Raw genomic sequence first — 56,336 nt, forward strand, 5'->3', positions numbered from 1 at the left:
TAGCTCAGTTGGTAGAGCAATCGGCTGTTAACCGATCGGTCGGGGGTTCGAGTCCCTCCCGAGGAGCCATATACTTGCTCCTGTAGCTCAGTCGGTAGAGCGTTTCCATGGTAAGGAAGAGGTCGCAGGTTCGATTCCTGTCGGGAGCACCATTTATCCATTACATATGGCCCGTTGGTGAAGCGGTTTAACACAGCAGCCTTTCACGCTGTCATACAGGGGTTCGAATCCCCTACGGGTCACTTAATAACCCAACGAATTGTTGGGCCCCTGCAAAGTACTCTCAGGATATGCTGTGAAGCATACCGGTCGCTTTGCAGGGATGATGGAGGCTTAGCTCAGCTGGGAGAGCATCTGCCTTACAAGCAGAGGGTCGGCGGTTCGATCCCGTCAGCCTCCACCATATATTTATTAAAAACGTCGCGGGATGGAGCAGTCTGGCAGCTCGTCGGGCTCATAACCCGAAGGTCGCAGGTTCAAATCCTGCTCCCGCAACCAAATTTTCTACTTGGTTTGTCTCAAAATATGGAGCTGTGGTGAAGTTGGAGTTCACGCCGGTCTGTCACACCGGAGGTCGCGGGTTCGAGTCCCGTCAGCTCCGCCATTTTAAAAAAGCATAAATTGCCGGTGTAGCTCAATTGGTAGAGCACCTGACTTGTAATCAGGGGGTTGTGGGTTCAAGTCCTATCGCCGGCACCACTTTTTGGGGAGATAGCGAAGAGGCTAAACGCGGCAGACTGTAAATCTGCTCCCTATGGGTTCGGCGGTTCGAATCCGTCTCTCCCCACCATTTTAGTGGGAGCCATTAGCTCAGTTGGTAGAGCATCTGACTTTTAATCAGAGGGTCGAAGGTTCGAGTCCTTCATGGCTCACCAGTTTTTACAATCGATATGCGGTCGTGGCGGAATTGGCAGACGCGCTAGATTCAGGTTCTAGTGGTGGCAACACCGTGGAGGTTCAAGTCCTCTCGACCGCACCATCAATTCGATACCATGCGGACGTAGCTCAATTGGTAGAGCGTCGCCTTGCCAAGGCGAAGGTCGCGGGTTCGAGCCCCGTCGTCCGCTCCATGATGCGTATGCAGGTCTCTCACCCGTTCCGGGTTTACCCTCGTGGTAATACACGAAGTAAAGCTCGGGTACTTCAGATCTGGCTGCGCATAGAAGAAATGATCGACGAGGAGTTGCCAGTGGAAGCGAGCCCCGTCGCCCGCTCCATACATCATGTGCCCTTAGCTCAGCTGGATAGAGCGTTTGACTACGAATCAAAAGGTCGGGAGTTCGAATCTCTCAGGGCACGCTTTTCTATTCCTCAAATAAAGCAGCTTGCGTCATGTTTCGCTTGTGAGGCCATAATTCAATAAACAATCGGGAAGTAGCTCAGCTTGGTAGAGTACTTGGCTTGGGACCAAGGGGTCGCAGGTTCGAATCCTGTCTTCCCGACCATGATTTTTGCCGGGGTGGCGGAATTGGCAGACGCAACAGACTTAAAATCTGTCGGGAGTATCTCCCGTACCGGTTCGAGCCCGGTCCTCGGTACCATCGTTGTTATGCGGGTGTAGTTCAATGGTAGAACTCCAGCCTTCCAAGCTGGTCGCGTGGGTTCGATTCCCATCACCCGCTCCATCAGATAGAAGAAACAGGCACTTACTTCAATAAGTGCCTGTTTTTTTATGCTCTCATTATAGATTGATACCTACCTGCGATTGAATTGAATTTATTAAAACCGGTAACCCGACCAATCTCTATATAAATGAGCTAAATAAGTCTTTTGGCCCAGATTTTTCGACCATCGACAATATGTGAGGAGTTCGACAAGGTCAATGGACTTTGTCGAAAGTTGTCTTAAGGTTTGGGTAGTAGAAACATATGTTTTCGTGTAGAGTAGGGTCTAGATCGCTTACTCGAAAGGTAAACGGATCTCTTGCCTCGCCCTCTGTCATCAGAGGGCATTTTTTCGCTTTCGATAAAAAGCACGTTGTCCACACGAGCACGTCTCTGTTGTAAAGGGGAGCAGCTGAGTCCAAAGCGATCTAAACAGCCCGAACATGACAAACAGGTGAGAATGAAAAAGCTTCTTTCGAGCAAACCTCGAAAGAAGCTTTGTTTATGCCAAAGGCAGTGTAACGATAAAACGGGTGGACTCGCGGGTAGATTCGCAGGAAATCGTTCCATTGTGCTTCTCGATGATGTTTTTGCAGATCGACAGACCAATCCCGGTTCCATTTTGTTTCGTCGTAAAAAAGGGCTGAAACAAGCTTTCCAGGATGTCTGGCGGAATCATTTCCCCGTTGTTTTCGACCGAAAGCTGTACCATGCCATTCTGACAAGCTGACTGAACCCGGATCATCTTTTCGGGTCTTCCCTGGACAGCGTCGATAGCATTGGTCAAAAGATTAACGACGACTTGCTTTAACCCTTCTTCATAGCAGCTCAGCATACAGGGCTCAATCTGTTTTTCAAACCCGATATTTTCAGCCAGAAGCCGAGGTGTAATGAGAAGCTCTACCTCGTATAGCAAATGCTCCACATCAACCGTCTTAAAGATTTCATCCAGGATTGGCTTCTTGGAAAAGCTGAGAAAACCGGTTATTTGCCGATGCAGGTTTTCAAATTCATGCATGACCACTTGGATATAGGACTGGAGCTTGTCCTGGTCGCGAGTCGATTCGGCGATCAGCTTCAAGAAGCCTTCGATGGCACACAACGGATTTCGGAGCTCATGTGCCATATTAGCAGCAATCTTGCCCAACATGGTCAATTTGTCGTTATGCAGGAAGGAGATCGTTTCTTCCTTTTTCACAAGCTCTTTATTAATCAGTTGTTCAAAATGGTAAACAGCCCAAAAAATGCTTTCATCCATGGCCTTCCCCAACTGCGTTTCGAGGTAAATCATGTGTTCAGTTGTCAGCGACCACTTGAGCAGCTCCGGCTTGATCACACGCCAAAAGACATTTCGATACAGCTGATAGGTGCGTAAGATCGACGAAAACGGGTACTCCTGGGAACGCAGCCATTCCCCCATTTCCAGACACCAGGTTTGCATATCCTCTTCGACATTTTCAACCAGATAACGTGCCAACAATACGGTACGCTTCTCCGCAAAATCGCGAGGGATCGTCAGCGGGGTTTCCATGCTCAAAACGATCTCCTGCAACCATAGCGTAGTGATGGTCGGCCCCATATCCAGAATTTTTTGTGAAACGTTTTGAAGGTTCAGAGAGACAGTTTCCACCATATCTTATCCCACCCCACTCATATCGTACGGAAGGATGTCCAGAAAAACAAGGTATATATCTCCTATATTGCGTTGAAAATTGTTTTTTTATGGAATTTTTGTTCAACAAAATCCGAGTATTCTCGTCTTTATTCGGGAATAGAAAAGCGCTCATGAGGGGGCATCTGGGAGCATAGAGTAAGAAGGACAACCGTAAATCGGAATCGTCGGGCGGGGGAAGGGCGAAAAAGAAGTCGGTTAGGGGAAGAGCAAATAGAAGTCGGTTAGGGGAAGGGCAAATAGAAGTGGGTAAGGGGAAGAGCGATGGAGGGGCAATTTTGGATTGGCTTGCTGCAAATTTTTCTCATCGATCTGGTACTCAGTAGTGACAATGCCGTTGTTATCGGGATGGCTTGCCGGGGGTTGCCGCCAACAGAGCGAAAAAAAGCCATTTACATAGGAACAATGGGAGCGATCGTGCTTCGTGTTCTGCTGACCGGGATGACGACCTGGATGCTGGACATCCCCTTGGTAAAAGTAGTAGGAGGAGTTCTGCTTTTGTGGATCGCCTGGAAGCTCATGTTTGGCGATCAGGAGGAACCGACGGAGGTGTCCTATAGCCGAAATGTCTCGCAGGCAGTCAAAACGATTATTCTGGCGGACTTTGTCATGAGTCTCGACAATGTGTTGGCGGTAGGCGGCGCTGCTGACGGAGACTTGCTCTTGATCTTGATGGGATTGGGTATGAGCATACCACTATTGATGTGGGGAAGCTCGCTGGTCGCGCGTTTGATTAACAGATTTCCCAGCTTGTCCCTGCTCGGCGGCGGGGTACTGGCGTACACGGCCACGGAGATGTGCCTGGAGGACCCTTACGTTTGGAAGCTTCTCAATCCGTTGCTTTTAAATCATGCGTGGATTCCATTTTTGGTTGCGGGCGGCATCGTCGCATTCGGGCGCTACTGGAGAACGACTGGCTGAATCAAGTCTTCCTCCGGCAGCAGCCCGGTGTTTTCTTCAAGCAGGATCGGGCATACTACGAATACAGAAATACACAGCTAGAAAGGAACCGATTTGGAGATGAACACGGGCATCTTGATCTTGTGGGGGATTTGGGACGAGCTTTATCAGCGCTGCACCAGGCTGCGATATATTGAAAAAGGCAACAATATCTTTCGCATTGTCCGCATGCGCTACCGTGGTGAACCGCTCGTCACCTCGGATAATCGCGTCATTTCAAAAGGCGATCTGATCTTAAAACTGCATATACACAATTACTACTTCGCGACCCTCAGCAAAGGCGTAAAAGATGACCTCAGAGTGGCTTTGCTGCTCAGGCAGCAAATCATGCGTTCACTGCCGCAGCTAGCCAGTTACCTCAATAATATGGAAGAGAGGGACGAGATCAAAGGAATCGTCGGAACAACAACCCTGAGCAAAGGGGTAACCCCTTTGGGCTTCTCCGTTTCCAATGTGCCGATGAGCTGGTTTTTTCGATACAAACGCTGGTACCTGAAGCTGATGATTCGATTTATTCATCCGGATGGAAAGAAAAGGATGAAAACATGGGATCAGGACGTCCCGTTAAAGCGGGTGTACATGTCCAAGGAAGAGCTGTTGCGAAGGTATCTCATGCAACAGCCCGAACGAGCAGGTGATACGGTATGAGCGCGAAGCGAATCTTGCTCGTTACCGAAGAATGGGCGGGAAGCGGTCACCGCATGGCCGCCGAAGCACTCGCTGAAGCTCTGATAGAGCTGCGGCCCACAGCTTATGTAAAAGTAGTGTCGGGCCTACAAACAGCAAGTCCGGCGTTGCGGGAAATCTCCCGCTTTTTTTATCTGCACATGCTCCGGTACAACCCCGGATTATGGCAAAAAATGCATCGCAACGACAAAAAGTGGGCGGCCGTGCTTAACAAACCGCTGGCAGTCTGGCTCTCCAGAAGAATGGTTCGGGAATTGATCGATCGGGAAAGACCTGATGTTGTCGTTGCTACGCATGCGTACTGCTTTTCCGCGCTCGCTGAAGCAAAGCGGAAAGGGGCCAAACCCTATCAGCTTGTTGGTGTTCCCACCGACTTTTGCGTCCATCGATTTTGGATTCATCCAGAGACGGATGCTTACGTAGTTGCCCATGAACAACTGGCCGATCCGATTCGGGCAGATCGTCGGCTTGAGAGAACACCTGTACTGGAGTATGGCATTCCGATCCGCCGCACTTTCCAGTCGTCTGCCCTCCAGGATAAAGCTTCCTGGAAAGATCAGCTTGGCCTGGGCCCCCAGCAGTTTACTGTGTTAATAAGCGGAGGTGAAGGGGGATATGGCTCGATGGAAGAGGTGATTCGCGTTTTGATGCGCGAGCCGGAGCCTCTCCAAATCGTTGTGATTACAGGAAAAAATCACTCTCTTCAGGAGAAATTGGTCAGGCTGACATCCTCATGTCCGCCTGTTCATAATGTCATCGTCAGAGGATATGAGCCCGAAATATGGAAATGGATGTCTGCTGCGGATGTGTTTCTTACCAAACCGGGTGGAATCAGCATCGCAGAAGCCCTTGCAGTCCAAACGCCCCTTGTCTTGTTTCAACCGCTGCCAGGTCAGGAATGGCGGAATTTGTCCTTTCTTCTCAAGCACGAAGCTGCTTTTTATGCACGTACGACAGATGAAATCAGCCAGATCGTACGGCAGCTTCGATACTCCCCTGCAGAAAGAAAGGATGTGAGCCAAAGAATGGCTTCCTTGAGCAAACCGAATTCGGCAGAGCAGATTGCGAAATATCTGCTCCAGCTATAACGCTATAAATTGCCAGTGAAAATCAAAGTGACAGAATGAATGAAAGAGGGGGTCAACAGACATATTAAGCTTACAACCAACGAGGAGGTGATTACAGATGGCAAACAACAACGGTGGTTCCCGTAACAACCTTCTGGTACCGCAAGCTAACCAAGCTCTGGATCAACTGAAGTACGAGATTGCTGCTGAGTTCGGTGTTCAACTGGGAGCAGACACCACTTCCCGTCAAAACGGTTCTGTTGGAGGAGAGATCACTAAGCGTCTCGTTTCCTTCGCTGAACAACAATTGGCTGGTCGTGCATAACCAAATAGGTTGAATGTCGGAAAGGCACCATAACGGTGTCTTTCCTTTTTGGTGCGCCCAGCATGGGCGATAGCTATAGGGTGAAAGTCCCGAACGGGGGTTGGCTGTACCAACCGTTAGCTCAAGGCAAGGGTGTCGACCGCGAGGTCGAATCTGAAGGAAGCCGGCGGCAAAATCCCGACCTGAGGTACACGAACCCAATTTGAGGCTGTTGTATCCGGGCGAGTCTGCCAAACAAGACAAAGCCCCATACAGCCAAGGGATACAGTAGTAAACTTGGGCAGGTACATGGGATGAAAGTTATCGTTCTTACCTGGGGAGGTCTGCATGAAACGCCTTCAACTGTTGGTAACCGTCTCCGTAAGGAGACGCTGAACATGCAGAAGTCAGCAGAGGCCATAGTACCCGAGTAGAGGACGCTTGAATGGGGAAGGGCCGAACATCAAGCCAGCATGCGATCCATGTCTTTTGATACGGTACGTCGAAGCAGAATTCTGTCAAGGAACTACTTTTGAAGAGCAGGGGTGAAGCCCCGAGGGTACAAAAGAGGGCTGAGTATCGTACAGCAAGCACGGAGTCCGCATGTGCGAAGGAAGGAACATCATTATGGATTTGCTGGAAAAAGTCTTATCACGGGAAAACTTACGGATGGCACTCCAACGAGTGGAGGAAAACAAAGGTGTCGGTGGAGTCGATGGTGTTTCAACCGAACAACTACGCGATTATCTACGTGAACACTGGCAAGCCATCCGCGAGAAGATGGAAAGGGGAACCTATAGACCTTCACCTGTTCGCAGAGTCGAAATCCCGAAACCTGACGGTGGTGTAAGGTTATTAGGCATTCCCACCGTGGTAGACCGCTTTATTCAGCAGGCCATCCTCCAAGTGTTAACGCCGATCTTCGACCCCACCTTCTCGGAATCTAGCTATGGGTTCCGTCCAAAACGTAGCGCTCACATGGCAGTAAGGAAAGCGCAAGCGTATATCTCCGAAGGATATCGTTTCGTGGTGGACATCGATCTAGAGAAATTCTTTGATCGCGTAAATCATGATATTCTAATGAGCCGTGTGGCTCGAAAAGTTCAGGACAAGAGAATTTTAAGACTGATTCGTTCCTACTTGAATGCGGGGATCATGATAAATGGCGTCTGTACAACATCAAGTGAAGGAACACCGCAAGGTGGGCCGTTAAGCCCACTTTTGGCAAATATCCTACTTGATGATTTGGACAAGGAACTCGAAAAGAGAGGCCACCGTTTCTGCCGCTACGCAGACGATTGTAATATCTACGTGAAAACAAAACGGGCAGGGGAACGAGTAAAGAAGAGTATTCAAAACCACTTGGAGAAGGTACTAAGGCTAAAAGTAAATGAGGAGAAAAGCGCGATAGACCGACCATGGAAACGAAAATTCTTGGGCTTTAGTTTTACCTTTGCAAAACAGACAAGGATTCGCATCCACCCCAAATCCCTCCTCAAGCTAAAAGAGAAAATCCGCACGATCACGAATCCGGTGTGGAGCATCTCGATGGAGAAGCGGATTGAAAGAATAAATCAGTACCTCATGGGCTGGATTGGATATTTCGCCCTTGCAGACGCGAAGGGCATTCTACAATCCATTGAGGAATGGACAAGGCGCAGGCTCCGTCTTTGTTTGTGGATGCAGTGGAAACGCGTGAGAACCAGATATCGAGAACTTCGTTCTCTTGGCATATCTCACGTAAAAGCCATTGAAATTGCAAATACCCGCAAGGGTGCATGGCGTACCACAAAATCTCCGCATATACACAAAGCCCTCGGCATTGCCTACTGGCAACAACAAGGGCTGAAAAGCTTAGTGCAACGATATTCTCAAATTCGTCAAGCTTGGTGAACCGCCGTATACCGAACGGTACGTACGGTGGTGTGAGAGGACGGGGGTTAGTCGCCCCCTCCTACTCGATTTAGTATTTGTAAAATTTTTACAGTTCGCTTTTTTAAAAGCGTGGGATTAAATGCCTGCAGTTGGTTGACTCTATAGGTGCTAGGAGGTGAATCAGATGACAGTTGCATCCCAAGTGAAGCAGACGCTGGCAAGCTTAAAGGGAGCTCAAGCGAATCTGGAACAATTTGCGCTCAGCACCCAAAATCAGCAAGCGAAGCAGTTGTACACACAAGCTGCACAGCAGACAGAGTCGATCGTGACCAATCTGCAGCAGCGCGTTACCGAGCTTGAAAACGAGGAGCCTCAATACAAAGGCTTCTAAGTACCTTTCAGGAAACAGGAGAGGGGCTTCTCTCTCCTCTTCTCTAGTACATGAGCGGGAGGGTTTATGCGTGCCCGATTGGTTAAATATCGCACTGCGCTCACTCGGAGCTGTGGTCTATCTGTTCATCCTGACAAAAATTATCGGCAAGCGTCAAATCAGGCAATTAACGTACATTGAATACATTGTCGGCATTACGATCGGCTCTATCGCCGCCTTCATGGCAACAGAGATGGACGGCCCTATCTACCACAGCCTGATCGCTTTGACGGTGGTAGCAATCTTTCCTGTTTTGTTTGAATGGCTGGCTTTAAAGAGCAAGGTTCTTCGGGATTTTTTTGAGGGAAAAGCGACGATCTTGATCAAGGATGGCAAGGTGTTGGAAGACAACCTGAAAAAAGAGCGGTGGACCTCTGAAGACCTGATGGAGCAGCTGCGAATCAAAAATGTGTTTCGCGTGGCCGACGTCGAATTTGCAGTGATGGAGACCAGTGGAGAATTGAGCGTGCTTTTAAAATCGCAGCATCAGCCAGTGACCCCGCAGCATCTCGAGCTTGAGGTGTCGCCGGCAGAGGAGCCGCAAGCAGTCATCATGGACGGGATGATCATGGATGAGCCGCTGTCGAACATGGGCTTGAACCGTTCCTGGGTACGGGCTGAGCTGCAGAAGGCCGGCGTCGCCCTGGAAAATGTCTTTCTCGGCCAGGTTGACAAAGGCGGTCAGCTATACCTCGATCTGTATGACGACAAAATCAAAGTGGCTGAGCCGCAGGCGTTGAAACTAACCTACGCGCAGTTGAAAAAGTGCCAGGCCGATCTGGAAGTGTTTGCGCTGTCTACGAAAAATCAGCAGCAAAAACTCGTGTACCAAAGAGACGCTGAAGAACTGCAAAAGGTTATGGATCAGGTCAAGCCGCTGCTGACAAGATAGGGAAGAAGGGAAAACAATGGCGGATCAAAAAAAGAAAAAGCTTACCCCCGTCCAGCAGGAGTATCAGCAGTTAGCCAAACGTCACGAGCCCCCTCGCCCTTTGCTGCGCAATTTTACGCGGGCGTTTTTCACAGGGGGGATTATTTGCCTGATCGGGCAAGGCATTCAGGAGATGTTTATCCGGTACTTTGACTTTACGGAAAAGACGGCCGGAAATCCGACAACAGCCGTGCTCATTTTTCTGTCCGCTCTTTTGACAGGGCTCGGTGTATACGACCGGATTGCACAATGGGCAGGAGCCGGGACAAGCGTTCCGGTAACCGGTTTTGCCAATTCGATTGCATCAGCCGCTATCGATCACCGGAGCGAAGGCTTTGTCCTGGGAGTGGGCGGAAACATGTTCAAACTGGCGGGATCGGTGATTGTGTTTGGAGTTTTTTCCGCATTCGTGATCGGGATCGTGAAAACGTTGATCAAAATGGGAGGATAAGCCATGCGACAAGGGCATCAAACATGGGTGTTCCCTTCGAGGCCGGTCATTCTCAGTACGGCTGCCATCGGCGGTCCTTTCGAAGCAAAAGGACCTTTGGGAGAGGATTTTGACATCACGCATGGGGACCTCATGCTTGGACAAGACAGCTGGGAAAAAGCCGAAAAAGTTCTGTTGGAGGAAGCTTGCGACAAAGCATTGGAAAAAGCAGGCCTGCAAAAGGAGCAAGTCCATTTCTTGCTTGCAGGCGATCTGATGAATCAGATCATTACGTCCAGCTTCTCTGCCCGTACATTGGGTATCCCCTACATCGGCCTGTTTGGAGCTTGCTCGACAGCGATGGAAAGCTTGGCGCTTGGTGCGCTATTGGTAGACAGCCAGTCAGCCGACTACGTATTGGCTGCTACCGGAAGCCACAACGGGGCAGCAGAGAAACAGTACCGCTACCCAACCGAATACGGTTCGCAAAAGCCGCCTACAGCCCAGTGGACCGTTACCGGAGCAGGTGCAGCTGTTGTGGGAAACAAGGGGAGCGGGCTGCGGGTTCATGCCGCGACGATCGGCCGCATCGTCGACATGGGGCTGAGCGACCCGTTCAACATGGGGGCGGCGATGGCGCCAGCAGCACTTTCGACGATTGAGACTCACTTCCGCGATATGCGGCTCCCGCACGATCACTACGATCTCGTCGTAACGGGAGATTTGGGAAAGGTCGGTCACCAGATCCTCTCGGAGCTTTTGCCGAAGCATAACGTCGATATTCCGCTGGATCGGTACATCGACTGCGGCAAGCTTATATACGGAGACAATCCGACTGTCTGGTCGGGAGGGAGTGGCTGTGGCTGTGTCGCTACGGTTACATACGGACATCTGTTGCGAAGGATGAGAGAAGGCGAATGGAAACGCATATTGGTCGTCGCTACCGGTGCCCTTTTGTCACCCATCTCCTATCAGCAAGGGGAAAGCATTCCCTGCATTGCTCATGCGGTCGCCATTGAAGCAGAGCATCCGGAGGAGGGGTAGCATGACGTTCCTGTGGGCATTTTTGGTGGGAGGCACGATCTGTTTGATTGGCCAGTTTCTGCTCGACGTCGTCAAATTGACGCCCGCTCACACCATGTCCTCTCTGGTCGTAGCAGGAGCTTTGCTCGATGGATTCGGCTTGTACGAGCCGCTTGTCAAATTCGCCGGAGCCGGGGCCACTGTGCCGATTACCAGCTTTGGCAACGCTTTGGTTCACGGAGCCATGCAGGAAGCGGAAAAACACGGGATTGTCGGCGTGATTACCGGCATATTTGAAGTGACGAGTGCAGGGATTTCGGCGGCGATCGTGTTTGGATTTTTTGCGGCGGTCCTGTTCAAACCAAAAGGATGAAACGAGAAGCATGGGCTTGAGCGATAGACGGCATGTATTGGCAAACATGCCAAAAACCTTGAATTGAACCTGATCTTCTCTCCCGATAGAATGGGGGCTTGAGGAGGGGGATATAGGTGTTTCAGAAAAAAAGCGGGATTGCCCTGTTTTTGTCTGTCCTGGTCGCTTTCTTGCTGGCTGTTCCGGCATCTGCTGCTCCCGTGCTTAAAAAGGGAAGCAGGACCGGTGACGTCTGGGATTTGCAGTATCGTCTGCAGGTGATAGGCCTGTATCAAGGGCCTTTGGATGGAATATACGGAAGCAAGACCACCCAGGCAGTCCGCCAGTTTCAAAAAAAGTACGGGATGCCTGCAGATGGAATTACAGGAAAAATGACATGGAAAAAGCTGAAGAAAGTTACCGTAAATCGATCCGAGATGCAAATGCTGGCCCAATTGGTTTATTCCGAGGCAAGGGGCGAGCCTTATGTCGGACAGGTGGCCGTTGCCGCAGTCGTCATGAACCGCTTGCAATCCAGCAATTTCCCCAACAGTATTCAAGAGATTATTTTTCAGCCTTATGCCTTTACGGCGATTGACGACGGACAATACTGGCTGACACCAGGGAAGACGGCATATCGAGCCGCTTATGAAGCGGTGCGAGGATGGGACCCATCGGGCAATGCCCTGTTCTACTTTAATCCCAAAACAGCGACTTCCAAGTGGATCTGGTCCAGACCTCAGATTAAAAAAATCGGAAGCCATATCTTTGCCAAATAATCGATAGTGATTGCTTTCGTACAGCTTTTCTTCTGATAATCAGATCAAGAAGTGGAGCGATATCAGCATGATGAGAGCCTTTCTGTCTGTCATTTCCGTGCTCATCATCCTCATGGCCTCGCTTGTTCCGGTTCACGCCGAGCAGGCTGATCCGCCAGTCTACATTTATATCAATTTGTGGGAGAACAAGCTGTACCTGCGGACGGATAAGGGGGAAGTACTAGCCTCTTACCGCATAGCACCGGGAGCTGTCGATACGCCCTCGCCCATAGGCCTGTTCACAGTCACGAAAAAATCGCTGAATTGGGGCGGCGGATTTGGTTCTCGCTGGCTGGGAATCAATGTTGAATGGGGGACGTACGGAATTCATGGGACAAATCGCCCTGAGCATATTGGACGGTACGTCAGTCATGGATGCTTCCGGATGAAAAACAAGGACATCGAGAAGCTCTACCCGCTTGTAAAAGTAGGGACCCCCGTCATCATAGACGGGCCGATCATGGGGCATGAAAGGCTAACTTATCGGGTATTGGTTCCGGGGTCGCGAGGAGCATTGGTCAAGCTTGTACAAAATCGATTAAAGGCGGCGGGCTATTACAATGGTCCCGTGCATGGTCATTTTGACAAACATTTTGAAAGGGCCGTTTTTCGCTTTCAAAAGAAAGAAGGCCTTGCAGTGACAGGGCAGATCGGTCTGGAGGACCTGGTCTATTTGGAGATCGTCGAGTGAGTGGAGTTGTCCGACGAGTAGATGAATCTACGATGTGGGCAGCTCCTTTTTTACTGCTGCTTTCGGTTCTTGTATACCAACAGAGGCTGGCAATCATTGAGGGTTGTTTTCTGAATATTTTCCTTTACAATAGTACAAAGAGATTTCCAGCAATCGACTACAGGAGGTTGATGATGAAAAAGATGCTGATTCTAGCCTCGCTGGCAGCTGTCATTTTCACGGGCATGCCAAAAGCAGAGGCAGAGACAACACGAGCAAACCTACCATACACCGATGTAGCCGGACATTGGGCAGAGAAGGACATTCAACAATTGTACATAACAGAGGTAATCGGTGATGCCAAGAGTTTCCGCCCAGACGATCCGATCACACGGGCAGAATTGATCACAATGTTTGTAAAAGCCAAAGGAGTCCAACCAGCAGCACAGGAGGCATCACCCTTTGCGGATATTCCTTCGGGCGATTGGCTCGCGCCATATGCCATAACGGCGTATCGACTCGGCATCGTTCATGGAGAGTATTCAGAGGGAAAACTCGTTTTCAAGCCGGACGAGCTGGTAAGTCGAGAAGAGATGGTGTCGATGCTGATACGGGCAATGGGCGACAGCGGCAAGGTGAATCAGTTGCCTTGGTCCTCCGCGATTCAAACACTGCAGCAGTATCCGGATGGACGCAGCGTGGAAGAGGCTTATCAGCGGTCATTTGCATTTGCCCTGCAAAATCGGTTGGTGAATCCGTACCAGGATGGAAACCTGCAGCCACACCATGAAATAACGAGAGCGGAAGCTGCGACCTATACCGCTATCCACCTTTTGGAAAAAGGAGAAGAACAAAAAGCTCCTACAGGGACTCCCTTCACAAAAAAACTGACGGTTGAGACGACCGCATATACATATCCGGAGGACAAAGCGGAGGCGCTTTCTTATCTGGAATTCCCATTGCGTGTAGGGATTGTAGCCGTGGATCCTGCTGTTATCCCGCTGGGTAGCCATTTGTACATTGAAGGCTATGGGTATGCCGTCGCGGCTGATATCGGGAGCGCGGTGAAAAATAATCGCGTGGACCTGTTTTTCTCTTCGCGGGTGGAAGCCTTGAACCACGGGATTAAAGATGGCGTGACTGTTTACGTCCTCGACTGATAGATTTACCTTTTGCAACATATTTTCCCATCCATTCACTCATACTAACGGTGAAAGGATGGGGTTTTTTTGTTGGGCTGGATACTAATTGGACTCTTCGTATTTATTGTGCTGCTTGCCGCAACGCCTGTACGTATTTCCCTTTACTATGGCAGGGTCAGTGAAAACGATCACCTCGTCGTTGAGGTTTCGGCATGGTTTCACCGGATCCGGCGCAAATATGAGCTGCCGGTCGTGATGGTAAAACAGACGGAAAATGGCCCCGAATTGAAGGCAAAAGTGGAAACGGTGAGACAGGAAGAGAAGACGGCAGAAACGGTAAGAGGTGTAGGGAAGGATCAACTGCAGAAGTGGAAACAGAATTATCAGGTCATACTGGAACGCTTCCATGATTTTAAACCGGTTCTTCAGCAATTTGCCAAGCAGATTCGATGCGAACGGCTGGAATGGCACACTGTTCTGGGAACGGGCGAGGCTGCGGAGACTGGTGCGCTCCTCGGAGCGGTGTGGGGAGTGAAAAGCATTTTGATCGCGCTTTTCTCACACGCCATTTCTTTGCGGAGCATGCCGCGGCTTAGTGTGCAGCCTGTCTGGAATCAACCGGTCATTCGCACCCAAGCGAGGTGCATTCTCCACTTTTTCCTCGGCCATGTCTTGGTAATGGGGCTCCGTCTGCTGTTTCGCTTGAAAAAGGGGCGTGTCCACAAATGGGAGACGAGTCCCTCCGGGGCGTAGGAAAAGCGTACATGGCCTGTTCTTCTTTTGGGCAAGCTACTAGTTGTAAACAGTTTGCGCAAAACTGCATTTCACCCCAGTAAGGAGGAAATGATATGGCAGACCATCCCATTCAGGGTTTGATGAGAACGGCTATGGAAAATATCAAACAAATGGTTGATGTGAATACGATTATTGGCGACCCGGTGGAAACGCCGGATGGAAGTGTGATTCTGCCGATCTCCAAGGTTGGCTTCGGCTTTGCGGCAGGGGGCAGTGAGTTTCAATACGAGCGCGATCATCCGGGTGTGATCGGGCATCCTTTTGGCGGCGGAAGCGGGGGCGGCGTATCGATTACGCCTGTTGCATTCTTGGTCGTGGGCAAACAGGGCATCCGCTCCATTCCTCTCGAAAATTCCACTCATCTGTATGACCGTATTTTGGACAGCATCCCTCAATTCGTGGAGAAAATGCAGGGGATGTTCGGCAAAAAGGAAGAGGCCCCGGTCTCTTCGACTACCATCGTGACCAATGTCGATGAGCACGATCTGGAAGAACTGATTGAGCGAAGCTGATTGTTGGGGCATGAGGCAAAACGAAAAAGACAGGTTGGCCGCGCGGGGGCACACCTGTCTTTTTGTTTGGGATATTCACCACAACTGATTGATGATCAAGCCCGTGTAAACCGCTTGCCGGTAGAAGTGATTGGGCAAAAGAAACGAGGAGAATGCTCGACCCGAAGCATCTTCTTCGTTGAAGCCTGTCAAATTGGCGGGGGAAGCCGTCCTCCATTTTCCCGTCTCCCTTTCGACCAGTTGAGACACCTTGGATACGTCTTGTACAAAAGCAGAAAAATCGCGCTCGACAGAACGGGTCAGCGTCTCCTCGTCCAATTTCAACTGACCGTTGGGAGCAATGTGCAATCCGTAATCAGCAAGCCCCGATTGAACAGTCCGGGCAATCTGCTCCAGTGATGCAGGGAGTATGGTCGTGAAAAGGTTCGGCCTTTCTTCTACGAAAGCATGCAAGCGATTATAACGAGTCACCAGTTCCCGGGTTTTCTCCAGCAAGAGTTCGCTGTCCGGCTGGATAACCAGGGATGCTTTGCCCGGCTGGAGCAGGGTTGCGGCGACCTTTCCAGAAAGCTCCACCTGGTTGGAGGGGGAGCCGCTACGCATCCCGTCCAGATCGTATTTGGCATCGGAGGCTTTCATAGCGACCTGATCGAGTCCGAGAGTGCGAACCACGGCCCCGTCTATATCGCGTAGCTGAAAAGCATGCTTTGCCCCCGTATGACTGGAGCGGAGGACCATCCGGCTCATCGTCTCTGAATATTCGATTGAAGCAGCCAGATCTGCCTGATGGATGACACCTGCCAAACGCTTAAGCAATTGTTCATGCGAATCGTCTTGCTTTGCCTGGATGGCGAGGATGTTCTCCTGTTGACCGATCGTCAGGGAAAACGTATACACGCCGGGGGGCAAGAGGGAAGGGCCGCTGCTTTCAGCCATGATTCCCCGATTTGTCTGCTGCGTTGCCAGGCGGATGACATCCAATTGGTAGCTGCCCGGCTCTGCCCCGGGGGCGGCTTTTGCCTGAGCGCGTTCCGGGTGGGAGCTCACTGCAACTCGCGCGTGCAGCACACTGTTTCTTCGCGAAGGGTCAAATTGCTTGGCAGCCTGGCTTAATTCGGCCGTATAACGATATAGCTGGGAGAGGGAGTCAGCCATGTCTGTCATCCATTGCTGTTGGCGCGTATAAAAGGGCTGCAGGCTGTATCCGACAATGGGCTGGACAGGACCGCTCAATTTGGCTTGAATCATCTGAAAGTGGTATGGACCCACCCGCCTGCTGTACGGAATCTGGCTGACCTGTGCTAGACGCACACCCATCTCCTCCTTTCACTTGCGTTTCATCTCCCTACCATTATAAGGCAATCCTATTCCATTTCAACAAGCAAGTCACCCGTTTCGATCGCATCTCCCGCTTTTACATGAACGGCTTTGATTTTCCCGTCCATTGGCGCTTGAATGGTGGTCTCCATTTTCATCGCTTCGCTGACCAAAAGATGCTCTCCCTTGCGTACCTTGTCGCCTGCTGTAACGAGAACTTTCAAGACTTTGCCCGGCATGGACGCGCCGAGCTGTCCGGGATCTTGCGGGTCGGCTTTGCGGCGGGCCAGCTCAGAGACCTTTGCAGCGTGATCGCGGATGAAAATTTCCCGCGGTTGGCCGTTCAATTCAAAATACATGATGCGCCGTCCGTCCGGATGCAGCTCGCCTACGGCGACAAGCTTGATAATCAGCGTTTTTCCGCGCTCGATCGTGATTGCCGTCTCTTCTCCCGGACGAAGGCCGTAGAAGAAGGTCGGGGTATTGAGCACGGACAAATCGCCGTATTCCTTCAAGCTTTGGTCATATTGCAGGAACACTTGCGGGTACATGATGTAGGACAGGACATCCAGTTCTGTCGCCTCTCGCCCGATTTTCTCTGTCAGTTCCAACGCTACCTTGTCAAAGTCTACCGGTGCCAGAAGCTCTCCCGGACGAGTCGTAAAGGAGTCGCGTCCTTTCAAGACAAGCGCCTGCAGTTCTTTCGGGAATCCGCCCGGAGGCTGTCCCAGGTACCCCTGGAAGAACTGAATGACAGAGTCGGGGAAATCGAGCCGCTCGCCTTTTTCCCAGATGTTTTCTTCGTTCAGTCCGTTTTGAACCATGAACAGCGCCATATCTCCGACTACCTTGGAGGACGGTGTGACCTTGACGATGTCGCCGAACATCTGATTGACAGTAGCGTACATCTGTTTTACCTCGTCCCAGCGGCCTTCCAGTCCGACAGCTTTCGCCTGCTGCTCGAGGTTCGTATACTGGCCGCCCGGCATTTCATGGATGTAAACCTCGGTATTGCTTGCTTTCATTCCGCTCTCGAATCCTTGGTAGTAGGGGCGGACATCCTCCCAGTAATCGGAAAGCTTGTTGAACGCGTCGAGGGATAGACCCGTATCCCGTTCGGTATGCTCGAGCGAAGCGATCAATCCGTTCAGGCTGGGCTGGGAAGTAAGCCCCGACATGGAGCTGACGCACGCGTCGACGATATCGACGCCGGCTTCAATCGCTTTTACGAGCATCGCGCCGCCGTTTCCGGACGTGTCATGCGTATGCAAATGGATCGGGATGTCGATCTCCTGCTTGAGAGCCCGCACCAGCTCGTAGGCTGCGTACGGCTTGAGCAGTCCGGCCATGTCTTTGATCGCGAGGATATGGGCTCCTGCCTTCTCCAGCTCCTTGGCCAGATCGACGTAATAGCGCAGCGTGTATTTGGTCTTCGATGGATCGAGAATGTCGCCGGTGTAGCAGATCGCCGCTTCGGCCACCTTGCCCGAATTGCGGACGGCTTCGATCGCTGTCTGCATGCCCGGCAGCCAGTTGAGGCTGTCAAAGATGCGGAAGACGTCGATGCCGTTCTCGGCGGACGCTTTCACGAAAGCGTGAATCACATTGTCCGGATAGTTGGTGTAGCCGACCGCATTTGCGCCGCGCAAAAGCATCTGGAACAAAATGTTGGGAATGCGCTGACGAAGTATTTGCAGACGCTCCCACGGCGATTCTCTGAGGAAGCGCATCGACGTGTCGAACGTGGCCCCGCCCCACATCTCCAGGGAGAAGAGGTCTGCTCCCAGCTTGCCGGTCGCTTCAGCGACAGCTGCCAAATCGTACGTCCGGACGCGAGTCGCAAACAGCGACTGATGGGCGTCGCGGAAGGTGGTGTCGGTTACGAGCACGCGCTTCTGCTCCTGAATCCACTTCACGAGGCCGTCTGCGCCTTCGCGCTCCAGAATTTGCTTGGTTCCGTCCGGATACGGCTGGGCAAAGGGAGTGCGCGGGATGCGCGGCGTATCGAAGTGCGGCTTCTTGTCCTGCGTGGACAGCCCCGGATAGCCATTGACAATCGTGTTGCCGATGTAGCTTAGAAGCTTGGTGCCGCGGTCTTGACGTCCCGGGAAAATGAACAGCTCCTGCTTCGTATCGATGAAAGACGTATCGTATTGTCCGCTGAGAAAATCGGGATGCGTCACTACATTTTCCAGGAACGGAAGATTTGTTTTGACACCGCGGATGCGGAATTCCCGCAGCGTTCTGAGCATTTTCCGGGCGGCCTGGTCAAAAGACGTGCCGTATGTGGAGATCTTCACCAGGAGCGAATCGTAGTACGGTGTAATAATCGCCCCCGGATAGCCGTTTCCGCCGTCAAGCCGCACCCCGAAGCCTCCGCCTGAACGCCATGCCAGCAAGCGCCCGGCGTCGGGCAGGAAGTTGTTTTCCGGGTCTTCTGTCGTCACCCGGCACTGTATCGCGTAACCGCTCATCTTGATCGCTTCCTGGGAGGCAATGCCAATTTCCGGATCAGACAGGCTGTGCCCTTCGGCAATGCGGATTTGCGCCTGCACGATATCAATGCCTGTGATCAGCTCGGTAATCGTATGTTCCACTTGAATGCGCGGGTTTACTTCGATAAAGCAAAATTGACCGTCGGGCGTGAGCAAAAACTCGACCGTACCCGCGTTGGAGTAACCGGCTTCCTTCATCAATTTCAAGGCAGACTGGCAGATTTCCTCGCGCAGCGCATCATCCAGGGAAAGGCTTGGCGCGACTTCGACCACCTTTTGATGGCGGCGCTGCACGGAGCAGTCCCGTTCGAACAGATGCACAATATTGCCGTGTGCATCGCCGAGAATCTGCACTTCAATATGCTTGGGGTTTTCCAAATAACGCTCCAGATACACCTTGGCGTTGCCAAAGGCGGAGCGAGCTTCGGAACGGGCCCGGTCCAGAGCATCCTGGAGCTCATCCTGGCTTCGCACGATCCGCATGCCGCGGCCGCCTCCGCCAGAGACCCCCTTGATGATTATCGGATAGCCGTGCTCCTTGGCAAACAAAAGGGCTTCCTGAAGGGTTTCGATCGGCTCGGGTGTACCCGGAATAACGGGAATGCCTGCTTCGATGGCCATTCGGCGCGCTTCGACTTTGTCTCCAAACTTGTCGATCAAAGTGGAGGAAGGGCCAATAAAGATGATGCCTTCTTCAAGACAGCGCTGGGCAAACTCCGCATTTTCCGCGAGAAATCCATAGCCCGGGTGAATCGCATCGATATCGTTGCGCTTGGCAATTTCGATAATGCTCTCAATGTCCAGATAGGCTTCAATGGGACCTTTTCCGGCGCCTACCAGATACGACTCGTCCGCCTTGAAACGATGGATGGACACGTTGTCTTGCTCGGAATAGATCGCTACAGTGCGAATGCCCAGTTCAGTTGCTGCGCGGAAAATCCGAATGGCGATTTCCCCGCGGTTGGCGACCAGCAGCCGGTTGATTTTTCTCTTTGTCATGGTTTCTCCCCCTTTTTTACCCTAAGCACTTGTAAAGTGAATATTATATATAGAGTAAATATACAAAATTGCAGATACAGAAACACCCCTTTTTTTTCTGAAAAATCCTGAAGTAGGTGTAAATATTCATGACGAGAATCCTGCCCGTGTTCGTATATGGCTCTCTGCTTCCCGGTTTCGGCAACCACAATAGGTATGTCAAGCCTTACCCGCATACGCTTCAGCCTGCGATAGTACGGGGACATTTGTACCATTTTTCTGCCGGTTATCCCGGCTTGCTGCGGGGCGAATCGGGGACTGTGAAAGGAGCGCTGCTCACATTTTCCAAAGACGTCTATGAAGAAGCACTGGCCGGACTGGACGAGCTGGAGGACTATTTCGGACCAGGCGACCCTCGCAATGAGTATGAACGGGTGGAGGAAAGTGTCATGAAAATGCCTGGAGGAGAAGAAATCCGGGCATTCCTCTACAGGTATGTAAAGGAAGACTGGGCCAGACGGGAAGGGATTTACATTCCGTCGGGAGATTGGGCCGGGTTTATCAAAGACAGGCAGAGGGACAGCAGGCAGGGTGAATAGCAGCTACCGGATTTGCCCAAAATGGTAGGGAAAGGAGGGGACCCTGCCATGGACTTTTTGCAAAAGACCCCGGCCGAAATTTGGCGCATGCTGATACCGCCTGCAAACTGGATGTTTTGTGAAGAGATGCCAGAGGACGAGCTGATCTTTCATTATCGCGATTCGATTTACTTTATCAACGAGGACGGATCGGTGCTGGCTCTGCCGAAGCCGGCGTGTTTTGAACAGCTCGATCTGGAAACGCTGCTGGAATGGCTGGCAACGTCGGAGGAGACTGTCGATTTCGACGATAACGGGGAATTTGATTACGGCTTTGTACTGAAGCAGATGGGATTCGTCGTGCCGACCCGCAGGCCCCGTGAAACAAGTTCGTTTCAAATTGAAATCATCAACACGGTTCTCCCGCAATCGATGTGCACGCGCTACGAGCTGAAAAAAGTAAGCTTTATATTTGCGCTGTATCACGCCCTCATGCGCTGCCATGAGCTGAACAGGCGGAGCGGCTGGGAGTACGAGCACGAAATCAAAAGCATTACCAAACTTGAACAAAATCAGATCGGCGGATTGCGACTGAATCTGTAATTTCCCTGTTTCCATAGTGAAAATCGTAGAAAAATGAGGTATGATTGAGAAGGTACATAACCTACTATCATTTTGTGAGGAGGAAGATTTGATGACATCTGCAGTAGAACGCCATGGCGCATTTACCTTCAAAGGCAACCCGGTTACCTTGCTCGGACCTGAAATAAAGGTAGGGGACACCGCTCCTAATTTTACCGTATTGGCTAACAACCTGACCCCTGTGACTCTGGATGATTCCAAAGGCACTGTACGCGTGATCTCTGTCGTTCCGTCTCTGGATACTGGCGTGTGCGACGCGCAAACCCGCCGTTTTAACGAAGAAGCTGCAAAGCTGGACGGCGTAACCATCCTGACGATCTCTGTCGACCTGCCGTTCGCGCAAAGCCGCTGGTGCGGTGCTGCCGGCATCGACAAGGTGCAAACGCTGTCTGACCACCGCGACCTCTCCTTTGGTCTGGCATACGGCGTAGCGATCAAAGAACTGCGTCTTCTGTCTCGTGCAGTCTTTGTCGTGGATGCAAACGACAAAGTCGTTTACGCAGAATACGTTCCGGTTGTCGGCGATCATCCGAACTACGAAGCTGCGATCGAAGCAGCCAAAGCGGCGAAGTAATCGATTCCCGCCAACATTTTTGCGTCTACTGTCAAAAATACCAGCCTCCTTCCACGTGAAGGAGGTTTTTTTATGGAAAATGTTGTTTGCCCCTGTATAATAAATGAACAAATCATAACGCGTCTACATTCAGGGCAGGCAAAGAACGAATAGCCGCGAGGAGTGAGGGAAATGAGGCCAGATAAATTAAAGAGAGGCGACGAAGTCCGAGTGATTGCCCCGAGCAGAAGCATGGCGATCCTGTCGCAGGACGTGAGAGAGCGGGCGCAAAAAAGATTGGAATCGATGGGCCTAACGGTAACGTATGGAAAACATGTGGAGGTTTGCGACGAGTTTGTTTCCAGTTCAGTCGAAGAGAGGCTGCAAGACCTCCATGAAGCGTTTGCTGATAAGAACGTAAAAGGTATTTTGACAGTGCTGGGCGGATTCAACAGCAATCAGCTGCTTCGCGGCATCGATTATGAGTTGATCCGAAGCAACCCCAAAATACTGTGCGGGTACTCGGACATCACGGCACTGTCCAATGCGATCTATGCCAAAACAGGATTGATTGGCTTCTCGGGCCCTCATTTCTCCACATTCGGAATGAAAAAGGGAGCCGAGTACACGATCCGCCTCTTTCAAAGCTGCTTGCTGGAGGGGGAAGCGGGGGCGGCTAGAGAAGCCGAAGCGGGACCGCTCCAAATCACGCCTGCCTCTGAATGGAGTGACGACGAATGGTATTTGGATCAGGAAAATCGCAGCTTTATCCCGAATGAGGGCTACCTTTTGATTCAGGAAGGAGAGGCGGAAGGGACACTCATCGGCGGCAATCTGTGTACGCTCAATCTGCTGCAGGGTACAGAGTACATGCCTGACTTGCAAGGAGCGATTCTGTTTATCGAGGACGACCGGGATGTGTCTCCTTCGACGTTTGACCGGGATTTGCAATCATTGATTCATCAGCCGTCCTTTTCCGGCGTGAAAGGAATCGTCATCGGCCGGTTTCAAAAAGCTTCGCAAATGACCCGGGAAAAGCTCGTCCGGATCATCCGCAGCAAACCGGAGCTGGCAGCCATGCCGGTGGTCGCCAATGCTGACTTTGGGCATACCAGTCCGATGATCACGTTTCCGATCGGCGGCAAGGCCAAAGTGACAGCGAGCAGCGGTCAGGTGTCACTTTGGATAAAGTAGGTTGCCGACAGACCGGAGCCTTGTCAGCAGTACAGATCGCGTCCCCCGCGAAGCTGCAAATACGCTTCCTTCAGCCACGGATGGATCACTCGAAGCTTGGTGCGCTGCGCCCATAAATAGTCAAGGTAAACGAAGGCGGCGTCGGCCAAGCGAGGATCGACATGGAATTGCTCAGCCAATCGAATCGCTTCTTTGGCGACTCGCTCGGTATGCTCGGCAATATGATCAAGCTGGTGGTAACGAAGCAGCGAAAGAGCGTCTTGTCGGACGTTTCCGCCAAATGGAAAGTTCTTTATCCATGTGGAAAAGCTTTTGTCCATTTTCATCGACTCCTGAAGGTTTCTCCTCTGTATAGGGATAGAAGACCCGGTCTTCTGTGCATTGTTTTCATATTGCGATACAATTGGAAAACCGTGGGGGTTTAAAAGGGCTTTCCCACATCAGTGGCCTTCGACAGGACGCGCACAGCTGTTTTTGATATACTGGCAGGAGTTGAAGCGACAGAAGGTGTGACTGCATGTTGGAAGAGCTTTTGCAAATAACAGCCGCCAAACGGCATGAAGGCATGACCATCCGCGACGTGCTGCAAAAAGACTTCGGCGTCTCCCGGCGCTTGCTGGTCAGGGCGAAGTACCAGGGGGATATTACGCGAAACGGTGTTTCCGTCTATGTGACAGAGCGGTTGAAAGAGGGAGATGTCGTTCGCGTACTCGTCCCGGCCGAAGAAGAAATGCTCGCACCCGAACCGATGGACTTGAATATTCGCTACGAGGACGAGGACATTTTGGTCATCGCCAAACCGGCGGGACTCGTCGTCCACCCGACGGGGAATCACAGCAGCCATACACTGGCAAACGGCGTGGCGCACTACTGGCAGGAGCGGGGAGAGCAGCGGAAATTCCGTCCGGTCAATCGTTTGGACAAAGACACGTCAGGACTGATGATCGTAGCCAAAAACCAGTGGGCGCACGAGCAGTTCAGCCGTCTCCAAAAGGAACGCCAGCTGCACCGATACTATATAGCCATCGTCGAGGGTGTGTGCGATGAGACAGAAGGTGTCATTGACGAGCCGATCGGTCTTCGCGACGACTCCATCATTGCGAGGGAGGTTCGAGCGGATGGCCAGCAGGCCGTAACCCGTTTCAGGGTCAGGCAGCGGGGAGCTGGCATGAGCCTGGTGGAGCTGAAGCTGGAAACGGGACGAACGCATCAGATCAGGGTCCATATGAGCCATCTGGGTTATCCGTTAGCAGGCGATGACATGTACGGGGGGAGCAGAGCCCACATCGGGCGGCAAGCGCTGCATGCAGCGAGGCTCCATTTTGCCCATCCTCGGACGGGACAGGAAATGGAGTGGACGGAGCCGCTGCCGGAGGATATGGCCTTGCTGTACAGGACGTTTTTTGCCGGCGAGGGACTGGCATGAAATAGCTGGAGTGAAAAACGTATAGATAAAACCGCTTATAGAAAAAACGCTTTTGCCTCTGGCAACCGAAAAGCGTTTCCGGTATGATAAATATACCAATGAAAAACAGTGAGCAATGGAAATTGCTGGTCGTCTGCGGGGGAATTCCCGCAAGGTCTTCTTCGTTAGCAGACTGAGCCCAGCGTACGTCAATAAGCTTGATCGGGTGCCCGCGAAAATGGATGATACCGTTTTCGGGCTCCTTGCTTCAGCTTGTTCGTATGCTGGGCTTTTTTGCTTTCATTTGCTTGTCTGAAGCCGGGGCTGGGGCCCGTAGGAGAGGAGGGAGAGCATGTGAAGCTGGTATCGTATCGAATGCAAGAACAGCAGGCGTGGAGAGCCGGAATCTTGCGGGAGGACCGCATCGTAGACATCGCCTCCAGCCTGGCGGGGGCGCCGCCGGGGATGCTGGAGCTGCTGGATGAGTGGGAGAGGTGGATAGAGCCCTTGCAGCTTCTGTCACAACAGGCTGGGACTCCTGCCGAAGGGCAGTCTTTTCCTTTAGAAGCTGTCTTGCTTGGATCGCCGCTGCCTCGTCCCCGAAGCTTTCGGGATTTTTACTCGTTTGAAGCGCATGTCAAGACGGCTCGCGCACGCCGCGGGCTGGAGATGATTCCGCAATGGTATCATTTCCCCGTCTTCTATTTTTCCAATGCAGCCGCCTTTGTCGGCCCGAATGCTTATGTGAAAAAGCCAGCGACGACCAAATGGCTCGACTATGAATTGGAGCTTGCCTGCGTAATCGGCAAGGAGGGCGTTGACATCCCTGTCGAGCAGGCGGATCGCTACATCGCCGGTTACTGCATCCTGAACGATTGGAGCGCACGCGACCTTCAGCGGGAGGAGGTAAAGGTAGGGCTGGGTCCGGCAAAAGGCAAGGACTTTGCCACTTCCATGGGTCCGTGGCTCGTTACGCCAGACGAGCTCGCCGATGTTTGCATAGCCGGCGAGGAAGGCAATCGCTTTGCGCTGACGATGGTCGCAAGAGTGAACGGCATCGAGCTGTCCCGCGGCTATTTTCAGGACATTCACTACACGTTTGCCCAGATGATCGCCCGCGCTTCCGCTGATTGTCCGCTTTACCCCGGCGATGTCATCGGTTCGGGTACAGTCGGGACGGGGTGCATCCTCGAGCTGGGGACGGAGCGCCACCGATGGCTGGAAGCCGGTGACGTGGTGGAGCTGGAGGTCGACAGGCTCGGCGTATTACAAAACATCATTTCCGAATAGGAGGGTTCGAAATGGCATTTTACCACCGCTTGGGGGAGATTCCGAAGAAGCGGCATACGATGTTTCACAAGCCAAACGGGGAGCTGTACCGGGAACAGGTCATGGGAACAAAAGGCTTTTCCGGCATTCAATCGATTTTGTATCACCATCATCCGCCGACCCAGGTCCGCTCGACGAAAAGGGTTGCCGACGTAAAGCCGGAATATGTCGAGCAAGCCGATCTCAAGCATCAGCATTTCAAGACGTTCGATGCGCCGGCAGGAGGCGACCCTGTTTCGGGCAGAACGTATTTGTTGGGCAATAGCGACGTCGTGCTCGGCGTTTGCGTTCCTACAGACGAGATGAACTACTTTTACCGGAATGCGGACGGGGATGAACTTCTGTTCGTCCATCAGGGAGAAGGCGAGCTGCAGACGATTTTCGGAACGATTCCGTACTGCCCGGGAGATTATTTGGTGATTCCGATCGGTACCACCTACCGGATTGAAATGAAGACGCCGAGCCGATTCCTCGTCATCGAATCCCAGAACGAGATCGTTCCGCCCAAGCGCTACCGCAACGAGCACGGGCAATTGTTGGAACATTCGCCGTTTTGCGAAAGGGATATCCGCGTGCCGGAGAGGCTGGATACACATGTAGAGGAGGGCTCCTTCGAAGTTCGGGTCAAGCGTCAGTCCACCTTATACAGCTACATGTTTGATTTTCACCCTTTTGATGTGGTGGGCTGGGATGGATATCTCTATCCGTACGCGCTCAGCATTCACGATTTTGAGCCGATCACCGGAAGGATTCATCAGCCGCCGCCTGTTCATCAGACCTTCGCCGGGCAAAATTTCGTCGTCTGTTCCTTTGTGCCGAGACTGTACGACTATCATCCGCAGGCGATTCCCGCCCCTTACTTTCACAGCAATGTAGAAAGTGACGAGGTGCTGTATTACGTCGACGGCAATTTTATGAGCCGCAAAGGCATCTATGAAGGGTCCATCACGCTCCATCCAATGGGCATTCCGCACGGGCCCCACCCGGGGAAAGTGGAAGCGAGCATCGGCAAAAAGGAGACGAAGGAGCTGGCGGTCATGCTGGATACCTTCAAACCGCTGTATGTGACGAAGCAGGCATTGGAGATCGAAGACCCGGACTATATGAACAGCTGGCTTCCACCTGTGTCGCCGGAGTGAAAAGGGGTGTTTTTTCGTGGAAATCGACATCAGCGCAATCGAACGACAGGACAAATACAAGCTGCTGATCGGCTGCATCGTACCGAGGCCGATCGCCTGGGTGACCTCGATCGGCCGAGCCGGTGTCCTGAATGCGGCTCCGTTCAGCTATTTCAATGTGGCGAGCATTGAACCGATGATGGTTTCCATTGCGGTCATGCGCAAGCCAGGCAGTGTCAGAAAGGATACTGCTCGCAACATCGCGGAAACAAAAGAGTTCGTCGTCAATATGGTGGACGTCTGCAATGTTGACGTTGCCAATGAAACCTCTGCCGACTTTCCTCCAGAGATAGGGGAAGTGGATGCGCTCGGGCTGGCCACCGAGCCAAGTGCGGTCGTACGTCCGCCCCGGCTGGCCGACTCTCGCATCCACTTTGAGTGCAGGCTCCATCAAATCGTCACACTGGGCGATCCTGTCACGTCCGACCTGATTATCGGCGAAGTCGTTCACGTCCATGTGGAAGACCGTTTGTACCAGAACGGGAAAATCGACATCGAAGCCTTTGCTCCTGTCAGCCGTCTGGCAGGACAATCATATGCCAGGCTGGGTGAGCTTTTTGAACGTCCGCGGCCGGTGTACCAATCGAATAGCAAGTAAAGACCGTCTGCGGACGGTCTTTCAGGTTGCAGACAAACTCCCTCGCTGAACGAACAGCAGAGGGAGTTTGTTTAATAATTTGATGAAAATACCGAAGGTGTTTTGATCGTTCACCTTTTGGCGACCTGATTTCCATAGCCAGGTCGCCATTTTTTTCAAGTTCATGGCAGCGAAAACAAGCATCGCCTGCATCGTGACCTTCTCCAGTCCTCGTAAGGTCGTCCAACGCATGCCATGCTTTTCCTTCATATCAGCGAATACACGTTCAATCGTTTCTTTCCGTTTGCTATAGATTTGTTTGTTTTCCTCGGTATGCCGGAGGTGGTCTACCTCTTCGAGGTAATCAGCCCAGATGTGGCGACTCACTCTCTTTGTGTAGTCTTTACTTTCCGTGCATTGTTTCAAGAACGGACAACTTCGGCAAACTTGAGAATTTGATCGATAGATACGGTACCCATCCTTGTTTGTTGTCTCATATGTTAAGATTTGCTCGTTCGGGCAGATGTAGCAGTCGAAATATTCATCATACACATATTCGTGCTTTTTAAAAAAACCTTCTTTGGTGCGTGGTCTTGTGTAGGGCATAACGGGGCGAATCTGGTCATCAAGGAGTGTTTTACTGATGTAAGGCGTCTTGTATCCCGAGTCCACTGCCACAGCTTGAGGCTGTGCAAACGTCTTTCGCACTTGATTCAAAACATCCTCAAAAACCTGACTGTCATGCACATTGCCTGGCGTTACCTTGGCACCAAGCACAAATCCATTTCGATCACATGCTGTATGAAAACTATAAGCAAATACACGTTCCTTTTCCCCTTTTACAAACAATCCGCAATCCGGGTCAGTTGTGCTGACTTTCACCTCCTTCTTCGAAGTTTCTGTCTTTTTTTCAAGGGGCTTCTTTCCATGTGCAATACGATCCTGATTGATTTCTTCGTCCAGCAGCTCTTGATATTTCTTCGCTTGTTCTTCAACGATTTCTTTCACGTATTTATGCTTATTCGCACTGGCTTTTACATGCGTAGCATCAATGAAAAGCACATCAGGCTTCACGAATCCATGATGAACCGCCTCCTCCAATATTCGAAGGAAGATCGACTCGAAGAGTTGAGTATCCCGAAAACGGCGAACATAGTTCTTGCCTAGGGTCGTGAAATGGGGAATGGGCTGACTGAAATCATAGCCAATAAACCACCGATAGGCAACATTGGTTTCGATCTCTTTAATCGTTTGTCGCATGGAACGAATTCCAAAAATATATTGGATGAAAGCAATTTTAACTAAGACTACAGGGTCAACACTGGGTCTGCCATTGTCATGACAGTAAAGGCTTTCCACCAAGTCATAGATGAACGAAAAGTCGATTGCATTTTCAATTTTTCTTACGAGATGATCTTCTGGCACCAACTCATCTAGCGAGAATGCAGATATCTGATAACGCCCTTCGGCCTCTTGCTTATTAAGCATAATGCCACCTCTAAAAAATAACTTTTGAAAACGTAACATGTTCTATATTCAACAAAAAAGCCTGCAGACCCTGTTCCTTACGGAACTTTGTCTACAGGCTGAAAGACCGTCTGCGGACGGTCTTTATTATTTGGAGCGTGCCCAGCAAGCCGTTAATTGCTAGTTGGTGAAAGTCCAACCGAGGCAGGAGCCAAGTCACCTCGTAGCTGACAGGCAACTGGTGGAGAAATCCTAAGGTTGAAGCCCTGTGACAAAGTAACTCGAAAGAGTGCGAGCAAATCAGCAGGCCGTAACATAAAGTGAATCCTGCAGCCTCGTTAAGAAAGACCACCGAGAGGTGGACAAAGGGAAGCCGAGCTTGTTTCATATGGGCGAAGGCCAAGGACGGTGTGGAGAACTTGGAATACAGCACCTATGAATCCCTCGGGGTATGGGGAGCGGTATGTTGAGAAAGTAGTTAACGGAACTGGGGAGACCCTACTCTGCACGCCCCGTCAGGAGCGTAAAACGGAAACCTATAACCGTAAGGGAAGTGGTGGATGGCAGAGAGGGAGTCGGAGGGGTTCATAGTACCGATGAACATAAGGACAACACAACCTTATGGAGGGAAGGAGCCCTGCTTTGTTCACGGGTCGAAGGAGGTAAGAGTGAGTGAATGCAAGTAAACTTGCTAACTACACCGATGTAAAAGCTCGACAACTTTGGACAACCCTATATCTTTGTGCCAAGGCAAACTCAAAACGGCGATTTCATGCCTTGTATGACAAAATCTACCGCCCGGATATTCTAGCGACAGCTTGGAGGAGAGTAAAAGCAAATAAAGGGAGCGGAGGAATCGACGGACAATCCATCGCACAGATTGTGGAGGAGTATGGGGAGAGCCGTTTTCTTAACGAGATCTATCTAGATTTAAAAGAAAAGCGGTATCGTCCACATCCGGTTCGTCGAACTTACATCCCTAAACCGGATGGCAAGAAACGTCCACTCGGCATCCCGACGATCAAGGATCGGGTGGTCCAAATGGCTACTAAGCTAGTCATTGAACCGATCTTTGAAGCTGATTTTCGGGACTGTTCTTATGGCTTTCGGCCAGGAAGAAATGCTCACCAGGCAATTGCACAGATACGCAAAGCAAGCAAGAGGTGTTATTGGGTCGTAGATGTTGACATTAAAGGGTATTTCGACAACATCAACCATGAGAAGTTGATGAAACTGGTCGAAATGAGAATCAGCGACAGACGTGTTCTGAAACTTATCCGACAATGGCTGCAGGCTGGGGTCATGGAAAATGATCAATTCCATGAAACAGAACTGGGAACTCCGCAAGGAGGGGTAATCTCGCCTCTTCTTTCAAACATCTATCTAAACTACATGGACACCATTTGGGAAAATCAATTCTCCCATCTTGGCACACTTATCCGCTATGCGGATGACTTCGTTATCATGTGCAGAACCAAACAAGAAGCATTGGAAAGCATTCAAGTGCTGATGGCTATTCTAAACAAGCTGGAGCTTAGTCTCAGTAAAGAGAAATCTAGACTCGTTAATATTTGGGACAATTCCACTGGGTTTGACTTTCTTGGGCTGCACCATCGCAAATTCCCCGTGTTCAACAAAGGGGGGAGCAAGGTATTTGCTATGTCTCATGTACCAGCTAAGAAAGCAATGAAGGAAATGAGACGTAAAATTAAGGAATACACTGCACCAAGGAACAAACTGTTTCTGTCTCTAGAAGAGCTAGTGAAAGGGCTAAATCGCAAGCTAAGGGGGTTCAAGAACTACTACTTCATCTCGCCCATCGCCAAACGATGGGCAAGACGGATAGACTGGTATGTGATTGAACGCCTTACAATCTTCTGCAACAAGAAAAGAAGCAAGCGGAATAAACATGCCGGAAAGCTGAAGGTCATACAAAACACGCAGGGTAGTTTATTGAAATTAGCCGGATAAAGTAAGCCGAATGCCAAAGAAAGAAGAACATCGGAAAGCCGTATGAGGGAAAACCTCACGTACGGTTTGATGAGGGGGAGCTGAAATGAGCAAGGCGACCATACGGTCGCCCGAAAGTTTCAGTTCTCTACTCTACAAATCAAGCACAACCTTGGGCTTTCGGCACATAAACTGTGGTGGACCCAAACGGGCACAGATATACAGAGGAGGAGTCTTTGTGCAATTTTATTACGATGACAAGATGCCGCTCAGGATTCTGGACGAGGGAGACTTTTGGAAGCAGCAAGAGAACGAGCATACCGTTGTGCTTCGGGAGCTTGCGCCCAATCTGGAAACGCCGTTCGTAGAGGCACTGATGGCGTGGGAGCAGGCTTTTGCTCAAACGCAAGGCATGTTCGTACGATACATCGAAGTTGTCGTGAGGTCGGGCAATCAGGTGAGCGCTGAAACGCTGCACCAAATCAGGGAGCTGGTCACATTCGCGATGCAGCAGAGTGAGCAGTTTATCCAGCTCCTTAACCAAATAGGGGAAACAAGTGCACCGTATCGCAACAATCCCGTAGCCATAACTGTGCTCAACCACATTCGCCGGGAATCGGAATACTTTATCGGCATTACGCAGGCCCTGCTTGCCAATCAGGTGATCTGACGACGAGTCGTTTTATTCGAACCCCGGGTAATGGGATACGGCGTCTTTTCGAAGGCTGCGGTCGTATTCTCCGGCTGTTCCGGAATTTGCCGGTGTTCCGTACGGTGTGGCGTTTGGTTCCATGCCAGGGGGGAGAAGGACGTTTTGCTGGTAATACATGCTTCGGTCGCTATCCAAAACAGCGTTTGTCCGCATCTGTCCGGGCGACTCATTTGCAGGCGTGCATCCTGCCAACATTGCAGCCAGAAACATGATCAGAAATGGCATCGAATTCACCTCAGTTGTAGAGTGGTCGTAGCTTTGCCATTTCATACGCCAAACGGGGTCCGACCGCGTCCTCCGTCCCGGGACGGAGGACAAATCCCCCCAGGGCCAGTTTTGATCGGCGTTCCTTTCGGGTATCTTGGAGATACAAACGGAAACGGATACAAAGAGAGGAAGGAATGTCATGATGGAAAGACGTCTATATCGATCTCGTTACGACAAGCGACTGTTTGGTGTCTGCGGGGGAGCGGCCCGTTTTCTCGGGGTAGATGCTACATTGGTGAGGATCGGTGTGGTGATCCTGACCTTGTTTACAGGTGTGCCGCTTCTGATTTATTTTCTCCTGGCCTTGCTGATGCCAAAGGAGCCGGTTTGGTCTTACAGCCATGATGGCTGCGATCCTTTTGACCCGATGTTCGGACGCGGCTACGATCTGGACAGTGAGATCGAACGGCTGGAAAAACGCGCACTGGTCCAAGAGGTGCATCGCCTGCGCGCGGAATTGGCCAAGTGGAGAGGGATTTAGACGACAACTTTTTTGCCTTTCTGCATACGATGTAAGGTAGAGTGCAGCACTTACATAGGGAGGGAAAGGCAGTGTATCTCGGCGTGTTCGACATGAATCAGCGTCTGGAGCAGACCCGCAAGGTACTGCGGGAGAAACAGCACTTGAAGAAGCTGATTGAAGAAGATATTCGCGAGCTGGAGAAAGACGTAAAGAAGCTGGAAGAGTTGACCAGCACTACTGCAAACAGCGTCCGCGCATAACGCAAAAAGTGGCTCCGCCTGATCAAAAGGGGGCCACTTTTTTTATGCCTGTTATTGCTTTGTTAAAATCAACGGACCGTCAGCTGTGATTGCAATCGTATGCTCATACTGTGCCGACAGCTTGCCGTCGCGTGTACGCGCCGTCCAACCGTCCTCGTCGATTTTCACATGATACGTCCCCACGTTCAGCATCGGCTCGATCGTAATTACCATGCCTTCTTTCAAGCGCGGCCCGCGGCCTGCCGGACCGTAGTGGGGAACATACGGCTCTTCGTGCATTTTTTGCCCAATGCCGTGGCCGGTAAAGTCGCGAACGACCGAGTACCCTTGCTCCTGGGCGTAGGTCTGAATCGCATGGGAAATGTCGCCGATCCGATTGCCCACGACTGCCTGCTCAATCCCCAGGTACAGGGATTTTTCCGTGACCTCCAGAAGCCGTCTCGCTTCTTCCGAAATATTGCCGACAGCGTAGGACCAGGCGGAGTCGGCGAGCCAGCCATTGCGGTTGACGACCATGTCGATCGTGACAATATCTCCATCCTTGAGGGGCTCTTTTTTAGGGAAGCCGTGGCAGATAACATCGTTGACGGAAGCGCATGTCGCATATGGATAGCCGGAATATCCCTTTTGTTCGGGAGTTACGTTATGTTTTTTCAGAAATCCCTCGACGAATTGATCGATTTCCCAAGTCGTGATGCCCGGGCGGATCAATTTGGCCAACTCCCGATGGCAGGCAGCCAGAATCTCGCCTGCTGCTCTCATCTGGTCGATTTCTTCTTGGTTTTTGAGAATGATCATCGGTTCGCTCCTTCATAAAGTAAGTCTTTCTCTCTATAGTGTAGACCTGTTTGCCGTCGATTGCCACAGTCAATTCCGCATGGTAGGATGAGGAGGAAATGTTGGAGACGGGGGGACTTGACTTGGACAAGTTTGAAGCACATTTGGCGAATTACCAGGCTCATGTGAAAGAAGATATCGAGAAAAGACTGGCCTTCATCCGTGAGCAGGTGGACGGACCTGGCCTGGGCGGTGCAGTCGTCGGAATTTCCGGGGGCATCGACAGCGCGGTGACAGCAGCGCTTTGCGTCCGTGCACTTGGGCGGGACCGGGTCATCGGCGTATGGATGCCTGCCTATTCACTTCCTGTCCACGAAGAGGATTCCCGCAAATTGGCAGAGGCAATCCAGCTCGATCTGTTTACGGTGGATATCGGTCCGGCGTATGATGCCATCCTGCCTGCGATTGAAGGTGTGCTGAAGCTGGACGATAAAACCCGGGGCAATACCAAAGCGCGTTTGCGCATGACGACGCTTTATGCGATCGCCAATCAAAAGGGGTACCTGGTAGCAGACACCTGCAATCGCAGCGAGGTTCATGTCGGATACATGACCAAAGGCGGCGACGGATTGGCTGACTTTAACCCGGTTGCCAGCCTGACCAAGCACGAGATGCGGATTCTCGCCCGTGAACTGGGGGTTCCCGAATCCATCATCGTCAAGCCGCCTTCTGCAGACCTGTGGGAAGGACAGACGGACGAACAGGAAATGGGCTTTACCTACGAGGAATTGGATCGGCTGCTGATCACAGGAGAAACAAATCCGGAGGCCAAGAAGCGCATCGATTACTTGCACCGAATTTCGGAGCACAAACGCCGTCTGATGCCGGAGATCTAAACATTGATTCTTTGTCCGGTTTGTACGATAATGAAAGGTACGCGCAAATCTTTCTAGTAAAGAGGTGGAACAGATGTCGACAACTGAACTGATGCTGAAAACGTCACTGGAAGGACGCGTTCTTCGGACCTTGCAAACGCACTTCCGCCGTCCGAACATCGTCCTTGTCCGAGAAAGCCTGGGTGCTAACGGACTGTCCCCTGAACAGGTAGAGGAAACTCTTCGCTTGCTTCAAGAAGGCAACCTGACCGTTGCTGAAATCATGAGCCAATTGCGGGAAAAGGGCTTTTTTGGATAATCCATGCCGCATGAAAAAAGACCGGTCTGACGATAGAGTCAGTACCGGTCTTTTTTCATGTGAAAAACGTCCAGACGCATGTTCGGTTCTGCAGCTTGCGGGCTTTGTTTTACGGAGTGGATGGCCCCCGCGCAGGAACACGCCGCGCACGCTTGCGACGGTACCATTGCAAAGCGGAGTACACCAGGAAGTAGCTTCCGATGGCGACGATCAGCCCCATGACGGCACTTCCGGTAAAATAAGCCAATCCTTTTTCCTTCATCCAGACCAGCCAGCCCGCGACCGATTCATTGTTGTGTTCCAGATGCTCCTGAAGAGGCCTGCCCACGATCGAGTAACCCAATTGATAGTTCAAAACCATGAAGATAGGCAAGACCAGCTTGCCGATGACGAAGCCGATCAGTCCGGCAGGCAGGCTGCAACGGAACAGTTTGACCAGCGGAAAGAGCAGGAGAAATGCCAGACCAAAGGTCGGCAACGTAATGAACTCGACGAAAATACCAACGGAGAATCCGCGAGCCACAAAGGATGGGGCTCCCTTCATCCGGATGAGCTTGTAGTACTCGTACTTCATTTTTCGGAAGATTTTTTTCCACATGCCGGCTTGTCCCTCGTTTACCAGTTCAACTCATTCAACTCATTATAGCGAAAAGGGACCAAGAAAGCCACGGCTGACGTGCAGTTTTTCGTCATTTTTCTACAGTAATTTCCAAAATCAGGGAATATGGCTGGGCGAATGTTTGTGCCTGAGCTTTGTTTTTGGCATAATGAGGGAGTAGTTTATCCGGTGTTGAAATGTGGTGTCTTGCATGGAGGAAATCGTAACATCGTTTGGCGGATATATCACACACTATGGTTATGGAGCCTTGTTCGGCTTGTTTTTTCTAGGAATTCTCGGAATGCCCCTTCCGGAGGAAACACTGCTCGTCTTCTCGGGGTTTTTGGTGTCCACAGGGCAGTTAAAGCTCGTTCCCACCTTTATCGCTTGTTTCTTGGGGTCGATCTCCGCGATGACGTCAGCGTACTGGATCGGCAGAACCTTGGGCTTTTCCTTTATCGAGCGGTACGGGAAAAAGTTGGGACTGGGCTACTCCCTGTATAAAAAAACGGAAGGATGGTTTAACAAGGTAGGAAAATGGGCGTTGCCGCTCGGTTATTTTATCCCTGGTGTCAGACAGTTTACCGCGTATTTCGCCGGGATTACCCGTCTGCCGTTTCCGACCTTCATGCTGTACACCTATTCAGGTGGGCTGTTTTGGAGTGTTTTATTCGTCACACTCGGGTGGCAGCTGGGCGAACGCTGGGACGAGCTGTTCAATCTCATTGCCAGAAACCTGGCGATCTTCTTCGTAGCCGTATTTGCCCTGATCGCCGCATGGTCTTTTTGGCGCATGCGCAGGGCACAGTCAAAACCGAAAAGGGGGAATCACACTTGAGCGAAGAGCAACAAGACAACCGCGGTACGGGTGAGAACCTGCCGGCAGTTCAAAAGTCGAGAGAATTGGTTCCCATCGAGCTGCCTGAACAGCACCAGCGCTTTTACGACAAGCTGAGAGCCAAAATCGAGGCGTTCATTCGGGAGCAGAGCGGCAACGAAGCGGTGGCGAAATACATTTTGCTTGCTCCGGACCTGTTTGTTTTGCTGGCGCGGCTGCTGGTCGACAAGCGCGTCGGTCTGCAGGCCAAGGCTTTGGCCGGAGCTGCCGTCGCTTACTTCATTTCACCGATCGATTTTATCCCGGAGGCGATTACAGGCGCTTTCGGACTGCTGGACGATGTCGTGTTCGCCGTTTATGCGCTGAGAAAAATACTCGTGGATGTCGACGAGAGCATCGTGAAGGAGCACTGGAACGGAGAAGAAGACTTGCTCCGCGTCATCACCAAGGTCGTCCGTTCTGCAGATGATCTGCTGGGCAAAAAGCTGGTGAAAAAGATCGAACAGACACTGTTTCGAAAAAAATAAAACGAGAGGTCCTATCTATGAAATATTTGCTTGATTATCAAGAGGGAGAACGGGTTGTCGCGTTTTGTCTGGTGAAAAGCAAGGAAGCGGGGGTCGCCAGCAACCAGAGCGAGTACCTCAATCTGGAGCTGGGAGACCGTTCGGGCACGATCAGTGCCAAGCTGTGGGATGTCACACCCGAGCTCAAAGAAGAGATTCAGGTTAAGTCCGTCATCAAAATTGATGCCGCTGTGCAAAGCTACCGGGGGAAAAAGCAGCTGGTCATCCAGCGGGTCCGGCTGGCGACAGCATCGGATGAGGTGCAGATGGAATCTCTGGTGCCCGTCTCACCCTTCCCTGCAGACGAGCTTTGGGACAAGCTGATGAAAGCGGTCGACAGTCTGAAAAGCGATACGCTGAAGACCATCGTCACGGAAGCCTTGAGCGACCCGGAAACGGCAGAAAGACTGCGTGCTTTCCCGGCTGGCGTGAGAATGCACCATCAGTACTATCACGGGCTTCTGGAGCATATCGTCTCGCTGCTCTCCGCAGCGGAGAGGCTGCTCCCGCTCTATCCGCAGGCGGATCGGGATGTGCTGGTGGCGACCTGCATTCTCCACGATATCGGCAAGCTGTACGAGCTGTCCGATCCGATCGCTCCCGAATATACAACGCCCGGACAATTGATCGGCCATTTGGTGATGGGAGTGGAAATCGTCAGCGGCATCTGCCGCAAACACGATATTCCGCTGGGGAACGCGGAGGTGCTTCACCTGAAGCATTGCATTCTCAGTCACCACGGCGACGTGGAAAACGGCTGGGGAAGCGCCGTCTCGGGAAAAACGCCAACGGCCATCCTGTTCCACCACCTCGATATGATCGACAGCAAGATGAACGCGCTGGGTCAAACGTTGAGTGACATGGAAGACGAGGAGTGGGCCTATTCCGCGGTCGTAAAGAGGAAAATCTGGCGAGGGTATTGATGCATGACAGCCTAAAAAAGTACCGTCTGCTTATGGCAGGCGGTTTTTTGCGGAAAGGCTCCTATTTTCATAGATCGAAAGTAGTGTGACTATTTCCTTATCTGGAACGTAATACCAAATAGACGTGATCAATAAGGAGGAGCTTTCATTGAAAAACGGAAGTAAAACATTGGTGGCGCTGATTGCGTGCTCGCTGCTCGCTACGCCTGCATGGGCTGCGGAAAAACAAGAGCGGCCGTTGATGACGACACTGCTCAACAAGCTGGAAGATCTGCCATTTCAAGCCCAACTGACAATCACCGGCGTGCGTGATGATATTCCGCTGCTCAAAAATATGAGGGTAGGGACGATCTCCCATCAAGATGATACATACACCGTCACCTTGTCCAATGCGGGCAAGACGGAACGGAGCGACGAGAAGGCAACTGCTACCATCAAGGTCAAAGAGGATGGAGAATTGATCTCCTTAAAGGTGAAGGAGCCGGATGCCGCAAGCGGAAAATTGCCCGATTTGTACGGAGATAAAAAGCTGGTAAACGATTTTGTAAACTACCGTCTCTCTCCCGATTTTACGGCAAGCTCGTTTGCGGTGTTGGGCATCGAGGACGGTCAGCACGAAAACAAAGCCATCTGGTCAGTCTATCCTACGATCAACGGCGTTCCGTTACAGAAGAAAGCAGCGGAAGTGGTCGTGAACGGAGACAGGGATATTGTGTTTGTCAAACGGGAAAACGTAAAGCTTCCGAATCAGTCCTCGGTCGATGATCCGCGAAAAGCGGTTCCGGTCCAAAAAGCGAAGGACGCTATCGCAGAAAATCTGAAGCTGGAGTTGGTTTACGATGAAGAAAACGGGAGCTGGCTGTACCTGCCGCGCACGGTAGAGGCGGTCAACGCTTTGACAGGAGAGCCGGTGTCTCCCATGCGCACAGTAAAGGAGGAGCAGGTCGAGATAAACGGTCAGGCTGACCTGTCTGCTTGGCAGGATAGCTTCAAGCTGGAGCGTGTTTTGAAAGCCGAGCTTCAGCTCCCCTCCGTGCCCGTTGATATTGGAGAGGAAACAAAGACAGCCGCCGAGAAAAATGGCAGATGGGATGCCCCTGTAACAAGGGCCGGCATTCACGCAGTTTTTGATAAAGAAAAGAAAGGCTGGACGATCAGTGTCGACGACGAAGCACGGAAAGAACGCGAGGAGCCGTTATCGGATCGGGAAGCAAGCAAAATGGCTGTCAACTTTGTTCAAAACGCATTGATTTCCGGAAAAAAATCTTTTCTCGTAAAAGAAATGAGTCTTTCTGCAGAACGGCCAAAATGGGCTGAAAAGTCGAAGGACTACCGGGAGTACACATACGCTTTCCACGAGGTGTTTGCCAATGGCGCAATAGGCTTGCAGCCGCTGTATACGATTGTGGTCGATGCGGATAGAGGCGGGATTCGCTCAGTAGAACACAAGATGACCAAACGTCCGGAAACAGAAGAAAAACTGGCGAGCGTCAAAGGAAAAGCGGCAACAGACGCAATTTTGCGCGACCTGGAGGTATCCCTGTACTATATTTATCCGGAATACGGAGGGCAGACCCCTTCGCTTCCGCAATTAGTCTACCTGCCGGTTAATATGGAAACTCTGGCGCTCAACGCCCAAACCGGAGAGCCGGTAAAACGCGTGCCCAAAGAGAAGCAGACAGACCTGGAGAAAGAGAAAGGGAAAAAGAAAAAGTCAGAAGAAGAGTAGAAAGCAGCGAAAAATTGGCGGGAGAGCGGTACGATTTCGCGCTGTTTACAGTGAGGGGGAGGATAATCCCCCTCCCTTTCTTTTTGTAGGCACAAATCTGCCCGTAAAAGGCCAGCAAGATATTTTCTAATCAGTCAGATTGGACAATCGGGGCAATCCGTAGTAGGATTTTTTTTATTCGTGTCGAATACCTTTGTGATTCCCATTTGTTTGGCGGTTGTTTTGCCAAGCGAACTAGAAGGAGAAAGTATATGAAACGGCCAACCTATACCCTGTCGAGTATCGTTAAAAAGGTGTTTCGGTCAGGCGAACGCTCGCTTCCTCGCGAAGAAATCTGTGCGCGTTTGAACGAGACCGGACTGATTTCCCTTCTGGACATGGATGCAGAAGCGCTGCTGGCCAAAGTACTGCAGATGGAACAGTCGCCTGTGCGCATCGGGCGGACAGAAGCGATCGTGGAGGTAACGTACCAGCCCCATCAACTGTTTGATCTGGCGTATCGTTTTTTGCGCGATACCCAATCGCCGAAAACGCTGGAACAGATCGTAGCTGAGCTGCGTCGACAAACGCAGTTTGGATGGAATCAGATCATGCGGATGCTGCAACTGGAGCGCGATCTTCGCTTCGTCCAATATCAGGGGGATGTTCGCTGGTTTTTGGCCGATTGGACATTGGCCAACGATCAGGTGTACCAATTTTGCCGCAAAAATGGCATTGCGCAAATATCTGTTAGGTCGCTTACGCATTTTCTGGAGCTGGAAGCAGAAGTGCCGCAGGGCTCCGTTTTTTTGTCCGCTCTGGACGATCGGTTTCGCACAGATGAGGAGACGCTTCACATCATTGTCCGCGAAGACATCACCGATTCTGAGGAAGATGATGCCGATGCCGAACCAGACGGCGAGCAAGTGGAATGGGAACTGGAGAAAGCAAGCGCCGAAGCAGCTCCCACAACCGCGCAAATCGAGCAACAGTCTGTAAACCAAGCACCTTCAGAACAATCCGAAGTGCGGGAAGAAATTGCTGCATCACCTGCCAAAGCACCCGATGAGCAGCAAGAAGCGCCGCCTACACGACAACATGAACAACATGAACAACTACAATTTGAGGAGGAATTGCCAATGAACGCTGTTCAAACTCAATCTGCTTATCAGGAGGCCAAGGAAATGCTTCGCCTGGCCCTGGACCGTCTGCAGGTCCGCAATCAGGAAATGGCTCAGGAGGTTGTTGCCCATTTCCAAAAAAGCAATATGCAAGCTATAGAAGTTCTGATGAAAGAGAAACATAAAAATGAGCAACTCGCACTTGGCATTGAGCAAGTGCTGAAAGCCAACGATCAGCAATGAGTGATCTGGAGGCCAAGATCCGGTTGGAGGTTAGGTTTGCCTTGCTGCGCGACATTATCGCGAGTTATCGGATTCGCCTACAGGAGATGGAACGGAAAGTTGTGGAGCTGTTCGCCGCCAATCAGTTGGCGGCCATATCCGAATGCATGGAGGAACAGCAACGCATAGTCAGACTGATTCGCAAGCTGGAGCAATTTATCAAGGAGTGGGAATCAGTCCAAGACGCCGGCATCTCGCACGAACCAAAACGAGAACATACGAAGACCTGAAATATGCGGTAGTTATAGGGGGATTGCGCTAGATCCCTGCGCATGCCGCGACGGGATAGAAAGGAGATCCAAACCCCTTATGTCTGTAGGAAGAAACGAACTGTGTCCCTGCGGTAGCGGGAAAAAATACAAAAAATGCTGCGGTGTCGTAACACCGATTACGGAGCTCCGCAGCCGCCATGAACAAAAGCTCCAGAAGGAGTACGCCGGCTGGGTAGAGCGGCTGAATCACTTTGTCAGCGGACAGGTGAGCAGTGATGCCGTTCAGGAGCTGCGTGCCCGTTTTGCCGCTGAAGTCGGTCTGTCCGGGGAGAGCGTCATGAGCCCGGAGTGGACGGCGCACTTCTTCAACTGGCTTGTACTGGACGTCAAGACGAACGGCGACACGCCGATTGAAAACTATCTCAAGCAGCACGGGCGCCGGATGGAACCTGATCTGCGCCGTGCGTTCTCCCGTCTGAATCTCGATGTTTACGAGATCGTGCAGGTAGACCGTGACGCGCTGACCGTTCAGCATCCGTTGCGCGGCGACGTCCGATACGTCATCAGAACAAATACACTGCAGGTTGAGCCGGGGCAATTGATTGCCGGCCGCCTGCTTTCGCTCGGATTGCGCGATGTGCTGTTCACCGGCAGCATCGTCCTGCAGCCTCACCTGAAGCCGGCGCTGCTGGAGTGGCTCAAAGCCCATCCCGAGATTTCCAAAGCGGCAGACGACAGCGCCGAACGCACCTACACCACTGCCTTCTATCGCTTTATCGTACAGTTTGGCGCGGAAGAAACTCCCCGGAGCGTGCAGGGCATGGTTCGGCGCGTTTATCAAGTTCCGGATATGTCCCGCCTGCAGCGGATGATTGAATCGCATCGAATGCTGGAGCTGAAAAAGCGGGAGGGCTCTCGCGAGATTTGGGTCTACGCCCCGCGGAAGGAAGAACATCTTTTTACAGCGTTAAAGGACACGCTGCTGGAATTGTATGAGGTTCAGGCGGAAGTTCTGATCCAGGACGGAACAGTCTTGTTGGAAGGGTATGCTCCCCAACTGGATGAGCTGGCAGCACTCTTGCAGCTCCCGCAAAGCTCCGGGGAGGAAGCGATCACAGCTCTGTCCTCGACGGGAGCAAAGCTGACCAAAGGAACGCTGTTCATCACAAGTCAGCCTACGCTGCCCTCCAAAGTGCTGCAATGGGCTGTCCAGACGTACTTTACGGAAAAATGGCTGTTGTCCGCGAACGACGCACTGGACGGTCTCGCACCGGTCCTGGTCGCTGCATCTGACAATGAGACGATGCAGGACAAGCTCCACAAGCTGGTGGAGCAGTTGGAAAAAGACAACAAGCTGGGTCAGGGCGTTGCCCGGTTTATCCGGGTGGAGTCGCTCAAATCGCGCCTGGCCATCGCAAACGATGATTTGCATATCGCCGGCTTGCTCTCCAGACCGTTGATCGAGGGATTGCCTGAGAGCGTCTATACGGTTCAACCGGAGCGTTTGGCTGATATCCACCAATTTGTTCAGGAGATGACCGAAGGCAAGTCTGAGGCAACGGTGAAAAAGTACGACGAGGTCATGACCAACTTCCGCTCGTTTGTACGGAGCGCCTTTGGTCCCGGATTTTCCTGGGAGCAATTCAGACGCGAGGACCTGGCATACTTCCTGGTTCACGACATCTTTACGCGTGTGGATGCTTCGACGAAGACGCTGGCAACCAATCTGCTGTCGGTTTTGACCGCTTTCTTCAAATGGCTGGACAAACAGCATCAGACAACGCTGACGCCGGTCATGCAGCCGCTTTTGGCAGAATTGAAGGATACGCTTCCTGAAGCATACCGCTACCGGACTTTGCTGGAAAAGGATGCACATCAGCGGCTGTTTGGCAGCGAAGAGAGCTTCCGCACGGTGAAGGAAGAGACAATGGTTCTGGAAGAGAAAACAGCGGAAGGCTGGTACGTCAAAAACAGCAAGGGCGATCGGGTACTGCTCACGCTTCCGGCAGAGGATGTCCTGCAGCTCGCTTCCGACTGGCTGATTTCCGGACTGGTCGGCCAAACCGGTGACGATACATGGAGCTTGATCGGAACACCCGAGCTTTATCCGCCTGTTATCGGCCAGCTTATGGGACTCAAGCAGCGAGTTCTGCTATAAATAAAACAACAACCCCGAGGCTATCCGAGCCCGGGGTTGTTGTTTTTTGCTTACGCAAGTCTGCGTAAATTGTTTGCGCTGGAATCTTGCGTTTATACCGTCTTGTTCCAGCTCGTAATTTCCTTGTCGCTTGGCAAAAGAAGACCAAGTGCGCCGATCAAAGGCATGAGCGAGCACACCGTGATGACAAAGGAAATGCTCTGAAGGTCAGCCAGGTAGCCGAGTACGAGAGCTCCCATGCCGCCCATTCCAAAGGCAAGGCCGATAATCAGGCCGGAGACGGTGCCGATGCGGCCGGGCAGCAATTCCTGTGCGTACACGACGGTAACGGAAAAGCTGGAGAGCATGACAAGCCCGCTCAAGAACAGGACAGGATACGTCCAGATTCCGGATACATACGGCGTGAGCAAGGTCAATGGAAGCGAGCCGAGCGTGGAGAGCACGAGCAAGTTTCTTTTTCCAAAGCGGTCAGCGATCGGCCCTCCCATGAAGGTTCCAATCGCTCCGGCGAGCAAAAATCCGAATACGCAAAGCTGTGCGCTGGCGTACTCCATCCCTTTGACATCCATTAAAAAGAACTGGTAAAAGCTTTGATAGCCCGCGTTCATCCAGGAACGGACACTGACGATGAGCACGAGCAGGCCAAGAGCGATCATCCGTTTTTGTTTAAAGCTGTACGCTACGGCCTCCTGCACGGCTTTCCTCGCTCGCTGCTGTCCCTGGTACCAGATCGCGACGTAAACCAGGACAGCGCTGGCTGCAGCCGCAGGAACAAGGAACCACATCGCACCTGGCTGGCCAAGCGGCTGAAAAATGAGGATGGTCATCAGCGGGGCCAGAGCCTGGCCGGCGTTTCCTCCCACCTGAAAAATCGATTGGCCGAGCCCGCGTCTGGGACCGGAGGCATGATGCGCGACCCGGGACGCTTCCGGGTGAAAGACAGCAGAGCCGATACCGACGCACGCGACAGCCAACAGTACCACGTAATACTGGTCGGCCAGGGCCAGGGCAAGCATGCCCAACCCGGAAATCAACAGCGCAATCGGAGGCATATAAGGGCGGGACTTGCGGTCGGAGACATAGCCTACGACTGGCTGAAGCACGGATGAAGTAAGATTCACTACAAGTAAAATAATGCCTACCTGCGTGTACGTCAGTGCCAAATTGCTCTCCAAAATCGGCAGCAAGGCGGGAATGACGGCTTGGATACTGTCGTTCAGCAGATGAACGAGACTAATGGCAAACAACATGCGATAAACCGTCGGAGCGGCGCTGGCCGCTGGGCTGGCATTCAAACTGCCGGTCTGGGCACTCATATCTTCCTTCATCTCCGTATTTTTTTGCTATTTACTGTAGCACTGTTTTTTCCGAACGTCATTACTGTAAGGTCAGCATATAGCATGCAAAAATAGGAGGATGAGAAACAGAAGAGCGGCACACACTATTCCCTAGCCGAAAAGGAGGGGTAGCATGGAAAAGAAGTCGAATGATCTAAACGGCAAACAGGAAAGTCACACGCGCCATGGCGGAGACGCTCACCGTTCTACACAAAAAGAGCCTGAGGGCCCCGTACAGGGCTTCAGTCAAGCGCCACACGGCAAACAGTAAAAGCGGGCTCCCTCATCGACACAGATGGGGGAGTTTCGCATGATCGGAACATTTTTCTACAAAAGCGGACATGAATGTGCTACAATACCTTAGTCAGTATTTTACCAATGGAAGAAAAACTTAGTGCTTATTGTCGAAAAGCACTTTTCTTATTTTCAGAAACATTTCCATACAATACCAAGCGTTTTCGCTGACAAGGAGATTGATGCACATGCCGGATACAGTCGGAAAAACGCGTACTGTTGCTCATAAGACGAAGAAACCAGTCCGCCGCCGCAATCTGCGCAAATGGTTGATGTTCTTTACTGTTTTTTGCTTGCTCCTGATAGGGGGAGTTGCCGGGGCGATCTACTTGAAAATTGACAACGCCCTCGATACGGTGACCTCGCCGCAGGACGGCTATGTGTCGCCTGCTTCTGTAAATATTGATCCTACATACCATAATGATAAACCTCTTTCTCTCGTAATTCTGGGGAGCGATAGCCGGCCTGAAACAGGCTCGATGAATACGGACGTGATGATTGTAGCGGTTGCCAATCCGACCACCAAAAAGGTGACAATGGTTTCTCTGCCGCGCGATACACGTGTAAAGATTCCAGGATACCGCGATTACCACAAGATCAATTCGGTCTTTGCCAACGGCGAGGCTGAGCGCCGTCAAGCTGAACGAAAGAAACAAATACCGACTGAAGACGGGATTTCGTTGACCAAAAAAACGTTGACCGAGCTTTTGGGCATCCCGATTGATCACTACGTAGCAGTCGATTTTGACGGCTTTAAAGCCGTTATTGACGAACTGGGCGGAGTGGAGGTCAACGTGGACCGCAAGCTGGTCTACGACGATCCGACCGATAACACGCATATCAACCTGAACCCGGGCGTTCAAGTGTTGAACGGCGAACAGGCCCTTGGCTATGTCCGCCACCGCCACGACAACCGGGGAACGAAGTACTATTCCAGCGACTTTGACCGCAACCGCCGCCAGCAGGAAGTCATCGCCGCAGTGATCAACAAGGTAGGCTCGCTGGAAGGCTTGACCAAAATTTTCAGCATCATGGATGTCGGAGCCAAGCACATACATACCGACTTGTCCAAGGAGCAGATCAAAGGGCTGGCTTATGATTTCAAAGGCTTGAATTCCGCTTCCGTGACGACTCTGGACAACGGCGCCTACTGGCAAGGAAGCTACACGTTCCTGCCAAAGGAGAACCTGAATTCGATACGTGCCGCGCTGCAAACGGAGATGGGGCAGACGGAAAGCATCGTTGCGAAATTGAACGACTCTCCAATTCTTGCGGCCGGGGACGATTCTTATGCCAGCAGCAAGCCTCGCACGACAAAGAAAACGAGCGAGTCGGCCGCTTCATCGCAACCGGCGAAGCCAAAGAAGGAGCAGGCAGCCAGCAAGCCGAAAGAAACGCAGCCTGACACCGCAGAGGCGGATGAAACAGTCGCGCCGCCGCCTGACATTATGGCGCCTGACGACAACCAGCAGAGCGGGCAGACGACTCCGACACCGGACGCCACCACTCCAGGATCGGGTGCGACGCCAGGCAACGGATCGACGCCGCCGCCGGATATTGTTCAACCAACGCCCACTCCTGCTCCAAGTCAGGAAATGACTCCACCACCAGCAGGGGAAGGCGAGAAAACGACCTCCTGATCCATAACAAAATGACAGAGGAACACCCGAGATGTCGGGTGTTCTTTTTTCGTCGATGCCGTGTTGGGAAAAAGATTCATAAAAAAACTTTTTGGATAAATCATTGCAAAGTGGTTTAAAAACACCAAAAGCATGGTAAAATAATAATATGCTGAGAAGACAGATAAATCTGATAAATGAAACGGACAGGGAGGGATTTGGATGACAATTTTTCTGGTCAACCTGTTTCTGGTGATCGCGTTCGTGTACCTGATCAGCCGCCAACAAAACGAAGAAATCATATATGATGAAGATTTTTTTCTCCAGAACCCCTCAGCCCTTGAAGAATACCAACAGATGCCCATCGACTTCCAACAGGCGTTCTTTCGCAAACATAAGGACTGGATCAAGGAAAAATACATGCGCGGCGAAAGCTACGTGCTCGCTTTTTGCCCCAACAAGGAAGTAAGGCGTGCCTGGCTGTCGGAATTCGTCAATAACAAGGACTTGAACAATACACCCACCCCTTCGCCATGAAGGGGTTTTTCGTTGATCCCCCCGGCGTGGTATACTTCGGATAGGAACGTAAGTGTGCAACAGAAGGAGTAGACAAAATGCTGCAAAGACTGATTGAACTATGGGACCAAAACATGCCGGAGAACGGTATGATCCATGATGTGATTTTGCGTTCGGAGCATTCCTTGCTGGAAGACGAAGAAACCAAGGAAGTAAAGCTGATTATTGCTCCAGCCGAAGGGGAGCAGCCGGCTGCGTCTGTTTTTCTCTACGAGCTGGAGCCGGGAAAAAGCTGTGAAGTGGAGATCGAGCTGGAATACCCGGGCCTTGACCTTTCGGAGCAGGGTGAACGCTTGTGGGAGCAGGCGAGAGAGATTGTAGCAGAGGTGTCCCTATCGGAGAAAAAGCGATTCCTGGCCCCTGGCCAGTTGGCAGAAGCCACCTTTATCCTCGACTATCATTTCGTCGTGGAATGCTCCGATGAAGAGGGGACCGAGAAGATTATCAAGCAAGCGGCCAGCGATTTGGGAAAATTGCTGGGGCTGTAGGGGGAGGTCGGACAGAATGAAGAGAAGGAAAATGAAAGGAGCGTGGAGAATTGTATTACGCAAAGAAATGAATGAGCATTCATTCGGATGGTGAGGAGTGAGCTGATATGGCGATCAGACGGGTATTTGAACCGATTCAGATCGGGCAGTTGACGCTGGACAATCGGGTCATGATGGGATCGATGCACGTCGGCCTGGAAAGGCTGGAGGGGGGCGTTCAGCGGCTGGCCGCTTTTTATGCCGAGCGAGCAAAAGGCAAAGTGGGCCTGATCGTAACAGGCGGAGTTGCAGTTCTCCCTGAGGGCGGCATGGGTGAAGCGTACTGCAATGCGTATGCCGACCATCATGTCGAGCAGCTTGGCCATCTTACGCAAGCCGTACATGCGGCAGGCGGCAAGATCGCGATGCAGCTTTTCCATGCGGGCCGCTATGCGTACAAAGAGACGACCGGCCTGGAACCGGTCGCCCCGTCCCCCCTGCAAGCGCCGATCAACCGGACGAAGCCGCGCGAGCTGAGTCCGGAAGAGATCGAACGGACGATTCAGGCGTTTGCCGATGCAGCGCTTCGGGCCAAACGGGCGGGGTTTGACGGTGTCGAGATCATGGGATCGGAAGGATATTTGATCAATCAATTTCTTTCTCCTGTCACGAACCATCGCACTGACGAATGGGGAGGAGACTTCGAGCGCAGGTCGCGATTTGGCATCGAAGTGATGAAACGGGTCAGAGGGGCAGTCGGAGAGGGCTATCCGGTCATTTTCCGCATGTCCGGTCTCGACCTCATACCCGACAGCACCACGATGGAAGAGACGCTCGAGTTCGCCAGACAGATCGAGGCTGCCGGAGCAGATGCGCTCAACGTCGGGATCGGCTGGCACGAATCAAAAGTCCCCACGATCGCCATGATGGTACCGCGCGGCGCTTATGTCTGGGTCGCCAAACAGGTCAAGGAAGCCGTCAACATTCCGGTTATCGCCAGCAATCGCATCAACGATATCAGGCAGGCAGACGCAATCCTGGAGGACCAATATGCGGATATGGTTTCGATGGCAAGACCGCTGCTGGCCGACCCGGATATCGTGAAGAAAAGCATGGAGGGCAGATTTGACGAAGTCAATACATGCATCGCCTGCAACCAGGCTTGCCTGGACCACATCTTCGAAGGCAAGACAGCGTCCTGTCTGGTCAACCCGATGGCTGGCAGGGAAGAGGAGTGGAAGCTGGCGAGTGCGCCTGTGAGAAAAAAAGTAGCTGTTGTGGGAGCGGGCCCGGCAGGTTTGGAAGCGGCACGAGTTCTCGCCGAGCGCGGCCATCAGGTCGTCGTTCTGGAAAGACAGACACAGATCGGCGGGCAGCTGACATACGCGGTTCAGGTCCCAGGCAAATCCGAATTTGCCGAAACATTGCGATATTACCGAACAAAGCTGCGCCTGCTGGGTGTAGAGGTCAGGCTTGGTGTCGAGGCAAGCGCTGATCAGCTTATCGCAGAAGGGTTCGATGAAGTAGTGATTGCTACAGGTGTCATCCCTCGCATTCCGGAGCTTCCCGGCATCGATCTGCCTCATGTAGTCAGCTATGCGCAGATCTTTGAAAAGAAGGCAAGCGTGGGGAGCAGGGTCGTGATCATCGGAGCAGGAGGAATCGCCTGCGACTTGTCCCATCTTTTGGCGGAACCCGCCCAGCTGTCCTCCGAGACGATGAAATATTTGCTGGAGTATCGGATTGTGGAGCCAAAGCAGCTGCAGCGGATGCAGACAAGTCCGAGACGAATCTCGATACTGAGGCGTGGCAAGCATGTGGGAACAGGACTGGGCAAAACGACCCGCTGGGCTGTGCTCGCCAATTTGAAAAGGCAGGGAGTGGAAATGCTGACGGAGGTGGAGTACCGCGAGATAACGCCGGAGGGCGTGCGGATCGTGCATCAGGGGGAAGAGAAGCTGCTGCCGGCAGATACAGTCGTGATCGCGGCCGGAAACACGCCAAACAATCGCCTGTATGAAGCATTGCGGGAAAAGCTGCCGGTCCATCTGATTGGCGGCGCCAGAGAGGCAGGAGAGCTGGATGCCAAACGGGCCATTTACGAGGGAGCGGCGATCGGCAGGAATATATAATCCATTCGCACCATAATAGAATATTGTCGGCTTTTAGGATCTTTTGTCGAAAGACTATCATTTGTACATGTTTTTTTGCAAAATAAAAATGTGCTGTTCAAATCAATTTGAATGGGGGCTCTCGCCTTGATGAATCAAAATGGCATCTTATTGGGAAAACGTCATTTCTTGCACTCTACCGAGCGGGTTGTAAAAGTGGAGGGATGGACGTTTACAATAGCCCCGGGTTTTAAGGTGATTGCCGGCGGCAGTGCCAATCCGCTGCAAACGTTGATCAGCATTTATCACGAAACCGAGAAAATCGCACAACTTGTGCTCAGTCATAGACGCTGCGATTCGGATCTGTCTGTCCAGGCCATCTCCAGTGAAATTTGTCTGGAAATGTCGCCCGCGACTCGTACGGTCAACGTAGCAGTGAAACAATAGGGCACCCAGGCAGGGTGCTTTTTCACTATCCTGACCCTATTTTCAGACAGGAGATGAGGCAAATGAAGTTGACAGAATGGAAGCTGGGGGAGTTTTCCCTGACCTGGCTGCGAGGCGGCCTGACACAGTTGGATGGCGGTGCGATGTTTGGAGTGGTGCCAAAGCCTCTGTGGAGCAAGCGTTACCCAAACAACGAGCTGAACCAGATACCGCTCCGGGCTGATCCCATTCTCCTGCAAGCGGGCGGGAAGCGCATCCTGATCGAATCGGGAATCGGGAAAGATCGTTTGACCGAAAAGCAGAAGCGCAATTTCGGATTGCAGGAAGAATCAGAGGTGCTCGAGTCTCTGCAAGCGGTTGGACTCTCTCCGGAAGATATTGATATTGTATTAATGACCCACATGCACTATGATCACGCCAATGGACTGGTATCGGTCAAGGACGGCGGCCAGTTGTCCTCCACCTTCCCCAGGGCCGTTATTTACGTACAGGAGCTGGAGTGGGAGGAGATGAGAAACCCCAACATCCGTTCCCGCAATACATACTGGGAAGAAAACTGGCGTCCGATCGAGCAGCAGGTGCAGACCTTCGGCTCCGAGCTTTCTGTCATCCCGGGTGTCACGATGCACCATACAGGGGGACACAGCCAGGGACACAGCATTGTCAGAATGGAAAGCGGGGGCGAGCTTGCCCTGCACATGGCTGATCTGATGCCGACTCATGCACATCAAAATTCTCTGTGGGTGCTGGCTTATGACGATTACCCGATGGACTCCATTTTTGCCAAGGAAAAATGGGTCAAACAAGGCTTGAAGGATGGAGCGTGGTTTACCTTCTACCACGACGCCATCTATCATGCGGTAAAGTGGAATGAGCAGAACGAATTGATCGGTCAGATCAAAGTGGAAGCATAAAGACGTGCCATTGCGTTTCAGAGCCGGGGAGATGCCCCGGCTTTCTTGCATTTTCATCTGTCCGCCTCCGAGTTTTTCCAACCTTATCAAATAATCGAACATCCTCATCGAAATTTTCCATAATCAAAAAGCTTCAAACTTGATTGACGAATCAAGTGCCGCTCACTACAATAAAAAAAAACTTACGGAACTGTTCGGAATTGGTAGAAGAGCAGAACACCTAGAGGAGAGAGAAAAATGAGTAGGGTCAGCGCAATGTTTCGTGAGTTTCACCCGATTGTCTGGTCATTGGTGGTCGGGACGGTATTTGTACGGGCGGCCAGCTCGATGAGCATGCCCTTTCTGTTTCTGTTTTTGTCCAACCATACGGATATGGACCTCGGGATGATTGGACTGACGATTGGTGCCGGTGCGCTTGCCGGAACAATCGGAGGATTTTTCGGGGGAACCCTTTCGGACAAGTTCGGACGGCGCCGGGTCATGCTCGGTGCCCTTTATGTATGGATGCTTGTGTTCGTCGGTTTTGCATTCGGGAAAAGCCCGCTTTTGTTTCTGCTGCTCAATATTATCGGCGGGCTCTGCCGTTCTTTTTACGAGCCTGTTTCCCAAGCGCTGATGGCGGATGTCACTCCGCCGGAAAAACGCTTCCGCGTCTTCGGACTCCGCTATACGGCGATCAACGTCGGGGTCGCGGTCGGGCCGATACTGGGCGCGATGCTGGCCATGACTTCCGCCGCACTGCCGTTTCTCGTAACGGCGGCCATTTACCTGGTGTACGTAATCAGCTTGCAAATGATGCTGAACGTGTTTGGGATCAAAAAGATCGAGGGGCAGAAGAAGGAAGCCGTCAGCTTTCAGCGAGCTTTTGAAGTCGTGGTCAAGGACAAGGCCTTCCGCCTGTACATGGTGGCTGGCGTCTTCGGGGCGATCGGCTACTCGCAGATGTCCTCTACCTTGGCAAAGTACGCGGAAATGTCTGTGGTTGACGGGACGAAGCTGTTTGCGATCCTGATGAGCGTAAACGCGATTGTCGTCGTGCTGATGCAGATGCCGCTTATGCGCTGGTCGGAAAAACGGACGCCGCTCACCAGTATCGTGGTCGGAAACGTGGCCTATGCGCTGGGGGATGTAGGATTTGCTTTTGCCGGTTCGTGGAGCGTGTTCATCATCGCCATGGTCGTCTTTACATTGGGTGAAATCCTCACCTTTACCGCATCTGACGTGCTGATTGACCGCATGGCCCCGGAGGATATGCGCGGTACGTATTACGGGGCCAAGAGCTTCAGCAATCTGGGGCAGTTCATCGGTCCGTGGATGGGCGGCATTTTCCTGGCTACTTTGGGAGGCAGCGCTTTATTCTGTGTCGTCGCCGCTTTTTCCTTGACCAGTACAGCCTTCCAGTGGGCTGGACAGCGCGCGTACTTGAAGCAGAGCGGGAAAGCGCTCGATGCCGCGCGAGTCCAGGCCTAAAGGGAGCGGGGAGCGAAGTTATTCCAACGCCTGCAGGATCCGGTCGGCAATCCGCTTGTAGCCCGCTGCGTTCGGGTGAAAATGATCCGTATACAAATAAGCTTGCTCCTTGTTTACGAACAGGTCATAGGTCGGCACGACCAGCACGCGGGGATAGCGAGCGGCAATATCGGAAGCTGCGCTGTTCCAATCCAGGACAGGCTGAATCGTATCCGCTGCTGCTTCGGTGTCTCCAAACGGGTTGTACAGGGACGCATAGACAATCGTTGCATCCGGGTTTGCTTTTCTGATTTGCTTGATAATCTCTTCAAAGTTGGCCGTCAGCCGTTTTGTGGCTGCGGCCAATTTTTTTTCATCGAGTTCCTCCAGCTCTCCGGACTGCTTGAACAGATCGTTCCCGCCAATGGTAAAGAAGATGAGGTCGGAGGCTGCCAGTTGGCTTTGCACCTGCTTCTGAGACAACTGGGCTACGAGGGAGGGCGATTCTTGCCCGTTGATAGCCAGATTGGACAGCGTGATCTTGTTGCCGCTCTTTTTTTCCAGAGCTTGCCGCACAAGTCCGATGTAGCCAAGCCCGTTGGCGTCACCGACACCTCTTGTCAACGAATCACCGAGCCCAACGATTTGCCGGACTCCTTCTGCCGGGACCAGAGTAGGCGGCTTTGCCTCTTTTACAGGGCCGACTGGGCCTTCTGGAGCAAGCTGGCTCGGGTCAAGAGCGAGCACAAAACCAGCCGCCAGCAGCAGCATCGAGGCCAGCGAGAGAAGTCCAAACACGCGCCATAACCAATTACCGGAGCTTTGCATGGGTACCTCCCGTTTCGGTATTGAATCGTGTTGCATGGTATAATGTGACAGTAAACATATATTTTGAGTGTACCACAACAGACCCTTTTTTGCCCAAGCAGGGGCAGTTGACAGGATAGGAGGTGCAGCTATTTGACGGAAACGGTATTGTCAATCAAAGGGCTACGCAAGCAAATGGGAGGAAAGCCGATCATCAAGGACATTTCCTTTGACGTATATGCGGGTGAAGTATTTGGCTTTCTCGGGCCAAACGGTGCCGGCAAGACCACGACTATCAGGATGCTGGTCGGGCTTGCGTCGGCAGATGCGGGAGAAATTCACATTGGCGGCATCTCGCTGCACAAGCATTTTCCCCAGGCAATCGCTCAAGTGGGATCCATTGTGGAAAATCCGGAGCTGTACAAGTTTATGACAGGCCGGGAAAACCTGGAGCACTTTGCCAGAATGAGCGGCGGCATCTCGCGTGAGCGGATTGAAGAGATTGTCCGTTTTGTCGATTTGCAAAGAGCGATCGACGACAAGGTAAAGACGTATTCGCTCGGGATGCGGCAGAGGCTCGGGATCGCTCAGGCCCTGCTTCACAATCCGAAGCTGCTGATCCTGGACGAGCCGACCAACGGCCTCGATCCCGCAGGAATTCGCGAGCTGCGCCAGTTTATCCGCAGACTTGCCGAAGAGGAAGGGCTGGCTGTCTTCATTTCCAGCCATTTGCTCAGCGAAATCGAGATGATGTGCGACAGGGTAGCGATCATAGGCAAGGGCAAAGTCATTTCGGTCGGACTTGTCAAAGACTTGATGGAACAGTTTGGCGATCAGGTGGAATGGAGCGTTTCTCCAGAGACGACAGAGGCGGCCAGCCGTATCTTGCGTGCTCTTCCTTTCGTCGAAGAAGCCGTGGCATCCAAGGAAGGCCGGATCATGTGCAAAATGGACACCGAGCGGATCGCAGAAGCCAATCGGACTTTGGTTCTGCAGGGCATCGCCGTCCTGGGCATCGCCGCAAAAACAGTAACGCTGGAGGACCTGTTCCTCGCGCTAACGACAGAAGAAGGGGGAGCAGAACATGGGCATGCTGGACCTGGTGCAAAATGAGACCATCAAGATACTGCGCCGTCGCCGTTTTCTCGTCATTCTGCTCATCCTGGCCATTCTGATCCCGATTTTTACCTATGCCCAATACAGATCCGTTCTCACTGCCCAAGAGCAGATGGGAACAAGCGACTGGAGAGCGCTGCTTCAACAGAAAATCGTCGACACGCAAAACCGGCTTGCCTCCAGCCGATTGCCGGAGGAATGGCGCGAGTTTCTGAAAATCACCGTGCAACAGCAGCAGTATTATCTGGATCACGACATTAATCCGATGGCTCCGGGGGCTCCGACGTTTGCCCGCGGCTTTATGGATCAGGCGATATCGCTGTTTCTGCCGATGATCATCGTAGTGCTGGCCGTCGACCTCGTATCGGCGGAATTCAGCGAGGGGACAATCAAGCTGCTGCTTACCAGGCCCGTCAGACGCTGGAAGGTGCTGACCAGCAAGTATGTGACACTTTTGCTGTTCACTTCGCTCACAGTGCTGATGACCCTGATCCTGGCTGCGCTGATTTCAGGAGTGGTGTTTGGCTATGCAGGCTGGGACATGCCGGTGCTGACAGGCTTCGAAATTGCCGGAGGAGAGCTGGAGACTGCCGGAGTCTTTGCGCTGCCGCAATGGAAGTACCTGCTGATGCAATACGGATTGGGCTGGTTTGTTTCGGTAGTAGTGGGAACGATCACCTTTATGGTTTCGGTATTGGTCCGCAGCGCGGCCGCAGGTATGGGCATTATGATGGCCGCATTGATCAGCGGGGCGATTTTGACCCAGATGGCCTCCTCATGGGAAAGCGCCAAATACTTGTTCGTCGTCAACCTGCAGTTGACCGATTACCTGGCAGGGACGCTGCCTCCGATCAAAGGCATGAGCCTGCCGTTCTCACTGACAGTGTTGACAGTATGGGGGGCGGCATCGCTCGTCGTTGCCTATGCTGTGTTTATCAAGCGGGATGTGACGTCGTAGACGGATTGGTTGGGGGGGCTTGGGCCAATAACGAGACTGTGCTTCAATAACCCGAGCAGAGCCGTTTTGATAGAGCAGGGATTTGAGAGTGAGGGTGATGCCTCACTCCCCAAAATAAAAAATGGCCAGCCAACTTCTGCTGGCTACCCTCATATAACGAAAGACGCGGGAGCGACTACCCGCGTCTTTCTTACTGCCATGTGATTTGCTTTGACGCTTCCACAAGCTGATCCAGTGTAACCCCGTTTGCTGTGACAACGACGTACAGCGATTGATTGTCCGGTTGGGCGTTGAAGTGTACGGCGTGCTGTGCTGCGGCTTCGCCCGCGTTTGCCTGTTTGTCAAAAGTAACCGCAATGGCTTGCTCTGATTGAACGGTAAACAGTTGGGTCGCGGTGAAGGTGCCAGGGATGGACAGACTCCGTTTCCCGTGTTCATTGCGAACCACTTCTACCTTGATCCAGTCTTTGTTTCGCTTGTACTCAGATGTCAAACGAATGACCTTTTGACTGGTTTGCGATTCGTATTGAGCGGAAATCGCATGCAGAGAAAAACCTTCAGGCAGCTGTCCTGCCTGGGGTACAGGCATATCTGAGGCGTGTGCCGCCGTCTCTACATCAGAAAAGCTGGAAAGGGTAATTTCCGACTTTGCCATAGTCGAGACAGCAGGTCCAACGAGCGCAGGTGCGTGCTCCGCGGCAGGCTGTCCTGCTTCGTCGGCATTCGCGTCCAGAGCCAGTGCGCCTACAGGCTGATTGGCCAGCGCTTTGTTCTGTTCGTCCGCTGGAACGCCTGCGACCGGGTTGTGCTGCCCTGGCTGATTTGGCGCGGCTTCCGCATTGCCTTTCGCTTTTGGCTGATCTGCAGGAGGCTTTCCATTTGCATTGCGGGCAGCGATTATCGGCCGTTTGGGTTCGGGCGCTTCATTTCCTTCCGGTTTTGCAGACTCCTTGGCAGACTTCAGCTCGCCGATTTTCTCAGCAGGTACATCCATGGCAATCTGATTGCCAAAAGCCGATTGGTTTGGGCCACCTGCATTCCCATCGGGTTGTCCGGCTTTTTCCTGAGCAGGTGCTGCTTTACTTTCAGGCGGTGCTGCCTGGATTGACTCAGTTGAACTGCCGCCAAAGGCCTGAGTGCCTGATTTTGTGTCCATGGCCGCAGAAGCCGGGCTGTTTGCAGCGGGAGCGGAAACGATGGCGCCTTGCATATCGGCTGCGCTGGACT

General features: G+C 52.1%; 57 protein-coding genes and 15 tRNA genes (2 of these 72 only partly in view). 61 read left to right on the forward strand and 11 right to left on the reverse strand.

Annotation, left to right across the window (positions count from 1 at the left end; all coding sequences use genetic code 11):
- The 15 genes from V5G20_RS09020 to V5G20_RS09090 all read left to right on the forward strand — a co-directional run.
- Positions 1-69: transfer RNA gene (locus V5G20_RS09020), tRNA-Asn, on the forward strand; it begins 7 nt to the left of the window's first position.
- A 7-nt stretch (positions 70-76) separates the two neighbouring features.
- A tRNA-Thr gene (locus V5G20_RS09025) sits at positions 77-152 on the forward strand.
- A 16-nt stretch (positions 153-168) separates the two neighbouring features.
- Positions 169-242, forward strand: a tRNA-Glu gene (locus V5G20_RS09030).
- 85 nt (positions 243-327) lie between these two features.
- A tRNA-Val gene (locus tag V5G20_RS09035) sits at positions 328-403 on the forward strand.
- Between the two features lie 18 nt (positions 404-421).
- A tRNA-Met gene (locus V5G20_RS09040) sits at positions 422-498 on the forward strand.
- A gap of 29 nt (positions 499-527) precedes the next feature.
- Positions 528-604, forward strand: a tRNA-Asp gene (locus tag V5G20_RS09045).
- 19 nt (positions 605-623) lie between these two features.
- Positions 624-699, forward strand: a tRNA-Thr gene (locus V5G20_RS09050).
- Between the two features lie 6 nt (positions 700-705).
- A tRNA-Tyr gene (locus V5G20_RS09055) sits at positions 706-790 on the forward strand.
- Positions 791-799: 9 nt separating this feature from the next.
- Positions 800-875: transfer RNA gene (locus V5G20_RS09060), tRNA-Lys, on the forward strand.
- Between the two features lie 17 nt (positions 876-892).
- Positions 893-979: transfer RNA gene (locus V5G20_RS09065), tRNA-Leu, on the forward strand.
- A 15-nt stretch (positions 980-994) separates the two neighbouring features.
- Positions 995-1,070: transfer RNA gene (locus V5G20_RS09070), tRNA-Gly, on the forward strand.
- A gap of 155 nt (positions 1,071-1,225) precedes the next feature.
- Positions 1,226-1,299 (forward strand) — tRNA-Arg (locus V5G20_RS09075).
- A 69-nt stretch (positions 1,300-1,368) separates the two neighbouring features.
- Positions 1,369-1,445: transfer RNA gene (locus tag V5G20_RS09080), tRNA-Pro, on the forward strand.
- Between the two features lie 8 nt (positions 1,446-1,453).
- Positions 1,454-1,541: transfer RNA gene (locus tag V5G20_RS09085), tRNA-Leu, on the forward strand.
- 10 nt (positions 1,542-1,551) lie between these two features.
- Positions 1,552-1,625 (forward strand) — tRNA-Gly (locus V5G20_RS09090).
- A 481-nt stretch (positions 1,626-2,106) separates the two neighbouring features.
- On the opposite strand, the gene V5G20_RS09095 is transcribed toward V5G20_RS09090, so the two are convergent.
- Complete coding sequence (locus tag V5G20_RS09095; protein ID WP_003386727.1) at positions 2,107-3,237, reverse strand: sensor histidine kinase; 1,131 nt, start codon at positions 3,235-3,237, stop codon at positions 2,107-2,109.
- 303 nt (positions 3,238-3,540) lie between these two features.
- Here V5G20_RS09095 and V5G20_RS09100 point away from each other — a divergent pair, with 303 nt between their 5' ends.
- From V5G20_RS09100 to ytfJ, 15 genes are all read left to right on the forward strand, one after another.
- Positions 3,541-4,197, forward strand: a complete 657-nt coding sequence (locus tag V5G20_RS09100) for a TerC family protein (protein ID WP_003386726.1) — start codon at positions 3,541-3,543, stop codon at positions 4,195-4,197.
- Positions 4,198-4,296: 99 nt separating this feature from the next.
- The gene (locus V5G20_RS09105) at positions 4,297-4,884 is read left to right on the forward strand and encodes a YkoP family protein (protein WP_003386724.1); all 588 of its coding nucleotides are present in this window, start codon (positions 4,297-4,299) and stop codon (positions 4,882-4,884) included.
- Positions 4,881-6,011 carry an MGDG synthase family glycosyltransferase gene (locus V5G20_RS09110; RefSeq protein ID WP_024985680.1) on the forward strand — a complete coding sequence of 377 codons (1,131 nt, stop codon included), beginning with the start codon at positions 4,881-4,883 and terminating at the stop codon, positions 6,009-6,011. Before V5G20_RS09105 ends, V5G20_RS09110 begins: the two co-directional genes overlap by 4 nt.
- Positions 6,012-6,108: 97 nt before the next feature.
- Positions 6,109-6,315 (forward strand): alpha/beta-type small acid-soluble spore protein, encoded by a 207-nt coding sequence (locus tag V5G20_RS09115; RefSeq protein WP_003386721.1) that lies wholly within the window; start codon positions 6,109-6,111, stop codon positions 6,313-6,315.
- A 606-nt stretch (positions 6,316-6,921) separates the two neighbouring features.
- Positions 6,922-8,187 carry a group II intron reverse transcriptase/maturase gene (ltrA, locus tag V5G20_RS09120; protein ID WP_024985202.1) on the forward strand — a complete coding sequence of 422 codons (1,266 nt, stop codon included), beginning with the start codon at positions 6,922-6,924 and terminating at the stop codon, positions 8,185-8,187.
- A 166-nt stretch (positions 8,188-8,353) separates the two neighbouring features.
- The gene (locus V5G20_RS09125) at positions 8,354-8,560 is read left to right on the forward strand and encodes a DUF1657 domain-containing protein (RefSeq protein ID WP_003386720.1); all 207 of its coding nucleotides are present in this window, start codon (positions 8,354-8,356) and stop codon (positions 8,558-8,560) included.
- Positions 8,561-8,630: 70 nt separating this feature from the next.
- Positions 8,631-9,491 (forward strand): DUF421 domain-containing protein, encoded by an 861-nt coding sequence (locus tag V5G20_RS09130; RefSeq protein WP_003386719.1) that lies wholly within the window; start codon positions 8,631-8,633, stop codon positions 9,489-9,491.
- A 16-nt stretch (positions 9,492-9,507) separates the two neighbouring features.
- A complete protein-coding gene (gene spoVAC / locus V5G20_RS09135) occupies positions 9,508-9,981 on the forward strand; it encodes a stage V sporulation protein AC (RefSeq protein ID WP_003386718.1) in 474 nt (157 codons plus the stop codon).
- Positions 9,982-9,984: 3 nt separating this feature from the next.
- Positions 9,985-11,004 carry a stage V sporulation protein AD gene (gene spoVAD / locus V5G20_RS09140; protein ID WP_003386717.1) on the forward strand — a complete coding sequence of 340 codons (1,020 nt, stop codon included), beginning with the start codon at positions 9,985-9,987 and terminating at the stop codon, positions 11,002-11,004.
- A 1-nt stretch (position 11,005) separates the two neighbouring features.
- Positions 11,006-11,356: a stage V sporulation protein AE gene (gene spoVAE, locus V5G20_RS09145; RefSeq protein ID WP_003386716.1), complete on the forward strand. Its 351-nt coding sequence runs from the start codon at positions 11,006-11,008 to the stop codon at positions 11,354-11,356.
- 116 nt (positions 11,357-11,472) lie between these two features.
- On the forward strand, positions 11,473-12,114 hold the full coding sequence (gene sleB, locus V5G20_RS09150) for a spore cortex-lytic enzyme (RefSeq protein ID WP_003386715.1): 642 nt from the start codon (positions 11,473-11,475) through the stop codon (positions 12,112-12,114).
- Positions 12,115-12,181: 67 nt separating this feature from the next.
- A complete protein-coding gene (locus V5G20_RS09155; RefSeq protein WP_172920644.1) occupies positions 12,182-12,844 on the forward strand; it encodes a L,D-transpeptidase family protein in 663 nt (220 codons plus the stop codon).
- A 173-nt stretch (positions 12,845-13,017) separates the two neighbouring features.
- A complete protein-coding gene (locus V5G20_RS09160) occupies positions 13,018-13,983 on the forward strand; it encodes an S-layer homology domain-containing protein (protein ID WP_003386712.1) in 966 nt (321 codons plus the stop codon).
- Between the two features lie 69 nt (positions 13,984-14,052).
- Entirely contained in the window at positions 14,053-14,718 is a 666-nt protein-coding gene (locus V5G20_RS09165; protein WP_311068239.1) for a DUF2953 domain-containing protein, read from the forward strand.
- A 95-nt stretch (positions 14,719-14,813) separates the two neighbouring features.
- Complete coding sequence (gene ytfJ / locus V5G20_RS09170) at positions 14,814-15,272, forward strand: GerW family sporulation protein (RefSeq protein ID WP_003386710.1); 459 nt, start codon at positions 14,814-14,816, stop codon at positions 15,270-15,272.
- 75 nt (positions 15,273-15,347) lie between these two features.
- Here the strand turns inward: ytfJ and V5G20_RS09175 are convergent, their stop codons facing one another.
- Both V5G20_RS09175 and pyc read right to left on the reverse strand, forming a co-directional pair.
- Complete coding sequence (locus V5G20_RS09175) at positions 15,348-16,583, reverse strand: flagellar cap protein FliD N-terminal domain-containing protein (protein WP_327970568.1); 1,236 nt, start codon at positions 16,581-16,583, stop codon at positions 15,348-15,350.
- Positions 16,584-16,636: 53 nt separating this feature from the next.
- Positions 16,637-20,083: a pyruvate carboxylase gene (gene pyc, locus V5G20_RS09180; protein WP_338463353.1), complete on the reverse strand. Its 3,447-nt coding sequence runs from the start codon at positions 20,081-20,083 to the stop codon at positions 16,637-16,639.
- Between the two features lie 128 nt (positions 20,084-20,211).
- On the opposite strand from pyc, the gene V5G20_RS09185 reads away from it, so the two are divergent.
- The 4 genes from V5G20_RS09185 to V5G20_RS09200 all read left to right on the forward strand — a co-directional run bounded on the left by V5G20_RS09185 (position 20,212) and on the right by V5G20_RS09200 (position 23,029).
- A complete protein-coding gene (locus V5G20_RS09185) occupies positions 20,212-20,661 on the forward strand; it encodes a gamma-glutamylcyclotransferase family protein (protein ID WP_003386707.1) in 450 nt (149 codons plus the stop codon).
- A gap of 48 nt (positions 20,662-20,709) precedes the next feature.
- Positions 20,710-21,243, forward strand: coding sequence for a hypothetical protein (locus V5G20_RS09190; RefSeq protein WP_031933476.1), 534 nt, complete (start codon positions 20,710-20,712; stop codon positions 21,241-21,243).
- A 91-nt stretch (positions 21,244-21,334) separates the two neighbouring features.
- On the forward strand, positions 21,335-21,856 hold the full coding sequence (gene tpx / locus V5G20_RS09195) for a thiol peroxidase (RefSeq protein ID WP_003386705.1): 522 nt from the start codon (positions 21,335-21,337) through the stop codon (positions 21,854-21,856).
- A 171-nt stretch (positions 21,857-22,027) separates the two neighbouring features.
- Entirely contained in the window at positions 22,028-23,029 is a 1,002-nt protein-coding gene (locus tag V5G20_RS09200; protein ID WP_031933475.1) for a S66 family peptidase, read from the forward strand.
- Between the two features lie 23 nt (positions 23,030-23,052).
- Here the strand turns inward: V5G20_RS09200 and V5G20_RS09205 are convergent, their stop codons facing one another.
- Positions 23,053-23,349: a hypothetical protein gene (locus tag V5G20_RS09205; RefSeq protein WP_003386702.1), complete on the reverse strand. Its 297-nt coding sequence runs from the start codon at positions 23,347-23,349 to the stop codon at positions 23,053-23,055.
- A gap of 197 nt (positions 23,350-23,546) precedes the next feature.
- Between V5G20_RS09205 and V5G20_RS09210 the strand changes: the two genes are divergently transcribed.
- From V5G20_RS09210 to V5G20_RS09225, 4 genes are all read left to right on the forward strand, one after another.
- A complete protein-coding gene (locus V5G20_RS09210) occupies positions 23,547-24,455 on the forward strand; it encodes an RluA family pseudouridine synthase (RefSeq protein ID WP_003386701.1) in 909 nt (302 codons plus the stop codon).
- A gap of 333 nt (positions 24,456-24,788) precedes the next feature.
- The gene (locus V5G20_RS09215; protein WP_003386700.1) at positions 24,789-25,724 is read left to right on the forward strand and encodes a fumarylacetoacetate hydrolase family protein; all 936 of its coding nucleotides are present in this window, start codon (positions 24,789-24,791) and stop codon (positions 25,722-25,724) included.
- 11 nt (positions 25,725-25,735) lie between these two features.
- Positions 25,736-26,902, forward strand: coding sequence for a homogentisate 1,2-dioxygenase (locus tag V5G20_RS09220; protein WP_039070873.1), 1,167 nt, complete (start codon positions 25,736-25,738; stop codon positions 26,900-26,902).
- A gap of 16 nt (positions 26,903-26,918) precedes the next feature.
- Positions 26,919-27,539: a flavin reductase family protein gene (locus V5G20_RS09225; RefSeq protein WP_003386698.1), complete on the forward strand. Its 621-nt coding sequence runs from the start codon at positions 26,919-26,921 to the stop codon at positions 27,537-27,539.
- 21 nt (positions 27,540-27,560) lie between these two features.
- Here V5G20_RS09225 and V5G20_RS09230 read toward each other — a convergent pair whose 3' ends face one another.
- On the reverse strand, positions 27,561-29,006 hold the full coding sequence (locus V5G20_RS09230) for an IS1182 family transposase (protein ID WP_024985259.1): 1,446 nt from the start codon (positions 29,004-29,006) through the stop codon (positions 27,561-27,563).
- Between the two features lie 651 nt (positions 29,007-29,657).
- Here V5G20_RS09230 and ltrA (V5G20_RS09235) point away from each other — a divergent pair.
- Entirely contained in the window at positions 29,658-30,956 is a 1,299-nt protein-coding gene (gene ltrA / locus V5G20_RS09235) for a group II intron reverse transcriptase/maturase (protein ID WP_024985477.1), read from the forward strand.
- Positions 30,957-31,173: 217 nt separating this feature from the next.
- A complete protein-coding gene (locus V5G20_RS09240; protein WP_003386697.1) occupies positions 31,174-31,605 on the forward strand; it encodes a DUF2935 domain-containing protein in 432 nt (143 codons plus the stop codon).
- Between the two features lie 12 nt (positions 31,606-31,617).
- Here V5G20_RS09240 and V5G20_RS09245 read toward each other — a convergent pair whose 3' ends face one another.
- Positions 31,618-31,872, reverse strand: coding sequence for a hypothetical protein (locus V5G20_RS09245; RefSeq protein ID WP_122958779.1), 255 nt, complete (start codon positions 31,870-31,872; stop codon positions 31,618-31,620).
- Between the two features lie 181 nt (positions 31,873-32,053).
- On the opposite strand from V5G20_RS09245, the gene V5G20_RS09250 reads away from it, so the two are divergent.
- Both V5G20_RS09250 and V5G20_RS09255 read left to right on the forward strand, forming a co-directional pair.
- Positions 32,054-32,395 carry a PspC domain-containing protein gene (locus tag V5G20_RS09250; RefSeq protein WP_003386695.1) on the forward strand — a complete coding sequence of 114 codons (342 nt, stop codon included), beginning with the start codon at positions 32,054-32,056 and terminating at the stop codon, positions 32,393-32,395.
- Positions 32,396-32,466: 71 nt separating this feature from the next.
- Entirely contained in the window at positions 32,467-32,637 is a 171-nt protein-coding gene (locus V5G20_RS09255) for a hypothetical protein (protein WP_003386694.1), read from the forward strand.
- A 51-nt stretch (positions 32,638-32,688) separates the two neighbouring features.
- On the opposite strand, the gene map is transcribed toward V5G20_RS09255, so the two are convergent.
- Positions 32,689-33,435 (reverse strand): type I methionyl aminopeptidase, encoded by a 747-nt coding sequence (gene map, locus V5G20_RS09260; protein ID WP_003386693.1) that lies wholly within the window; start codon positions 33,433-33,435, stop codon positions 32,689-32,691.
- Between the two features lie 122 nt (positions 33,436-33,557).
- On the opposite strand from map, the gene nadE reads away from it, so the two are divergent.
- A complete protein-coding gene (gene nadE / locus V5G20_RS09265) occupies positions 33,558-34,310 on the forward strand; it encodes an NAD(+) synthase (protein WP_122958795.1) in 753 nt (250 codons plus the stop codon).
- A gap of 73 nt (positions 34,311-34,383) precedes the next feature.
- Positions 34,384-34,608 carry a hypothetical protein gene (locus V5G20_RS09270; protein WP_003386691.1) on the forward strand — a complete coding sequence of 75 codons (225 nt, stop codon included), beginning with the start codon at positions 34,384-34,386 and terminating at the stop codon, positions 34,606-34,608.
- A 109-nt stretch (positions 34,609-34,717) separates the two neighbouring features.
- Here V5G20_RS09270 and V5G20_RS09275 read toward each other — a convergent pair whose 3' ends face one another.
- On the reverse strand, positions 34,718-35,206 hold the full coding sequence (locus V5G20_RS09275; protein WP_003386690.1) for a DUF2062 domain-containing protein: 489 nt from the start codon (positions 35,204-35,206) through the stop codon (positions 34,718-34,720).
- Between the two features lie 211 nt (positions 35,207-35,417).
- Between V5G20_RS09275 and V5G20_RS09280 the strand changes: the two genes are divergently transcribed.
- The 7 genes from V5G20_RS09280 (at position 35,418) to V5G20_RS09310 (ending at position 43,014) form a co-directional block, all read left to right on the forward strand.
- Positions 35,418-36,044 carry a DedA family protein gene (locus V5G20_RS09280; protein ID WP_003386689.1) on the forward strand — a complete coding sequence of 209 codons (627 nt, stop codon included), beginning with the start codon at positions 35,418-35,420 and terminating at the stop codon, positions 36,042-36,044.
- Complete coding sequence (locus tag V5G20_RS09285) at positions 36,041-36,571, forward strand: YkvA family protein (RefSeq protein ID WP_003386688.1); 531 nt, start codon at positions 36,041-36,043, stop codon at positions 36,569-36,571. The genes V5G20_RS09280 and V5G20_RS09285 overlap by 4 nt, the downstream gene beginning before the upstream one ends.
- Before the next feature lie 17 nt (positions 36,572-36,588).
- Positions 36,589-37,533 carry a 3'-5' exoribonuclease YhaM family protein gene (locus tag V5G20_RS09290; RefSeq protein ID WP_003386687.1) on the forward strand — a complete coding sequence of 315 codons (945 nt, stop codon included), beginning with the start codon at positions 36,589-36,591 and terminating at the stop codon, positions 37,531-37,533.
- A gap of 148 nt (positions 37,534-37,681) precedes the next feature.
- Positions 37,682-39,262 (forward strand): hypothetical protein, encoded by a 1,581-nt coding sequence (locus V5G20_RS09295; RefSeq protein WP_039070874.1) that lies wholly within the window; start codon positions 37,682-37,684, stop codon positions 39,260-39,262.
- A gap of 251 nt (positions 39,263-39,513) precedes the next feature.
- Positions 39,514-40,605, forward strand: coding sequence for a hypothetical protein (locus V5G20_RS09300; RefSeq protein ID WP_003386685.1), 1,092 nt, complete (start codon positions 39,514-39,516; stop codon positions 40,603-40,605).
- The gene (locus V5G20_RS09305; protein WP_003386684.1) at positions 40,602-40,874 is read left to right on the forward strand and encodes a hypothetical protein; all 273 of its coding nucleotides are present in this window, start codon (positions 40,602-40,604) and stop codon (positions 40,872-40,874) included. Before V5G20_RS09300 ends, V5G20_RS09305 begins: the two co-directional genes overlap by 4 nt.
- A gap of 79 nt (positions 40,875-40,953) precedes the next feature.
- A complete protein-coding gene (locus V5G20_RS09310) occupies positions 40,954-43,014 on the forward strand; it encodes a YecA family protein (protein ID WP_422387993.1) in 2,061 nt (686 codons plus the stop codon).
- A gap of 92 nt (positions 43,015-43,106) precedes the next feature.
- Here the strand turns inward: V5G20_RS09310 and V5G20_RS09315 are convergent, their stop codons facing one another.
- Positions 43,107-44,330 (reverse strand): MFS transporter, encoded by a 1,224-nt coding sequence (locus tag V5G20_RS09315; protein ID WP_003386682.1) that lies wholly within the window; start codon positions 44,328-44,330, stop codon positions 43,107-43,109.
- A 154-nt stretch (positions 44,331-44,484) separates the two neighbouring features.
- Here V5G20_RS09315 and V5G20_RS09320 point away from each other — a divergent pair, with 154 nt between their 5' ends.
- The 8 genes from V5G20_RS09320 (at position 44,485) to V5G20_RS09355 (ending at position 52,249) form a co-directional block, all read left to right on the forward strand.
- Positions 44,485-44,622 (forward strand): hypothetical protein, encoded by a 138-nt coding sequence (locus tag V5G20_RS09320; protein ID WP_003386681.1) that lies wholly within the window; start codon positions 44,485-44,487, stop codon positions 44,620-44,622.
- Positions 44,623-44,833: 211 nt separating this feature from the next.
- A complete protein-coding gene (locus tag V5G20_RS09325) occupies positions 44,834-46,285 on the forward strand; it encodes an LCP family protein (protein ID WP_003386680.1) in 1,452 nt (483 codons plus the stop codon).
- Positions 46,286-46,486: 201 nt separating this feature from the next.
- A complete protein-coding gene (locus V5G20_RS09330) occupies positions 46,487-46,801 on the forward strand; it encodes a hypothetical protein (RefSeq protein ID WP_003386679.1) in 315 nt (104 codons plus the stop codon).
- A 77-nt stretch (positions 46,802-46,878) separates the two neighbouring features.
- A complete protein-coding gene (locus tag V5G20_RS09335) occupies positions 46,879-47,328 on the forward strand; it encodes a hypothetical protein (protein WP_003386678.1) in 450 nt (149 codons plus the stop codon).
- Between the two features lie 107 nt (positions 47,329-47,435).
- Positions 47,436-49,439, forward strand: a complete 2,004-nt coding sequence (locus V5G20_RS09340) for an NADPH-dependent 2,4-dienoyl-CoA reductase (RefSeq protein WP_122958782.1) — start codon at positions 47,436-47,438, stop codon at positions 49,437-49,439.
- A gap of 129 nt (positions 49,440-49,568) precedes the next feature.
- Positions 49,569-49,865, forward strand: a complete 297-nt coding sequence (locus V5G20_RS09345) for a hypothetical protein (RefSeq protein ID WP_039070878.1) — start codon at positions 49,569-49,571, stop codon at positions 49,863-49,865.
- Between the two features lie 62 nt (positions 49,866-49,927).
- Positions 49,928-50,779, forward strand: a complete 852-nt coding sequence (locus V5G20_RS09350; protein ID WP_003386673.1) for a YtnP family quorum-quenching lactonase — start codon at positions 49,928-49,930, stop codon at positions 50,777-50,779.
- 237 nt (positions 50,780-51,016) lie between these two features.
- Positions 51,017-52,249, forward strand: a complete 1,233-nt coding sequence (locus tag V5G20_RS09355; protein ID WP_024984970.1) for an MDR family MFS transporter — start codon at positions 51,017-51,019, stop codon at positions 52,247-52,249.
- Between the two features lie 18 nt (positions 52,250-52,267).
- Here V5G20_RS09355 and V5G20_RS09360 read toward each other — a convergent pair whose 3' ends face one another.
- Complete coding sequence (locus tag V5G20_RS09360) at positions 52,268-53,056, reverse strand: SGNH/GDSL hydrolase family protein (RefSeq protein WP_031933470.1); 789 nt, start codon at positions 53,054-53,056, stop codon at positions 52,268-52,270.
- Positions 53,057-53,230: 174 nt separating this feature from the next.
- On the opposite strand from V5G20_RS09360, the gene V5G20_RS09365 reads away from it, so the two are divergent.
- Together V5G20_RS09365 and V5G20_RS09370 are read left to right on the forward strand one after the other, a co-directional pair.
- Positions 53,231-54,148: an ABC transporter ATP-binding protein gene (locus tag V5G20_RS09365; protein ID WP_338463460.1), complete on the forward strand. Its 918-nt coding sequence runs from the start codon at positions 53,231-53,233 to the stop codon at positions 54,146-54,148.
- The gene (locus tag V5G20_RS09370) at positions 54,126-55,109 is read left to right on the forward strand and encodes an ABC transporter permease (protein ID WP_003386669.1); all 984 of its coding nucleotides are present in this window, start codon (positions 54,126-54,128) and stop codon (positions 55,107-55,109) included. Before V5G20_RS09365 ends, V5G20_RS09370 begins: the two co-directional genes overlap by 23 nt.
- Positions 55,110-55,299: 190 nt before the next feature.
- Here the strand turns inward: V5G20_RS09370 and V5G20_RS09375 are convergent, their stop codons facing one another.
- On the reverse strand, positions 55,300-56,336 hold the 3' portion of the coding sequence (locus V5G20_RS09375; RefSeq protein WP_311068246.1) for a hypothetical protein. The gene runs 382 nt beyond the window's last position; the window shows 1,037 of its 1,419 coding nt (coding positions 383-1,419); the start codon falls outside the window, past its right edge; its stop codon occupies positions 55,300-55,302.

This window comes from Brevibacillus borstelensis, from assembly GCF_036700025.1.
GTDB classification, from domain to species: Bacteria; Bacillota; Bacilli; order Brevibacillales; family Brevibacillaceae; genus Brevibacillus; species Brevibacillus borstelensis.

Excerpts from the sequence above, each read along its gene's own strand:
- V5G20_RS09190 (WP_031933476.1), top strand. The coding sequence starts at position 20,710 with ATGGACTTTTTGCAAAAGACCCCGGCCGAAATTTGGCGCATGCTGATA.
- V5G20_RS09125 (WP_003386720.1), top strand. The coding sequence starts at position 8,354 with ATGACAGTTGCATCCCAAGTGAAGCAGACGCTGGCAAGCTTAAAGGGA.
- map (WP_003386693.1), bottom strand. The coding sequence starts at position 33,435 with ATGATCATTCTCAAAAACCAAGAAGAAATCGACCAGATGAGAGCAGCA.
- V5G20_RS09185 (WP_003386707.1), top strand. The coding sequence starts at position 20,212 with ATGACGAGAATCCTGCCCGTGTTCGTATATGGCTCTCTGCTTCCCGGT.
- V5G20_RS09310 (WP_422387993.1), top strand. The coding sequence starts at position 40,954 with ATGTCTGTAGGAAGAAACGAACTGTGTCCCTGCGGTAGCGGGAAAAAA.
- V5G20_RS09105 (WP_003386724.1), top strand. The coding sequence starts at position 4,297 with ATGAACACGGGCATCTTGATCTTGTGGGGGATTTGGGACGAGCTTTAT.
- spoVAE (WP_003386716.1), top strand. The coding sequence starts at position 11,006 with ATGACGTTCCTGTGGGCATTTTTGGTGGGAGGCACGATCTGTTTGATT.
- V5G20_RS09320 (WP_003386681.1), top strand. The coding sequence starts at position 44,485 with ATGGAAAAGAAGTCGAATGATCTAAACGGCAAACAGGAAAGTCACACG.
- V5G20_RS09300 (WP_003386685.1), top strand. The coding sequence starts at position 39,514 with ATGAAACGGCCAACCTATACCCTGTCGAGTATCGTTAAAAAGGTGTTT.
- V5G20_RS09330 (WP_003386679.1), top strand. The coding sequence starts at position 46,487 with ATGACAATTTTTCTGGTCAACCTGTTTCTGGTGATCGCGTTCGTGTAC.
- V5G20_RS09230 (WP_024985259.1), bottom strand. The coding sequence starts at position 29,006 with ATGCTTAATAAGCAAGAGGCCGAAGGGCGTTATCAGATATCTGCATTC.
- V5G20_RS09115 (WP_003386721.1), top strand. The coding sequence starts at position 6,109 with ATGGCAAACAACAACGGTGGTTCCCGTAACAACCTTCTGGTACCGCAA.
- V5G20_RS09100 (WP_003386726.1), top strand. The coding sequence starts at position 3,541 with ATGGAGGGGCAATTTTGGATTGGCTTGCTGCAAATTTTTCTCATCGAT.
- V5G20_RS09305 (WP_003386684.1), top strand. The coding sequence starts at position 40,602 with ATGAGTGATCTGGAGGCCAAGATCCGGTTGGAGGTTAGGTTTGCCTTG.
- V5G20_RS09370 (WP_003386669.1), top strand. The coding sequence starts at position 54,126 with ATGCTGGACCTGGTGCAAAATGAGACCATCAAGATACTGCGCCGTCGC.
- V5G20_RS09200 (WP_031933475.1), top strand. The coding sequence starts at position 22,028 with ATGAGGCCAGATAAATTAAAGAGAGGCGACGAAGTCCGAGTGATTGCC.
- V5G20_RS09325 (WP_003386680.1), top strand. The coding sequence starts at position 44,834 with ATGCCGGATACAGTCGGAAAAACGCGTACTGTTGCTCATAAGACGAAG.
- V5G20_RS09245 (WP_122958779.1), bottom strand. The coding sequence starts at position 31,872 with ATGCCATTTCTGATCATGTTTCTGGCTGCAATGTTGGCAGGATGCACG.
- V5G20_RS09345 (WP_039070878.1), top strand. The coding sequence starts at position 49,569 with ATGAATCAAAATGGCATCTTATTGGGAAAACGTCATTTCTTGCACTCT.
- ytfJ (WP_003386710.1), top strand. The coding sequence starts at position 14,814 with ATGGCAGACCATCCCATTCAGGGTTTGATGAGAACGGCTATGGAAAAT.
- V5G20_RS09315 (WP_003386682.1), bottom strand. The coding sequence starts at position 44,330 with ATGAGTGCCCAGACCGGCAGTTTGAATGCCAGCCCAGCGGCCAGCGCC.
- V5G20_RS09290 (WP_003386687.1), top strand. The coding sequence starts at position 36,589 with ATGAAATATTTGCTTGATTATCAAGAGGGAGAACGGGTTGTCGCGTTT.
- V5G20_RS09205 (WP_003386702.1), bottom strand. The coding sequence starts at position 23,349 with ATGGACAAAAGCTTTTCCACATGGATAAAGAACTTTCCATTTGGCGGA.
- V5G20_RS09210 (WP_003386701.1), top strand. The coding sequence starts at position 23,547 with ATGTTGGAAGAGCTTTTGCAAATAACAGCCGCCAAACGGCATGAAGGC.
- tpx (WP_003386705.1), top strand. The coding sequence starts at position 21,335 with ATGACATCTGCAGTAGAACGCCATGGCGCATTTACCTTCAAAGGCAAC.
- V5G20_RS09340 (WP_122958782.1), top strand. The coding sequence starts at position 47,436 with ATGGCGATCAGACGGGTATTTGAACCGATTCAGATCGGGCAGTTGACG.
- ltrA (WP_024985202.1), top strand. The coding sequence starts at position 6,922 with ATGGATTTGCTGGAAAAAGTCTTATCACGGGAAAACTTACGGATGGCA.
- V5G20_RS09250 (WP_003386695.1), top strand. The coding sequence starts at position 32,054 with ATGATGGAAAGACGTCTATATCGATCTCGTTACGACAAGCGACTGTTT.
- V5G20_RS09160 (WP_003386712.1), top strand. The coding sequence starts at position 13,018 with ATGAAAAAGATGCTGATTCTAGCCTCGCTGGCAGCTGTCATTTTCACG.
- spoVAD (WP_003386717.1), top strand. The coding sequence starts at position 9,985 with ATGCGACAAGGGCATCAAACATGGGTGTTCCCTTCGAGGCCGGTCATT.
- V5G20_RS09280 (WP_003386689.1), top strand. The coding sequence starts at position 35,418 with ATGGAGGAAATCGTAACATCGTTTGGCGGATATATCACACACTATGGT.
- V5G20_RS09220 (WP_039070873.1), top strand. The coding sequence starts at position 25,736 with ATGGCATTTTACCACCGCTTGGGGGAGATTCCGAAGAAGCGGCATACG.
- pyc (WP_338463353.1), bottom strand. The coding sequence starts at position 20,083 with ATGACAAAGAGAAAAATCAACCGGCTGCTGGTCGCCAACCGCGGGGAA.
- V5G20_RS09270 (WP_003386691.1), top strand. The coding sequence starts at position 34,384 with ATGTCGACAACTGAACTGATGCTGAAAACGTCACTGGAAGGACGCGTT.
- V5G20_RS09155 (WP_172920644.1), top strand. The coding sequence starts at position 12,182 with ATGATGAGAGCCTTTCTGTCTGTCATTTCCGTGCTCATCATCCTCATG.
- V5G20_RS09275 (WP_003386690.1), bottom strand. The coding sequence starts at position 35,206 with ATGTGGAAAAAAATCTTCCGAAAAATGAAGTACGAGTACTACAAGCTC.
- V5G20_RS09365 (WP_338463460.1), top strand. The coding sequence starts at position 53,231 with ATGGGAGGAAAGCCGATCATCAAGGACATTTCCTTTGACGTATATGCG.
- V5G20_RS09355 (WP_024984970.1), top strand. The coding sequence starts at position 51,017 with ATGAGTAGGGTCAGCGCAATGTTTCGTGAGTTTCACCCGATTGTCTGG.
- V5G20_RS09350 (WP_003386673.1), top strand. The coding sequence starts at position 49,928 with ATGAAGTTGACAGAATGGAAGCTGGGGGAGTTTTCCCTGACCTGGCTG.
- spoVAC (WP_003386718.1), top strand. The coding sequence starts at position 9,508 with ATGGCGGATCAAAAAAAGAAAAAGCTTACCCCCGTCCAGCAGGAGTAT.
- V5G20_RS09360 (WP_031933470.1), bottom strand. The coding sequence starts at position 53,056 with ATGCAAAGCTCCGGTAATTGGTTATGGCGCGTGTTTGGACTTCTCTCG.
- V5G20_RS09335 (WP_003386678.1), top strand. The coding sequence starts at position 46,879 with ATGCTGCAAAGACTGATTGAACTATGGGACCAAAACATGCCGGAGAAC.
- V5G20_RS09095 (WP_003386727.1), bottom strand. The coding sequence starts at position 3,237 with ATGGTGGAAACTGTCTCTCTGAACCTTCAAAACGTTTCACAAAAAATT.
- V5G20_RS09110 (WP_024985680.1), top strand. The coding sequence starts at position 4,881 with ATGAGCGCGAAGCGAATCTTGCTCGTTACCGAAGAATGGGCGGGAAGC.